The following is a 49,685-nucleotide window of genomic DNA, read 5'->3' on the forward strand; positions in this document are numbered from 1 at the left end:
TGTACAAAAATCACCTTTTTATATCGGTGAGTTTCTTCAAAACCTCAGCATTTTCACCAGGCAGAGAAGATACTTTCCCCATACACAGACTGGCTGACCCGTCCGCGGCCTGGTACAATTGGAAAGAATCACATTCAGAGCAGTTCCTGTTAATTCAGAACTGCTCTTTTTATCTGCTCTGAATCTGATACTTCCCTTATGAATTATACATTTGAAGTTGTTCTTAAAAATGCAACGCCATTCTTCCCGCAGTTAGTTGCTAATGATGTTTATCTTCCGATTAAGCAAGAAGTAGTCGAAAAAGCAGGTGAAGGTTGGGAGAAAAAACCAGAAACTGCTGTAAGCAATGGACCTTTCTTCTTAGAAGAATATCAGGTTGGTTCACATATGTTATTTAAGAAAAATCCACATTACTATGCAGCAGATGAAGTAAAACTTCCAGGTATCAAAGCAGTTATTATTGCTGATGATAATACTGCATATCAGGCATATCAGGCGGGAGAAGTAGATGTTATGGATCATCTTCCGGCAGAACAGATTCCTCAGATTGTAGCAGAGGATCCATATGTAATCGTTGGTGCAGATACTGGTGCACAGTTCTTGAACTTTAATGTTGATAAAGCACCATTCGATAACCTTCATGTAAGAAAAGCAGTTGCAATGGCTATTGATAGAAAACAGATTACAGAACAGGTATTAAAAGACGGTTCTGTACCGGCAAGCGGATTTATTGCTCCAACTTGTCAGAAGACAGATGGTTCTTCTTTCCGTGTAATGGAAGAAGATGGTTATCCGGCAGAGGAATATGGTATTAATCCACGTCAGGCTAATGTGGAAGCAGCTCAGAAAGAACTTGCAGAAGCTGGTTATCCAAATGGAGAAGGCTTCCCGGAAGTAGAACTTGCATATTCTAACAGTGAAAAGAATAAGAGACTCTGTGAAGCGATTCAGCAGATGTTGGAAACAAATTTAAATATTAAAGTAAAACTTCGTGCAGAAGAGTCCAGTGTATTCCAATCTACAAAGAGCAAAGGTGATTACCAGATGGCTCCTGGTGGATGGACAAATAATCCGTATGATGCCAGTGGACTGATTAAACTGTTCCATTCTCAGAACGGAAATAATACATGCCAGTGGAGATGGAAAGAGTACAGAGGTGCTTCTCATGATACAACATTAAATCCAGGAAATAAAGCATTTGACGAAGCATTTGATAAAGCAACGGCATCATTGGGTGAGGAAAGAGATAATGCATGGGTGGAAGCAGAGAAAGCTCTTATGGAAGATGTACCTGTAACTGCGCTTTATTATCCATCTTTCGTAGCTCTTGTAAACGAAGATAACGTAGAAAATGTTGAACGTACATTAGGCAATTCATTTATGTTCAGCCACGCAGAAATCGTTGAGTAGTTTTTAATTTTTAGGAAGACCGGAAAGTGCTTTACTTTTCGGTCTCCCTATTATTAGAGGAGAAGTAATATGCTGAGATATGTGATAAAAAGAGTAATTTCTGCAATTATTACAATTTGGTTCATTATGACGCTGACATTTATTTTGATGAATGCGATTCCTGGTGATCCATTTGCCAGTGAGAAGATGAATGATCCGGTGATTATTGCAAATATGAAAGCAAAATACGGACTTGACAGACCACCAATTGAACAGTACGGAACATATTTATGGAATTATCTGCATGGTGATTTCGGTATTTCATTTATGAAAAAAGGACTTACAACGAATGATATTATTTCAGCAGGATTTCCGTATTCGTTAACAATAGGTATTTGGGCGTCTGGAGTCATTTTGATATTTGGAGTGTTTTTTGGAATTATTGCAGCTTTGCGACAAAATAAGTTTATAGACAGGATATTGATGATACTATCGACATTGGGAGCTACCATCCCGAGTTTTGTATTTGCGACAGGATTTCTGTTTTTATTCAGTAAAATATTAAATTTGGTGCCATCTTATGGAGTAAATAGCTGGAAAGGATATATTGGACCGGTTATAGTCAGCGCCCTTTTCTCGCTGGCCTATATTGTTCGTCTTACTAGAACATCAACACTAGATGTTCTGAATCAGGATTATATTCGAACAGCGAGAGCCAAAGGACTTCCAGAGTGGAAGGTGCTTGGAAAACATGCATTAAGAAATGCACTTCTTCCGGTGGTAACTTATATAGGACCGATGTTTGCAGCGTTGATTACAGGATCCTTTGTTGTTGAGAAAGTATTTGGTATTCCGGGAATCGGAAACTTATTTACTAATAGTATTCTTAACAGAGACTACACATTAATTATGGGAATTACAGTATTTTTCTCAATTATACTTGTAATATGTATTTTGGTAGTCGATATTCTGTATGTATTAATTGATCCACGTATTAAATATCAGTAAAATAGGTGATTAAAGTATGAGTGAAAAAAACAGCAATATTTCTCCGGAATTATGGGCTCCATTAGAACAGGATGAAAAAAATGCAGAAAAGATGGAGCGTCCAAGTCTTACATTTTTGCAAGATGGATGGAGAAGATTAAAATCTAACAAAATAGCGATTTTATCTTTAGTTGTAATTATAGTTCTTACAATTGGAGCTATTTTTATTCCAATGTTCTGGAAATATGATTATAAAACGCAGGACTTGGAATTAGCCAATATTCCGGTTGTGATGAAAGTATATCCTTTAGAAAATGGAAAAAATATATATGTAACACCGCAATATACGGTTATTGTAGTGGATGAAAAAGGAAATCTTGAGGGACTTGCAGAAACAAAGAATAAGGACATGACAGCAAAGAAAAACTATTTCGATGTTGAAGGAAGTGAAATTTGTGTCGATTACAGTACCTATTCAGAAGCAAGTAAAGAATTCAAAAAAATAGAAAAGAAAGCAGCAAAAAAAGGTTTAGATAAAATCGATATCAAAGGAATTACATATTTAGAAGAATATTTTGCAGGAACTGACACAACAGAAGTTACTGTAGAAGAAGCGAAAAATATTCTGGAAAATAAAATTCAGCGTACAGTAGTTTCCTGTGATGGAGAGGAACTTACAAACCAGGAGAAACTTAGAAATAAAACATATTTACTTGGAACAGATGGTCTTGGGCGTGATTTATTTATTCGTATCGTATATGGAGCACGTATTTCACTTCTTGTTGGATTCTTTGCAGCATTCATCAACTTTGTTGTAGGAGTTTTTTATGGTGCAATTGCCGGTTATTTTGGCGGAGCAGTTGATAATATTATGATGCGCGTGATCGACGTATTAGACTCTATTCCAATGACGCTTTATGTTATTTTAATTATGGTTGTAGTTGGTCCTGGTATTACATCTATTATCCTGGCATTAGGATTGACATTCTGGGTAAAAATGGCTCGTATTGTCAGAGGGCAGGTTTTAACTTTGAAACAACAGGAGTTTGTTAAAGCAGCCATTGTGACAGGAGCCGATACAAAACGAATTATTATTAAACATTTGATTCCAAATATGATGGGACCAATTATGGTAAATATCGCAATGCAGATTCCAAGTGCTATTTTTAATGAAGCATTCTTGAGTTTTGTAGGTTTGGGAATTTCAGCGCCAATGGCTTCCTGGGGAACACTTTGTAATGATGCGTTAGCCGGAATTTATGTTTATCCATATCAGATGGTATTCCCGGCGATTGCGATTTCAGTAACTATTTTGACATTTAACTTATTCAGTGATGGTCTGAGAGATGCATTTGATCCAAAACAGCGTAAGTAAGGAGGAAATCCAGATGAGTGAAAAATTATTAGATGTTAAAAATTTACATACCTCTTTCTTTACGCATTTGGGAGAGGTAAAGGCAATTCGCGATGTTAGTTTTGATTTGAATAAGGGTGAAATCATTGGTATTGTCGGTGAATCCGGAAGTGGAAAAAGTGTAACATCACTTTCTATCATGGGACTTTTAGCATATCCGGGCAAAGTTACCGGAGGTGAAATTCTTTTTAATGGAGAAGATCTTTTGAAAAAGAAAAAAAGTGAGATGCGTAAGATTCAGGGGGATCATATCGCAATGATCTTTCAAGATCCAATGACATCTTTAAATCCTTTATTTAAAATTGGTGATCAGATTACAGAAGCTATTTTAACACATCATAAAATCAGCAAAGAAGATGCCAAGAAGCGTGCTCTTGAAATGCTGCGTTTAGTTGGGATTCCTTCACCGGAAAAGAGATTTCATTCCTATCCGCATGAATTTTCAGGTGGTATGAGACAGAGAGCTATGATTGCTATGGCACTTTCGTGTGAGCCGGAATTATTGATTGCAGATGAACCGACAACGGCCTTAGATGTTACTATTCAGGCACAGGTGTTAGCTTTGATGAAGGAATTGAATGAAAGACTCGGCACAGCTACTATTTTAATTACACATAACTTGGGATGTGCTTCTAGTATTTGTGATAGAATCATTGTTATGTACGGTGGGAAAATCATGGAAGAAGGAACAACAGAAGAAATTTTTTACGAACCGCATCACCCATATACAATGGGGCTCTTGAACTCTGTTCCAAAGGTAACCGGTGAGGAATCTAAGCAAAGACTCGTTCCGATTCTTGGAACACCGCCGGATATGCTTCATCCGCCAACAGGATGTCCATTTTATCCTCGGTGCAAATATGCTATGAAAGTTTGTGCATCTATGCCGGTTCCAGAAGAATATATTAGCGATACACATCGTGTAAGCTGTTTCATGTGTCATCCGGATGCACCAAAGAATGAAGATTATGAAAGTCAGAAGGGAGGAATCCGTAATGGCAAATAATACGCTTCTGGAAGTAAAAGACCTAAAAATGTATTTTGAAAATAAAAAAGGGCTTTTAGGTAAGAAAGTAGAATATGTAAAAGCGGTAGACGGCGTTTCCTTCAAAGTACAAAAAGGGGAAACAATCGGACTTGTAGGGGAATCCGGATGTGGTAAATCAACCACAGGATATTCAATTATGCGTCTCTATAAGCCAACATCCGGACAAATTATATTTGACGGAAAGGATATTGCGCAATTGAGCGCCTCTGAGGTATGGCCGTATAGAAAAAGAATGCAGATGATTTTCCAAGATCCATATGCATCATTAAATCCTAGAATGACAGTATCTGATATTATTGGTGAACCACTGGACATTTATCATCTGTTTGAAGGAAAAGAAAGACAGGAGCGTATTTACGAACTGCTAAATACAGTCGGTCTTGGAAAAGATCATGCAAGTCGTTATCCACATGAGTTTTCAGGAGGGCAAAGACAGAGAGTCGGAATTGCAAGAGCATTGGCGGTAAATCCAGATTTTGTTGTTTGTGATGAACCTATTTCAGCGTTGGATGTTAGTATTCAGGCGCAAGTAGTAAATATGCTGGAAGATCTCCAAGAAAGTTTAGGACTTACATATTTATTTATTGCACATGACCTTTCTATGGTAAGACATATATCTAAGAAAGTAGGGGTTATGTACTTAGGATCTCTTGTGGAATTTGCAGAGACAGAAGAACTATATGAGCATACGCTTCATCCGTATACAAAAGCCCTTATGTCAGCAGTTCCTGAACTTGATCCGGCTATCAGTAAAAAGAAGAAACCAGAAATGCTTCAAGGAGATGTTCCAAGTCCGATAGATACGCCGATTGGCTGTAAATTTGCATCAAGATGCCCTTATGCTACACAGCGTTGTAAAGAAGAAAGACCAATATTTAAAAATGTAGGAAATGAACATTATGTAGCATGTCATTTAGTTGAATAATGAGTCATAGAGAAAGGGGAAAGCTATGAAATATAATTTTGATGAGCCTGTAGACAGAAGTAAAAACCGTTCTGCAAAGTATGACGAAAGAGTGAAAAATTTCGGAACAGATCAGGTAATTCCACTTTGGATTGCCGATATGGATTTCCAAACAGCACAGCCGATTATTGATGCCTGCAAAAAGAAAGCAGAAGAAGGTATATGGGGATATACATCTCGTCCAGACAGTTATTTTAAGGCTTATGCTGATTGGCAGAAGAGGCGAAATGGATGGACATTAGATACAGACTTATGCAGCTGGTGTTTGGGGGTAGTTCCAGCCCTTGCAGTTATTATTAAACTATTTACGGATAAGGAAGATAAAGTTTTGATTCAGCCACCTGTTTTTCCGGAATTTTTTGAAATTACAGAAAACACAGGAAGAACGCTCGTACAGAATAATTTCTTAGAGCATGATGGTGTATGGGAAGTGGATTTTGAAGAATTTGAAAGACTGGTAAAAGATCCTAAAGTGAAACTTTTTATCTTATGTAATCCGCATAATCCGTTGGGACGTGTTTGGACGCAGGAAGAACTGGCTAAAATGCTTAGACTCTGCTTTGAAAATGATGTATTGGTAGTTTCAGATGAAATTCATTCAGATATCATATTTCATGGGAAAAAGCACATACCGGCAGCTATTGCAGTACCGGAAGCTGATCAAAAAATCATCACATGTATTTCAGTAACAAAAACATTTAATCTTGCAGGGCTTCAGGCGTCTACGACAGTGTTCCCTAATATGGAGATGAAAAAAGCATTTGACGCTTACTGGAGTGGAATGGATGTACATAGAAATAATGCCTTTAGTTCAGTGGCAATGGAAACAGCGCTGAATGAGGGTGAAGAATGGCTGGAACAGCTTTTGGAATATATTTCTGGTAATCTGGACTTTATTCGTGACTATTTTGAGGAGCACATTCCGAGCATTAAGGCTAATATTCCAGATGCAACTTATCTTGTTTGGTTAGATTGCAGAGCATTAAATATGAGTAATGCAGAATTGAAAAAGTTTATGGTTGAAAAAGCAGGCTTAGGTTTAAGCCCTGGCTCAGACTTTACAAGAGAATTAAGTGGATTTATGAGATTAAATGCAGCATGTCCACGAGTTGTATTACAAAAAGCACTAAAACAATTAGAGGAAGCGGTAAACAATTTATCTTGCTAAACGGAGGTAAAGAAAATGCATGAACTGACACAATTAATTAAGGAAGATATGCGTCCGGCACTTGGTGTGACAGAGCCGGGAGCAATAGCATATGCAGTTTCAAAAGCAAAGTCATTTGTTCCGGGGGCGATTGAAAATGTAACGCTTCTATTAAATAGTGGTATGTATAAAAATGCCTATACTTGTGGAATCCCAAATAGTCATTTTTACGGAAATGAATATGCGGCAGCTTTGGGTGCAATTGCAGGAAACCCTGAAAAAGAACTGGAGAGTCTTGCAGATGTGACAAAAGAAGATAATGATGCCGCTGGGCAACTTGTAGCAGAAGGCAAAATTACAGTAAAAATGAGTGAGATCACAAGCCGCATTTTTATTGAGGCACAGGTAAAAACAACGGGCGGAGAAGCGATGGTAAGAATTCGTGACGCACATACCAATATTGTTCGGATTGAAGTAAATGGTCAGGTTGTTCTGGAAAAGGAGGAAATCACTGAATCCAATACGCAGGAAGAACCGCCTCTGATCCACAACTATACGTTGAGTCAGATTGTTGCATATGTGAAAACAGTTCCGGCAGAGGAGATTGAATTTATCAAAGCAGCGTATGAGATGAATTACGCACTGTTCGAAGAAGGAATCCGAAATCCAAGAACAACATATGCACGTTATCTGCTTGAGAAAAACGATGGGAAGATCATCTCACAGAACGAATTGAATACAGCTTCACTGCTCTGCAATGCGGCAATTGAAGCGCGTGTTATTGGTCTGGATAAGCCGGCTATGAGTATTACGGGTTCGGGAGCTCATGGAATCATTGCGACAATGCCGTTATATGGTGTATGTAAGATACGAGGACTGAGTGATGAGATGTTATATCGTGCGACAGCTTTGAGTTATCTTGTTTGTATGTATATTAAAGAATACTCCGGCAAACTTTCTGCATTTTGTGGCTGCGGTATTGCGGCAGGAACCGGAATGGCATGTGCATTAGTGTATTTGAATGGCGGAGATGAACATGCGATGGCAAGAACAATTAATAATATGTCCAGCAGCATTACCGGTATGATCTGCCATGGTGGAAATAAAGGATGCACCATGAAAGGAATTGTAGCTGTGAATGCAGCATTTCAGTCAGCGGATTTTGCAATGCATGAGATTTATATTGATGAAATTCATGGAATTAATGGAGCTTCACCGGAAGAGACGATGCGGTATATGGGTGAAATTGCATCTCCGGGAATGATTGGAACGGAAAAAACGATAGTAGATATTTTACAGGAAAAAAGTCAATAAGAGAAAACAGATTATTTCTGCTGGCAGACGATGAGCTGCCGGCAGTTTTTTTATTTGTAGTGTTTCTACTTTTTTACACAGATTTAACAGAAAAAGGTATTTGGATTTAACAATGGGACATTATAGTAATAGATGTCAACAGAAATGAATTAAAAGAGGAGATCATATATTATGAAAAAGTTAACAGTATTACTATTAGCAGGAGTTTTAGCAGGAAGTGTACTTACAGGATGTGGAAGTAAAGACAGCGATGCAGCTGATGGGGGAAACAAGGAAGGAGCTTCCGGATGGGATGAAGCAGGAAAAATTTCCGTTGTATCAAGAGAAGATGGTTCCGGAACAAGAGGAGCATTCGTAGAACTTTTCGGAGTTGAAGAAGAAAAAGACGGCGAGAAAGTGGATATGACAACAGCAGATGCCAATATTACAAACAGCACATCAGTTATGATGACACAGGTTGCCGGAAATGAATACGCGATTGGATATACATCTCTTGGTGCATTAAATGATACGGTCAAAGCAGTAAAAATTGGCGGTGTAGATGCATCGGCAGAGAACGTAAAGAATGGCAGTTATGAAATTTCAAGACCATTTAATATTGCGGTAAAAGAAGGCGTAAGTGATGCAGCCAAAGACTTCATGGGATTTATTATGAGTGAAGAAGGACAGGCAATCATTGAAGAAGAAGGTTATATTCCGGTAGAAGTAGAAGGAGCTTATGCATCTACAGGAGCATCAGGAAAAGTAACAGTAGGCGGTTCTTCTTCCGTAGCGCCGGTTATGGAAAAACTTGCAGAAGCATATAAAAAAGTGAATACAAATGTAAATGTGGAAGTGCAGCAGAGCGACTCTACAACAGGAATGACATCAGCAATGGACGGATCTTACGATATTGGAATGGCATCAAGAGAACTGAAAGATTCTGAATTAGAAGGCGGACTGACACCAACGGTCATTGCACTTGACGGAATCGCAGTCATTGTTAATAACGATAATGCAACAGAAGATTTAACAAAAGATCAGGTAAAAGCAATTTTTACAGGTGAAGTTTCTACATGGAAAGAAGCTCTTGAAAAATAATCGGGAGAGAGAATAAGAGGTATAGCAGATGAAACAGTGGAAAGAGCGGGCAATGCACATTGTATTTCTTGTAGCAGCGTGCATGTCGATTATGGCAGTCATTTTAATCTGTGTATTTCTCTTCGGAAATGGAATTCCAGCTATTCAGAAAATCGGGTGGCTGGAATTCCTTTTCGGGGAAATATGGCGGCCGTCCAACAATCTTTATGGAATTCTTCCGATGATTCTTGGAAGTATTTATGTAACGGCAGGAGCGATTGTGATCGGTGTTCCGATTGGAATTCTGACAGCAATTTTTATGGCGTTTTACTGTCCAAAGAAAATTTATCCAGGGTTAAAGGCAGCGACAGAACTGCTGGCCGGAATTCCATCAGTTGTGTATGGATTTTTCGGTCTTGTAGTATTGGTACCGGTTATTCGTGAATTCCTTCCGCCGGGATATGACGGAAATTCAATGCTGACAGCTTCTATTTTGCTTGGTATCATGATTCTTCCGACGATTATCGGTGTGACAGAATCTGCGCTTAGAGCAGTGCCGATATTTTACTATGAAGGAACATTGGCGCTCGGAGCTACTCATGAGAGAAGTATTTTTAAAGTTGTGCTTCCGGCAGCAAAATCCGGTGTGACAGCAGGTGTTATTCTTGGAATCGGAAGAGCTATTGGGGAAACAATGGCGGTAATTCTTGTCGCAGGTAACCAGCCGCGTATGCCAAAAGGGCTGATTGAAGGTGTCCGCACGTTAACATCTAATATTGTAATTGAAATGGGATATGCGACAGATCTTCACCGTGAAGCTTTGATTGCGACGGCGGTTGTACTGTTTGTTTTTATCTTATTGATCAATTTATGTGCGTCTGCCTTACAGCAGAAGAAATCTTAGAAACGGAGGAAAGAAATGATGACAACACAGCATGAAAGTTTAAAAAAGAAAACTCATCTTCCGTCTTTGATTATGAAGATATTTGTGTATTTATCTGCGGCAATTACATTTACGGTACTCATTCTTTTAATCGCATATATTATGATCAAAGGAATTCCGCATCTGAAACCGGAATTTTTCTCGCTGCACTATACATCGGATAATGTCTCCTTTGTTCCGGCGCTGATTACAACAGTGATTATGACGGCGTTGGCATTGATTGTGGCAGTTCCTCTCGGATTATTTGCGGCAATCTATCTTGTAGAATATACGGGAAAACGAAAAAAGTTAGTAGGGATGATTCGTCTGACAACAGAAACATTGTCAGGAATTCCATCAATTGTATATGGTTTGTTTGGTATGCTGTTTTTTGTAAATACACTGGAAATAGGATTCTCGATCCTTGCAGGTGCGGCAACGCTTTCTATTATGATTCTGCCGCTGATTATGCGTACTGCAGAGGAAGCGTTGAAATCAGTTCCGGATTCTTTTCGAGAAGGCAGTTTCGGACTTGGTGCAGGAAAACTTCGTACGATTTTTCATGTAGTTCTTCCGGCAGCAGTGCCTGGAATTATGGCAGGTATCATTCTTGCTATCGGACGTATTGTTGGAGAGACGGCGGCGCTAATGTACACGGCAGGAACGGTTGCGAAGATTCCGAAATCACTTTTTGATTCCGCCAGAACACTTTCTGTTCATATGTACAGCCTGTCAAATGAAGGGCTATACATGAATCAGGCCTATGCGACAGCGGTTATTCTACTTGTATTAGTAATTGTGATGAACGCGGCATCAGGAGCATTTGCAAAGAAATTTATGAAAGGTAGAGACAATGGATAAAATTACAATTAAAAATGTGGATCTGTTTTATCAGGATTTTCAGGCATTGAAAAATATTAATCTGTCAATTGAAGAAAAGAAAATTACAGCGTTTATTGGGCCGAGCGGTTGTGGAAAATCAACTTTGCTGAAGTCGCTAAACCGTATGAATGACTTAGTTGACGGTTGTAAAGTGACCGGAGAAATCTGCTTGGACGGAGAAGATATTTACAAGAATATTGATGTGAACTTATTAAGAAAGCGTGTTGGAATGGTATTCCAGAAACCAAATCCATTTCCGATGAGTATCTATGATAATATTGCATATGGACCTCGCACACATGGTATCCGCTCGAAACAAAAATTAGATGATATTGTGGAAAAATCACTGCGTGGTGCAGCAATTTGGGAAGAAACAAAGGATTGTCTGAAGAAAAGCGCGCTGCAGATGTCAGGAGGACAGCAGCAGAGGTTATGCATTGCAAGAGCCCTTGCGGTACAACCGGAAGTACTTTTGATGGACGAACCGACATCGGCGCTTGATCCGGTATCTACCTCTAAGATCGAAGACCTTGCAATGGAGTTGAAAAAAGATTATACTATCGTTATCGTAACACATAATATGCAGCAGGCAGTCAGAATTTCTGATAATACAGCATTTTTCCTGCTTGGAGAGATGGTAGAATATAATGAAACAGAGAAATTATTTTCCATTCCGTCAGACAAACGAACGGAAGATTATATTACAGGGAGGTTTGGCTAGGCTATGCGGAGCAGATTTGATAAAGAACTGGACACTCTTAATTTACGTCTGATTCAGATGGGAAAGAGCTGTGAAGAAGCGATTGAGAAAGTAACACAGGCGCTGCACAAGCGTTCAGAAGAGATGGCGCGGGAGATTATCCGGGAAGATGAGAGTATTGACCGGATGGAGAAAGAGATAGAGCAGATGTGTCTTCGGCTTCTTCTAATGCAGCAGCCTGTAGCAAAGGATTTGCGGCAGATCTCTGCAGCGTTGAAAATGATTACGGATATGGAGCGCATTGGCGATCAGACGGCAGATATTGCAGATATTATTCTTCACAATGACTTTAAAGGCGAGTATCACCTTTCGCAAGTGGATAAGATGTCAGAGGCAGTCGCGAAAATGGTACAGGAGAGCATCCGGGCATACGTTAATCGGGATCTCGCCCTTGCAAGACAGGTAATGGAGGAAGACGATAAAGTAGATGAGCTTTTCCTGCAGGCCAAAAATTCCCTTGTGAAAGTGATCAGAGAAGAGCAGGGCAGTCATGGAGATGAGATTGTGAATCTTGTTATGGTAATGAAATATCTGGAACGTATTGGCGATCACGCGACAAATATAGCGGAGTGGGTGGAATTTTCTATTACGGGCGTACACAAGGATGGCAACCACGCCGAATATGAAGTGTAGAAGGAGAAGAACATGATCTATTGTGTTGAGGATGATAAAAATATCAGAGATCTGGTAATCTATACGCTGGAATCCACAGGAATGAAAGCGGAAGGCTTTGGAGACGGAAAAGCGTTTAAAGAAGCGCTGAAGGAAAAAAAGCCAACGCTGATTTTGATGGATATTATGCTTCCGGGAGAGGATGGGCTTTCTCTCCTGAAAGAATTAAAGACATCAGCAGCAACGAAAGAAATCCCGGTAATTATGGTAACGGCGAAAGGTTCTGAATATGACAAAGTTGTAGGGCTTGATGGCGGGGCAGATGATTATATTACAAAGCCTTTCGGGATGATGGAGCTTGTTTCAAGAATTAAGGCAGTCTTGCGCAGAACGATGCCGGAAGAAAAAGAAATTCTCCAGTCGGGGATCTTAAGGCTGAATGTGAAGAAGCATGAAGTGACGGTAGAGAATAAAGAAGTTATCCTAACACTGAAAGAGTTTGAACTTCTGGAGAAACTCCTCAAGAACAGCGGTATCGTGCTGAGAAGAGATCGCCTTCTTGAAGAAATCTGGGGGTATGATTATGCGGGAGAAACCCGTACGGTGGATGTGCATATTCGTACCCTGCGTCAGAAACTGGGAAAAGCCGGTGACCTGATCGAGACAGTAAGAGGTGTCGGATATCGGATAGGAGCAGAGAATGAGCAGTAAAATACAAAGAAGCATGGTGCTTGTGCTTAGCATAACCCTGCTTCTTTCTTTCGCGTTTACAACGCTGGTATTGTATCAGCAGACGTTGGAAGATATGAAGCGGGAAGTGCGGCAGGAAGTGAAATATATTGAGAAGGCGTTGGAGATTTCAGAGAAGGATTACCTTTCTGATTTAGACGAATTTATTGGTGGAAATCGTCTGATGCTGATAGAGAAAAACGGAACGGTAGTTTATGATTCCAGCACAGAAAAAGTAGAAAACGTGCCAAACCACGGAAGCCGCGAGGAAGTTCTGGAAGCATTGGAACACGGTGAAGGCGAGGCGCTTAGAAGGTCAGACACATTTAAAAAACAAACATATTATTATGCCAAATACCTCAGCAACGGAAAAGTTCTGAGAATTTCTAAAACGACAGATACTGTATTTAGTACGATGGCAGATCTGCTTCCGAGTCTCGGGATTATGGCTGTTGTCATGATCACGATAGCATTGATTATGGCAAAATGGCAGACAAATCGTCTGATTAAGCCGATTAATGAGATTGATCTGGAACATCCGACAAGTCATATTGCTTATGAGGAGTTACTGCCGCTTCTTCAAAGTATTGAAAACCAAAATCAGGAAAAAGCGAAAGTAGAGCAGATGAGGAAAGAGTTCTCGGCAAATGTATCTCATGAGCTAAAGACACCGCTTACATCGATTTCCGGCTATGCGGAATTGATGATGAATGGTCTTGTGCGTCCGGAAGATATACAGACGTTTGCGGGAATTATTTACAACGAAGGCAATCGGATGCTGACGCTTGTGGATGATATTATCCGTCTTTCGCGTCTGGATGAAGAGAGTATTGAACTGGAAAAAGAAAAAGTGGATTTCTTTGATATGGCAATGCAGATCTGTCAGAGGTTATCGCTGAAAGCTAAGAAACAGGATGTACATATGGAAGTGACAGGAGAACATGTAACGTATGTGGGAATCCGTCAGATTCTTGAAGAGATGATCTATAATATAGCGGATAATGCTATTAAATACAATCAGCCGGGAGGATATGTGAAAATCTGGACCGGAGCAGTTATGGGAGTGCCGAAAGTGATTATTGAAGACAATGGAATTGGAATTCCGGAAGAATCACTGGAGCGTATTTTTGAGCGGTTTTACCGGGTAGATAAAAGCCATTCAAAAGAGACCGGGGGTACCGGACTCGGACTTTCCATTGTGAAGCATGGAGCAATTCTCCATAATGCAAGAGTGAATGTAGAAAGTACGCTCGGAAAAGGAACGAAGATGGAATTGATTTTTGAACCAAAACGGAGACAGAAGGAGAGCCGGGAATAAATTCCCGGCTCATTTCATGTTCTAATGTATAAGATTATTTGTTTACTTTTGCTTTATGATTTTTGAAAACCATAGCGCCAACTAAACCGGCAATAGATCCGCCGATTGCACCTAAAACAAGTGCGGCAACAACCTTCAGCGGTGGGTTGAATGCGAATGGAGCAAGCAGTCCAGGAATTGGAGATGCTGTTCCAGGCGCGTTGTTGATAATTCCAAGTGCGGCAGCGGCGATACCGGCAAGACCTCCTCCGAAGAAGTTAGAACCATAAATCGGGATCGGATTGGCAGTGATGATAGGTGCCTGTGTCAGAGGTTCTAACATAACAGCCATAACGTTGCTCTTGTCACCAAGTTTTAATTTGTGGAAAATAAGTCCATTTGTAAAGGAACCACCGAAGCAAGCGATTGCTGCGATACCCATTGCAAGACCTTTCAGTCCGAGCATAGCAGTCAATGCCATAGAGCTAAGCGGAGATGTACAGATCATCTTCATAATTCCACCGAGTAAGAATCCCATTACAAGAGGAGACTGTTCAGCTGCAGCAGTAATTGTTCCACCGATTTTAACAAGTGTAGCGTTAACAACCGGGTTAACAGCGAATGCTACGAAATGTGCAAGTGGTGCTACAACAAGTGCCCCTACGATTACGTTCAGACCTTCCGGCAGTTTCTTCTCAAGAAGCGGAGAAATAAGTCCTACTACATATCCGGCAACGAAGCCTGGAAGAATGCCGTATGATCCGATTGCAACACCGGCAGAAATCGCAAGAACCGGATTAGCGCCCATACTGAGCGGTACAGCGATTGCTGCAGCAACGCCGCCAAGACTTCCGGAAGTTGTACCAACTGTCTTAAAGAATTCCAGATTCAAAAGATCGCCCGTAATATAGCTGTGAATCGCTTCTACGAGGAATGTTGCGATAGCGGCGTTAGCCATACCGCTCATAGCCTGTGAGCCTTTTGGTGCTTTCATACTGAATAAGGAGAAAGCAGCCAGAGTTAACAGGAGTAAACCTACTCCACTAAGAATAGTCATCATAATTTGTTACCCTTCCCTTCAAATTCTATTTCCAAATCTCTTTGATGACGTTACTATAATAATCAGGTTTCAAAAAACTACAAATGGTGTCAAAGAAAATTGAAAAAAGTGAAGAAAATGGACAAGTTTGTGCAAAATGCACAAAAATTAGTTCTGGCTATACAGCATTAATGCATTTAAAAAGTTCTTGATTTTTACGTTCCCATGCTTGTCGGATTTGCCGCGTATAAAATCCATTTCTTTTCGAACCTGTTCAAAGTTATAAAGCGTTGTGGAATACTCCATAAAAATATCATTAGAATAGTCTTCCAGCCCAAGATGAGCAAGGTTGACCATGCCGGCATTTGCAGCACGCCGGATACGCTGCTCTACGGATTTTGGATTGTCGCTGAACTGACCGCAAAGTTCATTTAAAGTAGAGTCATCTACTGTTTGTCCGTGTTCTACAAGAAAGTCTATAAGAGCGATAATATCTTTGCTTCCGATCTCTCCTATGATGCCAAGTTTTTGAAGAACATTTTTTAACTTCGTGATATATTTCTTTTCTGTTTGTTTTACAGTGGCGGCAGTATGATTGGAGAGTTGTTTCAGGTCGTGGCTGAGAAGAGACTGCATCTTTTCCAATGTCTGGCGCATTGTAACAGTCTGGCAGACTGTTCGGATGACGCTTTCCACTTCGACACTGTTGATTGGTTTATGGATATAAAATTCAATGCCGCTTTCATAAGCATCAGAAATCATATCTTTGGAAGAAACCTGGGAGAGCATGATAAAAGCAATATCGGGATTTGTCTGCTTTAGCTTGCTCACAAAGCTGATTCCGTCCATTTCCGGCATTAAGAGATCGACAATTACAATATCCGGATGGGCAAATGAAATATCTTCAAGAGCCTCGACGGGATCTCCGCAGGAACCGCAGACATTTCCGAGTTTTCGATCTCGGATGATTAATTTTAAAATATTTCTAATATTGGAATCATCATCTACTAAATAAAAATTCATGAATTAGCCTCCAGTTCATTCTTTGGAATTTGAATTGTGAAAGTGGTATTACCGGGGCTGGATGCAACACAGATGGATCCGTGAAGCTGACTTGTAATCAGATCTTGCACCAGATTCAGTCCGAGTCCGCGGCTGATCTCGCCGGTGGAATAGTTGATCTTTGTAGAAAATCCCGGATGGAAGATTTCCGGAAGATCTTCTTTGGCAATACCTGGCCCGTTGTCACATATTTCTATCAAATAATTGCCGTCCTGTTCGTGAATCTTTAGCTGGATTACTACGTTAGAATCTTCTTCTGCAGCTTCGAGTGCATTTGTAAAAAGATTACGAAAAATGGACATAAAGAAATAGTGCTTGTCTGTATAGAGTTTTGGCGGGAAGTCGGTTAAAAGCTCAAAGCTGCGGTGCTCAAGGAGCGGACTTCCGTGAAAAGAAGATTCTACAATATGAAGAATCTCTCGCATATACATACCTTCATCCTGCACATTCATATCCAGGGCATCGGAAATGCCCCGCAGGATTAAGTTGTATTCTTTTTTTATTTCATGTATGTCTTTTGCAACGCTAAGCGCAGTCTTCGTTAGTTCTTCATCTGCTTCCACCCGTTTCAGTTCGTGAAAAAGCCGGTAAGATGTATTCATTGTATTTTCGATGAGTTCCGTGTTCTTTTTCATCCAGATGACTTCTCCATTCAGTTTGGAAATGAGGAGCATAAGCTTCTGATAACGCTCGGCATGTTCCTGCTTTAAGAGAACAAGATGATATCTCTGCAGCAGTGAGAGGAAAAGCCAGATGATGCAGGAGCGGATCACGGCGATTAGAAGAATACTTGCCTGGGTAGAAATGTGGAATGCGGAAACATTAGAACGCAAAAGCAATTCTACAAAGTTAGCGGCGTAATCCATCAATATAAAATAGAAAAAATCGGAAAACCGTTTGAAAAAGGTACGTCTGCGCCGGGCAAACAATGTAAGAAGCAGACCGTATGTGATGTAGAAAAACATTTCCGGAAAGCAACTGACCAATGCGCCGTCAAAGGTGTTCTGTTCTATTAGATATTGAAGAACTCTTGATAAAAATACAGCTCCGCCGGAGAAAAAGGTAATTGCCGGAAGAGAAATATCATCGAAGAGAAATAAAAACACAGGAATACATATAATTCCAACGGAAATACGAAAACTGGCATCAAACAGACTAATCTGAAACTGAGCTGCGATGGCAATGAGAAGACTGAGCAAAAAAGATGTTTTCCATGTTGCGTTTGAAAAGGAATGATGCTGTATCATAAAATCCCCCTGTATGCTATAATATCTTTATTTCTTTATTCTAACACAGGGGAAAGATCTTTGAAAGAAAAGAATCGGAAAAACCTAATGTATTGTCGAGAAGGACAAAAAAATTGTGTTAAAATAAGAATAGAATGCAGTTAAGAGAGAACAAGTCAGGAGGAAACAGCAGATGAAGATTATTTTTATTAGACATGGTGAGCCGGACTATTCGATTGATTCACTGACGGAAAAAGGCTGGCGTGAGGCATATGCATTGGCAGAGCGGATTCAGAAGTGGAAAGTGAAGGAGTTTTATGTTTCACCGCTTGGCAGAGCCAGGATACGGCAAAGGCAGGAATGAGTAAGCTAGACCGGCAGGCAGTAACGCTGGACTGGCTTGAAGAATTTCGTGCCAGAGTAGATGAGCCTATCAGCGGCAGAAGAAAAGTACCATGGGATTTCTTCCCGGAACATTGGACAAAAGACGACCGTTATTATGAGAGGGATCATTGGACAGAAGGAGATATTATGACGGCGGAGGTAAAGGATGTATATGAAGAAACATGTCAGGGGCTGGATGCACTCTTGGAGTCTTATGGATATGTAAGAGAGGGAAGATATTATCGGGCAGAAAGACATAATGACGATACGATTGTACTCTTCTGTCATATGGGAATTATCGCGGCTATGATGTGCCATCTGACGGGAATCCCAATGCCGCTTCTGATGCATGGATTTTTCCTGGCGCCGACGTCTGTCAGTATTGTTCAGACAGAGGAGAGAAAAGATGATGTTGCATATTTTCGCTGTCAGGTGTTTGGAGATACTCAGCATCTTCATGATGCGAACGAACCGATTTCGTCCTCAGGATATTATGCAGAAGCATTTCAGGGGTAAGAGATGGCGGAAGTAAGTTGTTTGTGATACAATAGCTGCAGAATAAATTTGCAGATATGGAATGGTCTATAAACTAGGAGGTATTCGTATGACGATATTAACGACAATAAAAGAAACGGTAAACACACTCTTCAAGAGAGAATGGACAGTAACAGAAAAAGTACTTGTGGCAGCCAATTGTCTGCTGCTTGGTACGATGATCGGAATGCTGTTAGCGCCGCGAAAAGGCAATTTTGCGCTTGGTTCCTATAACAAAAATTATTCTTGTCCGGATATTGACGAAGAAGGCTGGATTGATGAGGAAGACTAAAAAAGTTTTAAAAGAAGCGCAGAAGGAGGAAAGAAAGATGACATATATCGCAGATGAGAAGCGTTATGAGAAAATGCAGTATCGCCACAGTGGAAAAAGTGGGTTAAAACTTCCGGAAGTATCCCTTGGGTTATGGCATAACTTCGGAACGAATGATGATTTTGAAAATATGACAGAAATGTGCAAGGCAGCATTTGATGCAGGAATTACACATTTTGATCTGGCAAATAATTACGGACCGGTTCCGGGAAGTGCGGAAGAAAATTTTGGACGGATAATTAATGGAGATTTGAAACCATATCGGGATGAACTTATTATCAGTACGAAAGCAGGATATGAAATGTGGCCGGGACCATACGGAGACGGCGGCAGCCGGAAATATCTGCTGTCAAGTCTGGATCAGAGTCTGAAGCGGATGAAGCTTGAGTATGTGGATATTTTTTATCATCACCGGATGGATAAAGAAACACCTCTTGAGGAAAGCATGGAAGCTCTCGATACTGCTGTGAAGAGCGGAAAAGCGCTTTATGCGGGAATTTCCAACTATGATGCAAAAACAACAAAAAAAGCAATGAAGATATTGAAGAAGCTGAACTGTCCATTTGTGATCAATCAGGTAAGATATTCTATATTTGATCGTTGGATTGAGGAGGATGGTCTGAAAACATTTGCAGAAGAGAATGGATGCGGTCTGATCGCATTTAGTCCGTTGGCACAGGGGCTTCTGACGGACAAATATCTGCACGGAATCCCGGAGGACAGCAGAATACGCCGCGATGGAAGGTTTTTGAAAGAAAGTGCGCTTACAGAAGAACGGCTGGAAATGATTCGGGAACTGAATGAGCTGGCGGAAAATCGAGAACAGACGCTGGCGCAGATGTCGTTGTCATGGATTCTAAAAGACCGGGCGTTGACAAGTGTTTTGATTGGCGCATCAAAGCCGGAGCAGATTCTGGAGAATGTAAAAATTGTTGGAAAAACAGACTTTACTCAGGAAGAGTTAAAGAGAATTGACTTAATCTGTAAAGGAAAGAAACTGCACAACAGAAAAGAGAAAGAATAATGGACTAGAAGAAAGGGAGAGCAGGAAAATGAAATTTACAAAGATGCAAGGACTGGGAAATGATTATGTCTATGTGAATTGTTTCAAAGAAACGGTTCCGAATCCACCGGAGATAGCCCGTTTTGTCAGCGACCGTCATTTTGGAATTGGATCAGATGGGTTAATTATGATTAATCCGTCTGAGAAGGCTGATTTTGAAATGGAAATGTATAATGCAGATGGAAGCCGGGGAGAGATGTGCGGTAATGGAATCCGCTGCGTTGGGAAATTTGTCTATGATTATGGCCTGACAGATCAGACCGAAATTGCTGTTGAGACACTGGCAGGAATCAAATATTTGCATCTGACTGTGGAAGATGGAAAAGCAGTTGAGATTCGGGTAGATATGGGGAGTCCGGTGCTGGATGCAGATGAGGTCCCGGTTGTATCCAGGAATGAACAGGTGGTGGATGAGCCAATTGTTGTAGATGGAAGAGAATACCGAATGACAGCAGTTTCCATGGGAAATCCGCACACTGTCGTATTTGTAGAAGATGTGAAAGGCTTGAATCTTGAAAAGATCGGACCGAAATTTGAACAGCATGAGCGTTTCCCGCAGCGTGTAAATACAGAATTTGCGCGGGTGCTGGATCGCAGAACAGTAGAAATGCGCGTTTGGGAAAGAGGATCCGGCGAGACGCTGGCTTGTGGAACAGGAGCCTGTGCAGTTGCCGTAGCGTGTATTTTGAATGAATTGACAGAGGATGAGGTAACTGTGAAACTTCTTGGAGGCGATCTTAAAATCCAGTGGGATCGAGAAAAAAATAAGGTATATATGACCGGTCCGGCAGAGATTGTATTTGAGGGAGAAATCTCTATTTAATTAAAGGGTTGTGCAGGCGGAGAAGTCTGTAGTATATCCGATACGAAAAGCCGCTCTTGCAGATGATATATGTCTCTAAAGCAGAGAAGGAATATCATGAACTGCAGGAGCGGTTTTTTGTACATAGGATTTTGAAGGAATTTCTTATATAACAAAAAAACGCCCAAAGGACGTTTTTAGAAGCTACGGATAGAGGACTCGAACCTCTACTAACAGAGTCAGAGTCTGCTGTGCTGCCATTACACCAATCCGCATTAGTAGATAATTAATGATAAGTTTTCAAGAAAAAAGGACGTATAACGTCCCGCCCCTGCCAAGGAGTCGAAGTGACAGGATTTGAACCTGCGACCTCTGCGTCCCGAACGCAGCGCTCTACCAAACTGAGCCACACTTCGAAAAAACTACGGATAGAGGACTCGAACCTCTACTAACAGAGTCAGAGTCTGCTGTGCTGCCATTACACCAATCCGCATTAGTAGTTGTTTCGCTTGTCTTTCGCAACGAACAAATTTATTATATCAAACTTTCGTGAAAAATCAATCTTTTTTTTTGAAAAAATGATGAATTGTGAAAAGTGCATAATATATATGAGAAGAAATGAAGATATAAAGGCAATAGATACAAAAAAACAGCTGCCTTTTCTTGAAATCAAAAAGAAGCAGCTGCAGTGGATAATAGAACATTAGTCAGTAAGAGCATATTCCAGAATGTAATCATCAGTAGAAAAACCGCCTCCAATGTCGGTCAGTTGTTCCTTGACAACAGTAAATCCAAGATGTTTGAAGACTTCAAGCGCTTTGCTATTCTTCTTACTGCATGTAAGCCGGATACAGTTCAGACTGCGTTTACGGCAGATACCGAGCAGGAACTGAAAAACATTTGTGGCAATATGATTGCCCTGACATTCTTCATGGATGTAAAGTCCGCTTAGGAAGAGGGTACGGTCTTCTTCTTTTATGCCAACATATCCTGCCATTAAGTATTCGTAGATTAAGACAAAATATTCATAGCCTTTCATGATCTGACTGTTGATCGCATCGACAGACTGAAATTTCTCAAGCATGTAATCTACTTGTGGCTGACCGAGGACCGGAGTGAGGTATTCGTGCCAGATATCATCTGCTAATGCTTCAATATTGTAGAGAAGTTCTGCTGTGTCAGCAGGAACAATGCGTAAATCTTCCATAAATTAAGTCTCCTTTGAAAATATGTTTATAAAAATATAACTTTTTAATCAGTCACATTAATGCTATTATTATAGTAGAAAACACTGCAGGAAACAATAGACTTGCAGGATATCTTTAAAGAAAGATCAGGGATAATTATGAAAGAATATGTAAAACTGACGGATGTCAGGAAAGTATATCGTATGGGAGAAGTTGAGATTGCAGCGGCAGACGGAATTGATTTCACGATTGAAAAAGGAGAATTTGCTGTTGTGGTAGGACCAAGCGGTGCGGGAAAGACGACAGTGCTGAATATTCTTGGAGGAATGGATACAGCTACAAGTGGTGAAGTGCTTGTGGATGGTGTTGATATCGCAAAATTTAATCACAGACAATTAACTGCCTACCGGAGAGATGATATTGGTTTTGTATTCCAGTTTTACAATCTGATACCGAACTTGACAGCGCTGGAAAATGTGGAGCTGGCGCTTCAAATCTGTAAAGATCCTCTGGATGCATCAGAGGTATTGACGGAAGTCGGACTTGGAGAACGACTGAAGAACTTTCCGGCACAGCTGTCGGGAGGAGAACAGCAGAGAGTTTCCATTGCCAGAGCTTTGGCGAAGAATCCGAAGCTTCTTCTTTGCGATGAGCCGACAGGAGCGCTTGATTACAACACAGGAAAAGCTATTTTGAAACTTTTGCAGGATACATGCAGGAAAAAGGGAATGACAGTTATCCTGATTACACATAATCTTGCCATTGCACCGATGGCAGACCGGGTAATTAAAATCAAGAATGGTAAGGTATCAGAGATGAATGTGAATCCGAATCCGGTTCCGGTGGAAACAATCGAGTGGTAAATATACGATAAGCGAATAAGAGATAGAATGGCGGGAGATACCAATGAAGAAAAGAGCAATGAAAAAAGATTTCTGGATGGAAATTAAAAAAAGCCGGGGACGTTTTTTATCTATCTTTCTGATTGTGGCTCTGGGTGTATCATTTTTTTCTGGAATCCGTGCGGCAGAGCCGGATATGCGGCTGTCCGGGGATGCGTATTTTGACGAACAGAACTTGATGGATTTGAAAGTGCTTGGCACACTTGGCATTACAGAAGAGGACTTAGAAGAAATAGAAGCGCTTTCCACTGTGGAAAGGTAGAAGGCGGTTACAGCATCGACGTACTCTGCAATGTGGGAGAGCGGCAGAAAGTACTCCATGTGATGTCAATGCTTCCGACAATGAACAGCATTGTTGTGGAAGAAGGACGTCTGCCAAAGACGAAAGAAGAATGTCTGGTAGATGTGGATTTTCTTACTGCAAATGGATACAAAATCGGAGATCAAATCCATTTAGAGTCCGGGCGTGTGGAAGAAGATCTGTCAGAATCTTTGAAGGCAGATACATATACGATTGTCGGTTCCGGAAGCAGTCCATGTTATATTTCCTTTGGAAGGGGAAGCACACAGATCGGCACCGGAGAGATCAGCGGCTTTCTTGCAGTGATGCCGGAGGCCTTTGCTATGGATGTTTATACAGAGGCATATGCAGCTGTAAAAGGGGCGGAAGAAGAAACTGCATTTACAGATGGCTATGAAAAGAAGGTAGACTGTGCAGAGAAAGACATTGAGAAGATTCAGGAGCTGCGATGTGAAGCGCGGTATGAGGAAGTGACCGGCGAGGCAAAGGAGAAGCTGGCAGAGGCGAAAGAAGAGCTGGCAGACGGAAAGGCTGAGACGGCAGGAGAGCGTTGCGAAAGCGGCGCAGAAGATTGCGGACGGAGAGAAAGAGCTTCAGGATGGAAGCCGGCAGTTGGCAGATGGACAGAAGGCTTTAAAGGCGGCAAGAGAACTTCTGATTACGAAGCAGAAAGAACTGGATAAAGGGCGGGAAACCTATGAGACCGGACTGGCGCAGTATGAGGCCGGACGCAGGGAATATGAGGCGAAGAAAGCTGAATTTTATGAACAACTGCCGGGACTTGAGCAGGAGATTGCAGCAGGGGAGGCAGAACTTGAGGCGAAACTTGCCGAAGCAAGAGCGCAGCTGGATGAACAGTGGGCAAACTATGAGAAGCTTGATAACGTGATCAAAGATACGAAAGCAGCGCTTGAGGAACTTCAGAAAAAGTTGGAGGAGGCAAAGGAAGAAGAGGCGGCAGCATGGCTTCTGGAACAGATGAAGAAACTGCTTCCGCAGATGAAAGAAAGCCTTGCAAAACTGCAGGAACAGATTGTTATAAAACAACAGGAACTTCAGCAGATAGAAAGAGAGTTGGAAGACATTTCCCAGGCAAAGAGCAGCATTTCCGATGAAATAGCCGGATTGGAGAAGAAACTTGCAGCGCTGCATGAGGAACGAAATGCGCTAGAGCAGGCGGGAGAAATGATTCCGGAAGAATTGCTTTCAGAAATTGCTTCACAGGAGACAGCACTGGCTCAGAAGCAGTCAGAACTTCAAATGTGGGAAGCAAAATTTGTCGAAGCGAAAGCAAGAGAAGAAGCAGCCCGGAAAGAGCTGGACAGCCTGGAAACGTCTGCTGCATTTCTAAAAGAACAAATAGACCTTGTGACGAATGCAAAGCCGGAAGATCTTGAAGAAATTGGTAAGGTAATTGCCGGACTTCAGGAAGAAATCAAAAAACTGCAGGAACTTCTGGAAGAAAAGGGAGATCTAAGTGCATTTCGGGAACAGTTAGAAGCAGGAGAGGCAGAACTTGCTGCCCAGGCAGAAGCCGGGAGAGCACAGCTGGCCAGTGCAAGACAGCAGCTGGAAGAGGGGAAAGCCGCTATTATTGCAGCGGGAAATAAACTGGATACTTCTAAGAAAGAGCTAGATACAGCTTACCGGACGATTGTAAGCGGTCAACGGCAGATCAATGCCGGCTGGAAAGCGCTTCGGGAGAACGAACAGACATTAAAAGATGCGAAGGCAAGTCTGACGGCGGGAGAAGAAGAGCTGGCGATTGGTAAGAGTGAGTATGAAGACGGAAAGCAAAAGGCCGAAGAAAAGTTCCGGGAAGCTGAAGAGGAGATTGCGAAGGCTGAGAATGAGATTGAAGAAATCGCTGAACCGGAATGGTATCTTATGACAAGAGACTCTTTGACGGAGTACGGCGGTTATGGAGATAATGCGGAACGTATGAGAGCGATCGGAAAGGTATTCCCGGTGTTGTTCTTCCTTGTGGCGGCGCTGATCAGTCTGACGACAATGACAAGAATGGTAGAAGAGCAGAGAACACAGATCGGTACATTAAAAGCGCTCGGCTACAGCAAGTTGGAGATTGCAGGTAAATACTTGAATTATGCGCTTCTGGCATCGGTTGGAGGTAGCATTGTGGGAGTGCTCTTTGGTGAGAAAGTCTTTCCATTTATCATTGTATATGCATATAAGATTATGTATAAACACATTCCGCATATCGTAATTCCGTATCATCTTTCTTACGGGGTTATGGCAACACTGGCAGCAGTGGCATGTACATTTTTAGCAACATTGATTTCCTGTTATCGGGAACTGGCATCAACGCCGGCTGTACTGATGCGTCCGCCGGCACCGAAAGAGGGAAAACGTATTCTCTTAGAGCGGATTACATTTTTATGGAAGCATTTCAGCTTTATCTGGAAATCAACTTTCCGAAATCTCATCCGCTATAAGAAACGGTTTTTTATGACGATTTTTGGAATCGGGGGCTGTATGGCGCTGATGCTTGTGGGATTTGGACTGAAAGATTCTATTTATTGTATACTGGATCTGCAATATCAGGAAGTGCAGGAATATGACGGAGCAGTATATTTGAAGGAGAATGCTTCTCCAAGCGGGAAAGAGGCGCTTGTGGATTATCTGGATCATAATGACGAGATCGGACAGACAGCAGAGCTTTATATGAAAATGATTACCGTAGAACATGGGAAGGAAACACAGGAACCATATCTTACTGTTGTAAAGAATAAAGAAGAGTTTGAAAAACTGGTGCATTTCCGGGATCGACTGACAGGGGAAACTTATGAGATTCAGGATGATGGTGTGATGCTAAGTGAGAAACTGGCATCGATGCTGGAAGTAAAGCGCGGTGATACCATTACGATTGTAAATGAAGAGCGTGGAAACCGGGAAGTTAAAGTCACAGATATTTGTGAAAACTATCTGGGACATTACATTTACATGAGCGGTGCGTACTACAAGGAGCTGTACGGAGAAGAGGCAGTGTACAATTGTTTCTATTTTGACCAGAAAGAATATAACGAGGTGGAGCTTCAGAAGATTGGAGAAGATGTACTTGCTTATCCGGATGTGCTGAATATCAGCTATGCAGATACAATGCGTGCACAGATGGACGATATGCTTCGGAGTCTGAATCTTGTTATTGTAGTATTGATCATTTCCGCAGGTGCGCTGGCATTTATCGTGCTGTACAATCTGAATAATATCAACATTACTGAACGGCAAAGAGAACTGGCTACCTTGAAGGTACTTGGATTTTATGACAAAGAAGTAGGCGCCTATGTCTACAGAGAAAATATACTTTTAACAATCATCGGAGCTTTTGTTGGATGTGGACTTGGATGGCTTCTTCACAGATATGTGATTGTCACTGTGGAAGTAGAAGAAGTAATGTTTGGCCGTCAGATTGATTTTTCGAGTTTTGTGTATAGCTTTTTGTTTACTGTGGGATTTTCGCTTATTGTCAATTTTGTGATGTATTTTAAACTAAAGAAGATTGACATGGTAGAATCTTTAAAGAGCGTGGAATAAAGTTTATAGAATTTTTATAAAGTTTAAAATATTATTAGCACTCTTTTGAAAAGAGTGCTAATTTTCTGTTGACATTTAATTTTGAACGTATTAGACTAGGATTTAGGCAAAAAGATGCCTTGAATTTGTAAAAATATAGTTTGATATAAAGAAAAGGAGTGTTAACATGGCAGCAAAGCATGGTAATCTTTCAATTCACAGCGAAAATATTTTCCCAATCATTAAGAAATGGATGTATTCCGATCACGACATTTTCATCCGTGAACTTGTTTCAAATGGATGCGATGCCATTACAAAGTTAAAGAAGCTTGAGATTATGGGAGAATACAGTTTCCCGGAAGATTATAAAGCAAATATTCAGGTAATTGTAAATCCGGAAGAAAAGACATTAAAATTTATTGATAACGGTATCGGTATGACTGCAGATGAGGTGGAGGAATATATTACTCAGATCGCTTTCTCCGGCGCAACACAGTTCCTTGAAAAATACAAGGATAAGACAAATGAAGATCAGATTATTGGTCACTTTGGACTTGGATTCTATTCTGCATTTATGGTTGCAGATGAAGTGCATATTGATACATTGTCTTATAAAGAAGGCGCTGCACCGGTTCACTGGACATGTGATGGCGGAACCGAATATGATATGACAGATGGGGATAAGACAACTGTCGGAACAGAGATTACACTGTATCTGAATGAGAGCAGCGTAGAGTTTTCCAATGAATACCGCGTGCGGGAAGTTCTTGAGAAATACTGTTCTTTCATGCCGACAGAGATTTTCTTATCCAATGCAAATGCAGAACAGGAATATGAGACAATTCCGGAAGAAGAGTTAAAAGATGATGACGTTGTTGTAGAACATATCCATGAAGATGCTAAGATGGAAGAGCAGGAAAATGAGAATGGCGAGAAGGAAATGGTGGAAGTTTCCCCGGCTTGTGAAAAAGTAAAAATCAACAAGCGTCCGGTACCGCTCAACGATACAACACCGCTCTGGGCAAAACATCCGAATGAATGTACAAAAGAAGATTATATTGCATTTTACAGAAAAGTATTTCTGGACTATAAAGAGCCGCTGTTCTGGATTCACTTAAATATGGATTATCCGTTCAATCTGAAAGGAATTTTATATTTCCCGAAGATCAATATGGAGTATGAATCTATTGAAGGTACGATTAAACTGTATAACAACCAGGTATTTATTGCAGACAACATTAAAGAAGTGATTCCGGAGTTCTTAATGCTCTTAAAAGGTGTAATCGACTGCCCGGATCTGCCATTGAACGTATCAAGAAGTGCGCTTCAGAATGATGGATTTGTCAATAAGATTTCCGAATACATTTCCAAGAAAGTAGCAGACAAGCTTGTGGGAATGTGCAAGACAGATAAAGAGAATTATGAGAAATACTGGGATGATATCAGTCCATTTATTAAATTCGGTTGCTTAAAGGACGAAAAATTCTGTGATAAGATGAGCGATTACATTTTATTTAAGAATATCGATCACAAATATCTTACATTAAAAGAATGTGTAGAAGAAAATGGCGGCTCTCTTGAAGCAGCAAAGGATGCAAAAGAGGAAGTGAAGGAAGAGGATAAGACAATTATCTACTATGTGACAGATGAACAGCAGCAGAGTCAGTACATCAATATGTTCCGGGAAGAGAAACTGGATGCAGTACTTCTGACACATAATATTGATTCCGCATTCATTTCTCAGTTAGAGCAGAGAAATCAGACAATTAAATTCCAGAGAATTGATGCGGATCTGACGAATACATTTAAAGAAGAAATTGCAAAAGAAGATGAGGAAGCAATCCAGAAACAGGCTGAGGAGATCAAGTCTGTATTCCAGAAAGCATTAAATAATGATAAATTAAATGTGAAACTTGAAAAGTTGAAAAATGATGCAGTTGCTTCTATGGTTACAGTATCTGAAGAATCACGCCGTATGCAGGAAATGATGAAAATGTATAATATGTATGGTATGGATGCAAATATGTTTGCGCCGGAATTAACATTGACATTAAATGCGAACCATCCACTTGTAAAATATGTTCTGGAACATCAAGATGGAGAACACACAAATCTTTTCTGTGAGCAGCTCTACGATCTGGCGGTATTAAGTAATCAGCCGCTGTCACCGGAAGCAATGACAAAATTTGTTGCAAGAAGCAATGAGATTATGATGCTTCTCGCAAAATAATATAAAAAAATCATCCTCCGGGGAGTTCCTGTTATCAGGAAACCCGGGGGATGTTTTTGGTTAAAAAGAAAGTGCTTAGTTTGAATCGGAATGCTGTTTTTTCTGAAGCATTACAATCCCTATGGCAATCAGTACGCCGCCTGTTACAAATGCAGACAGAAGACCGGTTGTATGGTAAACGGTATCATACAGGAAGTCCGGGATGATATACCAGAATAAATCTATCAGTTCCTGTGCAAGAACACAGATTCCGGCAACGATTAAAGCGCCTGCAATCCACATACGGTATTTCTGAAACAGTTCTTTGTGGTTGTCGATCAGATAATCGAAGCGGAACAGCCATCTGTCTTCTTCCTGGGCAAATTGTTCTTCAGACATATTTTTCAGATTATGTGTGTGGAAGAAGCTGTAACACCAGATAACAGGAAGTGCAAGGATCATCCATTCCATGTGAAGAAGCACTCCAATGGCAATCACACCCCAAAATAAAGTCATAATACTAAGTCCCTGCTTCTCAAGTCCCATATTCATTGGTCCGGCTCCCGGGATAAGGGAGCAAATAAAATTAATAAATCCGTTTTTTTTGTTTTTTCATCTCTATATTCCTCCAGTTCTTTTCGTTTCTGAGATTAGTATAGCAGTGAAAGATTAGGAATTTCTGGTGTAATTTTAAAGAATTTCTTAATGTTTTTTTAGACGAGAGAAATCGCATTTAGAAAGAATTCTCAAAAACTTATAAAAACACAGTATAATATCCCAAACCCTTTAAATATACTTGCTAACATGGACGCAAAATGCTATAATCGTGATGTATTTTAGGCATCCCTCTCTTGACAAGTGCATATGACACTGTGCCTTTGTCAAGAGAGTGGAAGTAAAGGAAAAGAAGGAAGTGATTTTTGTGGTTCAGTCAAGAACACATACATGTAATGAATTAAGAAGTTCTGATATCGGGAAGAAAGTTGTTCTCGCAGGATGGTTTGAAAATATTCGTAAAGTCAGCAAAAATCTGGGATTTTTAGTGCTGAGAGATTTTTATGGAACAACACAGATTGTTGTTGAGACAGAAGAAATGATGCAGATTATTGACAGTGTCAATAAGGAAACAACATTGTCTGTGGAAGGTGTGGTAAGAGAGCGTTCCAGTAAGAATGCAAACCTTCCGACAGGAGATATTGAAGTTGTTCCGGAGAAGATCAGTATTCTTGGCAGATGTTCTTATAACGCACTGCCGTTTGAAATCAACCAGTCAAGAGAAGCTGATGAAAATGCAAGATTAAAATATCGTTATCTGGACTTGAGAAATCCATCTGTAAAAGAAAAAATTGTGATGAGAAGTAAGATTGTGGCAGAACTTCGTCAGAGAATGAGCGAGCTGGACTTCCTTGAGATTACAACTCCGATTCTGACATGTTCTTCTCCGGAGGGAGCACGCGATTACCTTGTTCCGGCAAGAAACCATCCGGGCAAATTCTACGCGCTTCCGCAGGCGCCGCAGCAGTTCAAACAGATTTTGATGGCGTCCGGATTTGACAGATATTTCCAGATTGCGCCTTGCTTCCGTGATGAAGATGCAAGAGCGGACCGTTCACCGGGAGAGTTCTACCAGTTGGATATGGAAATGGCATTTGCTTCTCAGGAAGATGTGTTCCAGGTAATCGAACAGGTGCTTCCGCCTGTATTTGAAAAATACGGTGTATATAAGAGTGCGTCTACACTGCCATTTACAAGAATTCCGTATCTGGAAGCAATGGATAAATATGGAACAGATAAACCGGATTTGAGAATTGATCTTGTTCTTCAGGATGCAACAGAGATAATGGCAGACTGTGGATTTGGACCATTTGAAAACCAGGTTGTGAAGGCAATTGTTGTAGACGGTTTCAGTGCATCAAGAAAAGTAATCGATAAGATCTGCGCAGAAGTGGAAGTACAGACAGCGAATAAAGCGTTCTGGTTTAAAGTAGATGAGAATGGAAATCTTGTTGGCGGCATTTCTAAATTCTTAGAGCCGAGAAAAGAAGAAGTGATTCAGACACTTGGATTAAAAGCAGGTGATTTTGTCGGACTGACAGCAGGAAAGAAACTGACAGCGCAGAAGACAGCAGGTGTTCTTCGTAAATTGCTTGGTGCAGCCAGTGAGAAACATATGAAGCAGGACTGCTATGAATTCTGTTGGATCGTTGATTTCCCGATGTATGAGATTGGTGAAGAATCCGGAGAGCTGGAATTCTGCCACAATCCATTCTCTATGCCGCAGGGCGGAATGGAAGCATTAAAGACACAGGAACCATTAGAGATTCTTGCATATCAGTATGACCTTGTATGTAACGGCGTAGAACTTTCTTCAGGAGCTGTCCGTAACCATGATCCTGAGATTATGATTAAGGCATTTGAACTTGTCGGACTTGGAGAAGATGATGTGAAAGCAAAGTTCCCGGCGATGTACAATGCATTCTGTTATGGAGCGCCGCCGCATGCAGGAATTGCACCTGGAGTTGACCGTATGATTATGCTGATCTGCGGCGAAGAGAGCATTCGAGAAGTTATTCCGTTCCCGATGAACAAAAATGCAATGGACATTATGATGGGTGCGCCGGCAGAGGTAGAGCAGAAGCAGCTTGATGATGTACATATCATGATTCATCTGCCACAGGAAGAAGAGCAATAGGTAAGGGTAAGGAAGATATCAGGGAGTGCACCGGTATCTTCCTTTTATTATAAAGGATGGAATATATGGGCAGGAAAAAAGACTGGAAAAAACGAAGAAAACGGATTCTGAGAAGAAAGCTTTTGCGTGCGGCAGTATTACTTGTCATGCTTTTCATGGTCATCGGTATGGTCGCGCTTGCCGTAGTCGGTGTGAAGAAGCTTGCGGGCCTGTTTGAAAAAGAAAAACCGGCTGCTTCTGATAAGGTTGAGCAGGTTGAAAAAGGGGATAAAACAAAAGAACCAGAGAAAAAAGAGCCTGAAGAGCAGGAAGACGAGACAACACCGCAGTTGGTAAGCAATACACCACAGAATCTGACAAGAGAGCAGAGTATTGCACAGATTACGAAGATGTCAGAAACATATTCGGATATGAAGGAAATATTGGAGCGTCAGGAAGAATATCCGGATGAATTGCTGTTGATGCTGGCAAATAACCCGGAGACACTGGAGTTTGTGAAAAACTATCCGGCGTTACAAGGAACTGTAAATAACGCAGATCAGCTGAAGAAAATCCGTGAAGGAAGTATTCCGCTTCTGATCCAGTGGGATGAGAGATGGGGATATGGTGCGTACGGTGACAGCAATATTGCAATCAGCGGCTGTGGACCTACCTGCTTGCCATGGTAGCGGCAGGACTTAGACAGGACACTTCTGTTACACCACTTGCAGTTGCTAACTATGCACAGGAGCAGGGATATTACAGTGAGGCCGGAACAAGCTGGGATTTGATGACAACGGGATGTGAGCAGTTTGGGATTCAGGGCGAGGAGCTGGCCCTTGGAGAGAGTTCTGTGAAAGAACAGTTAGAGAGCGGTCATCCGATTATCTGCAGCATGGGCCCGGGGACATTTACAATAGAGGGGCATTATATCGTTCTGAGTGGATGGAAAAATGGAATGATAGAGATCCATGATCCGAACAGTGTTTCCAGAAGTAAAAAGTTGTGGGCTTACGGAGAACTGGAACCTCAGATTAAAAATATGTGGGTATATTCAGTAAAATAAGTCGCGGCAGACTTTCGAAAATGCATTTGCCGGAAGAAATATGATTTTGCGGGGCGAATGTTCAGGAAGCCAAGCGCGTTTAAAAGGAGGAAAAATGATGAGTGAAGAAAAGCAGGCTACAGTAGAGAACGAAAGAAGAGAATTGCAGGAAAAATTATGCTGTGGACAGCTTACTAAAGTTACAAAAATAATGGCTGGAACCGCTTCCAATATTGTGGAACTGGTGTTTGGGAATCAGGTAAGAGGAAAGATTACATTTCTGGAAGAAACGATTTTTCGCTATGACGTAGATCCGACAGGAATATTTGCAAGTTATGCGGTACCGAGAGAAGAGGCGCATACAGCGAAGATCCAGCAGTGTCCGGATGAGTCTGAATGGTATACAAAACCGGAAGCGGTTATCGTGGAAGGAGCTCAGGAAGCGGTAATTCAGTGTGGCGCAACAGAAGTTGTATTTGAGAAAGCCACAGCCAAAATGAGTATTCGAAGAAATGGCACTGTTGTCATGGAAGAAGCAGAAGCGCTGACGCTAACTGACGTTGAGGCAGTTCAGAAGCTGGTAAAACATGAAAAAGAGCAATTCTATGGCGGCGGTACACAGAATGGCCGTTTTGTACATACAGGAAAGACAATCCAGATTGTCAATGAGAGTGCGTGGATGGACGGAGGTGTTGCATCTCCGAATCCGTTTTATTTTACAACTGCGGGTTACGGCGTTTTAAGAAATACATTTTCAGATGGATGTTATGACTTTGGAGAAACGAAAGAAGATATCGTAAGTACAGTTCATAAAGAAGCCAAACTGAGTGCATATTATTTTATTACGGATGCTGAGAATGAACGCCGCAAAGTACAGGATTTATTGCGTGGATATTATCGCGTTACAGGAAATCCGCTGCTGCTTCCGGAATATGGATTTTATGAAGGGCATTTGAACTGTTATAACCGTGACGGCTGGTCTGAGGAAGCCGGAGATAAGGCTTGGAATGTTAAGGGAATACAGCCTTTCGACAGTGAGGGGATCACAAAATATGAAAGCGGTATGGCAACCGGATATCGTTTATCAAAAGGGCAGCACTCGGAATCATTGAATGGGGAGCGTCCGACTGTTGCAACAGAGAATTATCCGGCAGATGTGGATGCGCCGTATGAGTATTCTGCGCGGGCTGTGCTGGATGATTATATAAAATATGACATGCCGCTGGGATATTTTCTGCCGAATGACGGATACGGCGGAGGATATGGACAAAATGGTTATTACGTTCAAGGCGGTGTCAACGAAGACGGTTCCAGTTCTGAAGAACGTATCGCAGCAGTCGATGCAAACGTAGCGAACCTTGCAAGATTTACAGAGTATGCCAACAGCAAAGGTGTGGCAGCAGGACTCTGGACCGAGAGCAATCTGGCGCCGGATTCCGATAGTCAGACATACTGGCATTTGCTTAGAGACTTTAAGAAAGAGGTTTCAATCGGAGGTGCCACAACATTAAAGACAGATGTTGCATGGGTAGGACCGGGATACTCTTTCCAGCTTAATGGTGTAAAAACAGCCTATGATATCATTACAACAAGAGAGCAGTTCCGACCAAACATCATCTCCCTCGATGGCTGGGCAGGTTCACAGCGGTTCAACAGTGTGTGGAGTGGAGATCAGACCGGAGGAAACTGGGAATATATCCGATTCCATATTCCGACTTATATTGGAAGTTCTCTAAGCGGCAATCCAAATATCGGAAGTGATATGGATGGTATTTTCGGTGGAAAAGCGCTGATCGCAGCCAGGGATTTCCAGTGGAAATCTTTCACACCGCAGATGCTTAATATGGATGGCTGGGGAAGTTATATGAAAGCGCCGTTTACTTTCGGAGATCCATATACAGGAATCAACCGGATGTATATGAAAATGAAAGCAGAGCTTATGCCATATATTTACACAAGTGCGGTATCCGCTTCTAATATTGAAACAGGAAATGACGATACAGGACTTCCAATGATCCGCGCGATGTTCTTAGAATATCCGAATGATGAATATGCGTACAGCAGAACGATGCAGTATCAGTTTATGTTTGGTTCTGACATTCTTGTTGCGCCGGTTTACAAAAATACGATGGCAGATGAGATGGGAAATGATGTGCGAAACCACATTTATCTGCCGGATAAAGAAGAGATCTGGATTGATTATCTCACCGGAGAAAAATATGCAGGCGGTCAGGTACTCAATAATTTTGATGCTCCCCTTTGGAAGCTTCCGGTATTTGTGAAAAACGGGGCAATTCTTCCGAAATATGAAGAAAATAATACACCGGACGAGATTGATAAGTCAAATCGGATTGTAGAGTTCTGGCCGGCAGGGGAAAGAAGCTATACTGTGTATGAGGATAACGGAACCTATATTCAGAATGATACGACAGAAGAGGAAACATACGGAACGATCGATCACATTTCTTATGGAGATCATGTTTCCACAACATATACTTCCAAAGTGGAAGGAACAACAGCGATTCTGACAGCGGAGACTTCCAGCGGAAATTATGAAGGATATGAGAAACTTCGCAGCACTACCTTTGTAGTACATTTAACCGAAAAGCCGGAGAGCATTACGGCAGTCAACGGAACTTGCGAACTGAAAATGAAAGAAATGAAGTGTCTGGCAGAGTTTGAAGCGTGTGAAGCAAAGGCTGGAGAAGCTGTATGGTTCTACGAAGCAGAGCCTGTGCTCCGTACATATGCGTCAGAAGAAGAAAAAATATTGAAAGGTCTTGTGGCAAAGGTAAAATGCGCTCCGAAACTGCATGTAAAACTGGCAAAGGCAGATACTCAGACAGAGGTGCAGACGGTAGAAATCAAAGGATTTGTCAGTGAATTTAACCGTATGGCAGAAAAAGAACATGATGGACTGCAGGCGCCGATACTAAGTGCACCGGAGGAAATGAAAACATCCGTATCCATTGGACTTACATGGACTGAAATTCCGGGAGCAGCTGCATATGAGATGCTTGTAGACGGACGTTTGTATACAATGGGGAATGCGCTGTCTTATGTGCATGATGATTTGGAATACCATTCCGAACATACATATCAGATACGCTCAAGAAATGCAGAAGGTTACTCTGCATGGAGTGAAGTGTTTGTGACAAGTTCACTGTCAGATCCGTGGAGAAATGAAATCGGTGCGCTTGGAACAGTGACATGGACTGGCGGAGATGAAGCAGGTGCACTGAAATATGCTACAGACCATAGTTTCCGTGGATTATTCTTCGCAGTAGGCGATGTCGCCGGGGACCGCACTCCATTTATCTATGATTTCGGAGCGGCATATGAGCTTGACCGTTTCGAATACTATCCGCGCGATAACTATGGAAGCGGCTGTGTGCAGAAAATGAATGTATATTCCAGTCTCGACGGAAAACACTGGAAACTTGAGTGGGACGGCGCTTCTCAGGATGACTGGACATATAATGCCGATCTGGAAGTAGAAGAAAATGCGAAAGTCGTTCCTCTTAGCGGCGTCAGTGCACGTTATCTGAAGCTTGAAGTTGTGAAATCGATCCGTAACTACTTCGCATCCCATGAACTTCCGGTATTTAAGAAAGACGGAAGCAAACCGTTTGCCGTTGGAAGTACCAATAAGAATGAAATCGTTTCCGAAGGCGATTATACAAATATGAAGAATTATCTGGGAACTTGTGTGAAAGATGGTTCCAATTTTGTTGATCAGATCCAGAAACGAAGCGGAGATGTGAACATGAACGGCATCTATGATGTATATGACTATGCATTTACGATGTTTAAACTGGACGGTGGTACGAAACAGACCGGAAAGGCTTCCGGAGAGGCGCATCTTGCAGCGGATCGGGAGGAAGTGAAAGCAGGAGAAACATTTAATATGATAGTTTCTGCTGAATGTGCTGAAAATATTAATGCCTTCGGTCAGGTAATCAATTACAATCCGTCCCATATGGAGTTTGTTTCTGCAGCAGGAAATGACAGCGTAGCAGAGATGGAGAATCTAACGATAGCCAAGACGTACAGTGACGGTACCGCTTATGTGAATCTGGCATTTGCGAACAGGGGCGATAAGCCGCTTTACAGTGGAAGCGGTGAGCTTGCGGTGATTACGATGAAAGCCCTTGCAGATATCCGTCCGGCAGAAGAACTTGTATGTGACAGTGTACAGCTGATCGGACCGGAATATGATATCGTCGGAGAAAATGAAGCGGCTGAGGAAACGAAAGAAGCAGAAGAAAAAAAGATTGACAAATAAAAAATGTCATGCTATATTTAAAGAGGGTTAGAAATGACTAACTTTTAAAAAGCAGCGGTGCGGCTGCTTTTTAAAACCCTATCAGTTAGCAAAGACTAACATTGTGATTCATTTTCTTTGAAAGGAGTTTTGGGAATGTTTGAAAAATATCTTATTACCTATTGTTCTCCGACACTTGCCTCGCTGAAAAGTGCAAATCTGTTTACTGTGAAGTATGTAAGTGAGTCCGAGCTCTGCCTGCAGTTAGATGTATGGAACGCCCATTTCAGAAGCAAAGGATTATGTTTGATGGTGCTTCGCAGACAGGAGCATACAGCGTTGATCTATATCTATCGACATTCCCTCCTTTCAAAAGAACTGAAAAAACCGGGAGTCGCTGCTTTTCTGGCCGGATATGGTTATGAAAGTACAGAATTTCCTTATGTACTTGAGCATTTGAAAGCACGTATTGAACAAAGTGGTTCTTTTCCGCATGAAATCGGAGTTTTTCTAGGCTATCCCCTTGCAGATGTGATTGGATTTATTGAAAATGCAGGGCAGAACAGTAAATGTAGCGGATGCTGGAAAGTATACTGCAATGAGTGCGAGGCGATTCGGACATTTGCCCGGTTTAAAAAGTGCAAAGAAGTTTATGAACGGCTGTGGCGGCAGGGGAGAAGCGTCATGAAACTGACGGTGGCAGCGTAAAAAAGATAAATGCATATGTATTTCGTTAATTTTCACATATTGTTAACAAATTAACTATTGCGTTAAAAAATTAACAGTGCTATAATAGCACTTGGAAATAAGAAAAGCGATCCGGAAGTGCCAATGACGGAGCGCGCGGATGTGTAATAAGGAGGAATACATATCATGATGAGATTTACATTACCAAGAGACTTATACTATGGAAAAGGAGCACTGGAGCAGTTAAAGAATTTGGATGGAAAAAAAGCAATGCTTGTTCTTGGCGGCGGTTCCATGAAGAAATTTGGTTTTGTTGATAAAGTTGTTGCATATTTAAAAGAAGCAGGAATTGAAACACAGTTATTTGAAAATGTAGAGCCGGATCCGTCTGTAGAGACAGTTATGAAAGGTGCGGCTGCCATGAGAGAATTCGAACCGGACTGGATCATTTCTATGGGAGGCGGTTCTCCGATTGATGCGGCAAAGGCAATGTGGGTATTCTATGAGTATCCGGAGACAACCTTTGAAGAAATCATTCAGCCATTTTCTTTCCCGACATTAAGAAAGAAAGCCAAATTCCTTGCAATTCCTTCTACATCAGGAACAGCAACAGAAGTAACAGCATTTTCTGTTATTACTGACTATGAAAAAGGAATTAAATATCCTCTGGCAGATTTTAATATCACACCGGATGTTGCAATTGTTGATCCGGAGCTTGCAGAAACAATGCCTCAGAAGCTGACAGCACATACAGGTATGGATGCGCTGACACATGCAATTGAAGCTTATGTATCTACACTGAATTCACCATTTACAGATCCGCTTGCATTAAAAGCAATTCATATGGTATTTGATTATCTTCCGGCATCTTACAATAAAGATATGGAAGCAAGAGAACAGATGCATTATGCACAGTGTCTTGCAGGAATGGCATTTTCTAATGCATTGCTCGGTATCGTTCATTCTATGGCTCATAAGACAGGAGCAGCATTCTCAACAGGACATATTCCGCATGGATGTGCGAATGCGATTTATCTGCCATATGTAATCAAATATAATGCAAAAGATGAGACAGCATTAAAACGCTATGCAGAGATTGCCCGCTCAGTAGGTTTGGAAGGAAATAGCGATGAAGAACTGATGCAGGCGCTCTGTGCAAAGATTGATGCATATAATGTGGAATTAAATATTCCTAAGACACTAAAAGAATTTGATATCAAGGAAGAAGAATTTAAAGAAAAAGTTGCAGAAATTGCAAAGAATGCAGTAGGTGATGCATGTACAGGATCTAATCCGAGAAGTATTACACCGGAACAGATGGAGAAGCTTCTTACATGCACATATTATGGAACAGAAGTAGATTTCTAAGATAACCTTATAGTTCATTTCATTCAATAAAGAAACGGCACGGAGGGAGTTAACCTTTCGTGCCGTTTCGATTTTTCTTAAAAAGGCTGTCCGGAATCTTTGGAAGCAGCAATCATCTTCAGAAAATCCGGAAGAATTTTATCACTGTAAGCCATAATAGAATAGCTGCCCTTATTTAGACACCAGTCATAGATGAGGGCGCGTTCATACATGACATAGAGTTTTTCCAGTTCTTCAAGAGAGCGGTCGCTCCTCAGTTCTCCTTTCTCCATTCCCTCAGAAATAATCTGAATGATGAGCTGGAAATAAAACCGGTCTTCATCGAGAAGATGCTGAGAAGCTTTCGTAATAAGCTGAGAGGAATAAAGACGGGCGAGAAGATCTACGTTGATGCTCTCGTCGATCATCTTAAACAGTTCGTGATTTAGATAGGAAAGTTTCTCGCAGCATGTCATATCCGGCAGCAGTTTTGCAGAGAGTTCTTCATATTTCTCGTCAAATAAATCTGAAAGGGAGCTAAGAAGTGCATCTTTACTTTCAAAATAATGATAGAAAGAACCTTTGGAGGTATCCGAAGCGGTAATAATCTCATCCACAGTTGTATCATCATAACCGTATTTATAGAACAGATTCCAGGCTGCCCGGATGATTTTCATTTTTGTTTTTTGTTTGCGTTTTTTTGGCATGTGGTACCTCCTTGTGAAAATAAAGTATATAGTACAAAATAAAAAATACACCAGCCAGAGGAATGCTCTGGCTGGAAAAAGGCATTTATACGCCGGCAATAAAGCCGTATTTTAATGGATCAGTCGGATCGATCACATAGGTTGCCTCGCCTGTGATATAAGCGCTTCCTGTAATCTGCGGGATTACGGCAACATGTCCGTCTACTTCTGTTACATCTTTGATAACACCTCTGAAACGCGATCCAATGAAACTTTCATAAACGAAAGGTTCTCCGACACCAATCTTACCATGACTGTACAGTGCGGCAAGTTTTGCGCTTGTACCGGTTCCGCATGGAGAACGATCTGCCTGGGCATCTCCAAAGATAACAACATTTCTCATAGAGCATCCAATTGTTGGAGTCGGTCCATAAAATTCTACCAGATCTACTGTTGTAATGTCAAGATAAGGATGCTTTACTGTAACAGTAGCATTGATTTCTTCCAGAAGCTTCATACCCAGTTTTGTCAGGAACGGTACATTGTGAGCTTCAATCTCTTCCTGAATCGAGGCTGTGTCACATCTACAAGAGCGAAGAAACTTCCGCCAAAAGAAATATCATAAGCAATCTTGCGGCCTTCAACAGTTGCGACAAGATTCTCTTTATATAAGAAAGCAGGTACATTGGTCAGTGTAACTTCTGTTGCGCGTCCATTCTCTACCTTGACTTTTGTCCGGATGATTCCGGCAGGCGCTTCCAGTACAACATTCGTGTAAGGCTCTGTAACAGGAACAAGACCTGTCTCTACAGCAACTGTTGCAGATCCGATTGTCCCATGACCGCACATATTCAGATATCCGCCAGTGTCCATAAAGATGACTCCAAGATCTGCTTCACGGTTTACCGGTTCTGTGAGAAGAGCTCCGAACATATCCCGGTGTCCTCGCGGTTCATTCATGAGCGCTTTGCGGTATTGATCATATTTTTTTTCAAGAATGTGTTTTTTCTCCATAATGCTGTCCGCCTTGATATCCGGGAAACCGGATGTTACGACACGGGTAAATTCACCGACAGTATGTGTGTCAATGGCATGAAAGGCAGCTTCAAAAGAGTCTAAATTTAATTTTGGATTTAGTCCCATAATGTACCTCCGATAAAATGTTTGACATAGTATTGACAAATGATTTATAATAGACTATAGTCTAAACTGTACTTCAGTTTATTCTTATTATGATAGATTATGATTGAAAAGTCAATGAATATTTATTAAAATATAAATTAGGGCTTGAAGCTTTTCCAAAAATGTGGTAAAGTAAACTACGCATGAAAAATAAGGGTGTAGATAGGTAACTGGTGTGCCTCCTGGTCTTCAAAACCAGTGTAGGGCGTTAGTAGCGTCCTGGGTGGGTTCGATTCCCACATATACCCGCCAGAAAGAATCGTATATTTTGTACGTAGTAATAGAATGGAAGGTAAAGCAAAAGTCAGTTTGCTTTGCCTTTTTTGTTTTTTAGGCAGTTCCAAATGTTCCGGACATCAGTAATGGAGTCTGGGAAGGAAAGATAAAAGCAGGAAAACATAAAAAAGGAGAAGAAGGAAATGGGCAATTTGCAGATGCTTCTCAGACAGCACATCGGCGCACCGTGTAAACCGGTTGTTGCAGTCGGAGATAAGGTGGCAAAAGGAACGCTGATCGCAGAACCTGCCGGACTGGGAGCAAATATTTTCGCCAGTGTGTATGGTACGGTTACAGAGATTACAGAGGAAGCGATCATCATTGAACCGGATGCAGAACAGAAGGAAGAATTTGTAAAGATTCCGGAAGGCAGTAAGCTTGATATGGTAAAGGCTGCCGGAATCGTCGGTATGGGCGGCGCAGGCTTCCCAACAGGAGTAAAACTCGGAACAGATCTGAATGGCGGATATATTCTGATCAATGCGGCAGAGTGTGAGCCGGGATTGAAACATAATATTGCACAGATTGAAGCTGAGACAGAGAAAGTACTTCGCGGTGTGAAATACTGTATGGAAATTTCCAATGCAGCGAAGGCAATTTTTGCGATTAAGAAGAAAAATGAAAAAGCAGTTGAGCTGCTCCGTGAGGCAGTAAAGAATGAAGAGCATATTTCAATTCATTTGCTTCCGGATATTTATCCGATGGGAGAAGAGCGCGCTGTTGTAAGAGAATGTCTTGGTATCGAACTTGCACCGGATCAGCTTCCGTCAGCTGCACAGTCAGTTGTTATTAATGTTGAGACAGTTGCAAGAGTAGCGGAGGCAATTGATGAGCGCAAACCTTGCTTTGAGAAAAACCTGACAGTAGTCGGAAAGCTGAATGGAGGCGCAGAACCGCATGTATTCATGAATGTTCCGGTAGGAACAAGCGTGGGAGAACTGATCGAGCGCGCAGGAGGCATTGACGGACTCTATGGTGAGATCATTATGGGCGGACCGTTTACGGGAAAAGCGACAAGCGAAGAAGCTCCGATCACAAAGACGACAGGCGGAATCATTGTAACAATTGATTTCCCAAATCTTCACGGTGCAAAAGTAGGTTTACTTGTATGTGCATGCGGCGGAGATGAAGCGCGTATGCGTGACATTTGCCAGAAGATGAATGGCGTTGTGGCATCTGTTGCAAGATGTAAACAAGCAGCAGAGATGAAAAACGGCGCATTAAAATGTGAACGTCCGGGAAATTGTCCGGGACAGGCTAAGAACAATATCCAGTTCAAGAAAGACGGATGTGAATATATTATTATCGGAAACTGCTCAGACTGCTCCAATACAGTCATGGGTTCCGCGCCAAAGATGGGATTAAAGGTATTTCATCAGACGGACCATGTGATGAGAACAATCGGACATCCGCTGTATCGTTATCTGAGAGTTTCAAAACAGGTAGAACAGTTACCAGAATATAAATAAGAATACTACCGTCAGATGACGGAAAGTAGATAGAAGTGAAGTGGAAAAGGATAAGGAGGAAATTAGTATGTCAATTACAGCAGAAACAGCGAAAGCGCATGCAAATGATCCTGCGGTATTATGCTGCAGAGCAGAAGCTGGGATTACAATTGAGGCAGCTAATCTTGAAGATCCGGCAATTTTTGATGATTTAGTAGATTCAGGTTTATTAAACCTGGACGGGGTACTGACAATCGGACAGATTCTTGGATCAAAATTAACAAAAACATGTGATTCTCTTACACCAATCACAGCAGACGTAGTTGATGGCTACAAAGAAGCTGCTGCAGAGGAAGCAAAGGAAGAATCTGTAGAAGAAGCAGAGGAAGTATCAGAAGTACCTGCAGTACCGGCAGCAGCACCTATGGCACCTGTGCAAATGCAGGAGGCGTTCTGAAAATTCATATCGATGAAGGAAAAGGCATTGATATTGAACTTCCAATGATGGCAGGAGCAGCAGTAGGAACAGCAGCGCCTGTAGCTCCGGCAGCAGTACCGGTTGCAGCACCTGCAGAAGTAAAAGAGCAGGAACCAAAGTTAATCAGAAGTTTAACAAGAAAGCATTACAATATTACAGAAGTAAAAAGAGGACCGGAGACGAAAATTGAAGGAACAGTTCTTTACATTCGTGAAGGAATCGAAGAAGAAGCAGCAGCTTCACAGGAGCTTGTACATAGCTTAAAAATCGATATCATTACTCCGGACAAATACAATGAATACTCTGAGACAATCATGGATGTTCAGCCGATTGCTACAAAAGAAGGCGAAGATGAGATCGGAAGCGGTACAACAAGAGTACTGGATGGCGTGATCATGATGGTAACAGGTACAGATGCAAACGGCGTACAGATTGGGGAGTTCGGTTCTTCAGAAGGTATTCTGGAAGAAAACATTATGTGGAACCGTCCGGGTGCTCCTGACAAGGGAGAAATCTTCATTAAGACAGAAGTCGTAATTGCAGCAGGAACAAATATGGAACGTCCGGGACCGCTTGCAGCACATACTGCAACAGATGTCATTACACAGGAAATCCGTGAGGCTTTAAAAGCTGTAGAAGATGAAGCGCTTGTTGTAAATGAAGAAACATTCAACCAGTACAGAAGACCTGGCAAGAAAAAAGTTGTTATCGTAAAAGAAATCATGGGACAGGGCGCTATGCATGATAACCTGATCCTTCCGGTTGAGCCTGTTGGTGTACTTGGTGCAAAACCAAATGTTGATCTTGGCAATGTTCCGGTTATGGTTTCTCCGCTGGAAGTTCTTGATGGATGTATTCATGCATTAACATGTATCGGACCTGCATCTAAAGAAATGTCCAGACATTACTGGAGAGAACCGCTCGTATTGGAAACATTGATGGACGAAGAAGTTGACCTTTGCGGAATCATTTTCGTAGGAAGTCCACAGATCAATGCTGAGAAATTCTATGTTTCCAAACGTGTTGGTATGATGGTAGAAGCGCTTGATGTTGATGGTGCATTTATTACAACAGAAGGTTTCGGAAACAATCATATTGACTTCGCAAGTCACCACGAGCAGATTGGTATGAGAGGCGTTCCGGTTGTTGGACTTTCTTTCTGTGCTGTTCAGGGAGCTCTTGTTGTTGGAAATAAATACATGACTCATATGGTTGACAACAATAAATCAGAAGCAGGTATTGAAAATGAAGTACTTGCATGCAATACACTTTGCCACGAAGATGCGATCCGTGCATTAAATATGCTCAAAGCAGCTATGGCAGGGGAAGAAGTGAAAGCGCCTGAGAAAAAATGGAATCCGAACGTAAAAGCAAACAACATGGAACTGATTTCTAATGTAACAGGAAAACCAATCGAATTAGTGAAAAATGAGCAGTCACTTCCGATGAGCCAGAAGAGAAGAGAAAAATACAGCTAGGCTGTAGGAGCGATAGTGCTATGAAGTATGGCGATAAAATGATATATATGGAAGGGGTTATTGTAGAAATCCATGACGGATGTGTCGGAGTTGATCTGAAAGGCCGGCTTGGTTTTCTCAAAATCCCGATGCGGATGCTGATCACTGACTACGAGATTAAGATCGGTCAGGAAGTTGGATGGAATATGAGTTTTATTGAACAGCTTGGACCGGAAGTCAATGAGAAATATATCAGCAATCTGGAAACATATCAGAAGCGGCAGCAGGCAATGCGCGCCGCACAGGAAGAAAAGAAGGAGGAATCATAATGAGTTTAACAGCTGTGAAAGGATTACAGTCTGAAATTTTCGTTCCGATCACACCTCCGCCAGTATGGGCACCGGTGACAAAGGAATTAAAAGATATGACAATCGCACTTGCTACAGCAGCAGGTGTACACCATAAAGAAGACAAGAGATTTAATCTTGCCGGAGACTGGACATGGAGAAAGATCACAGATCAGATGAAATCAGAAGATCTGATGGTTTCTCACGGTGGATATGACAACAGTGATGTAAATAAAGACATCAACTGTATGTTCCCGATCGACCGCATCCATGAGTTAGCGAAAGAAGGAGTTATCAAAGCATGTGCTCCTGTTCATGCAGGCTTCATGGGCGGCGGCGGAGACCAGGAGAAATTCAAAAATCAGACCGGTCCGGAAATCGCTCAGATGTTCAAAGAAGAAGGCGTAGACGCAGTAATCTTAACTGCCGGCTGAGGTACTTGCCACCGCTCTGCAGTACTGGTGCAGAGAGCAATTGAAGCTGCAGGTATCCCTACGATCATCATCGCAGCATTACCGCCTGTTGTAAAACAGACAGGAACACCTCGTGGCGTGGCGCCGCTTGTACCGATGGGTGCAAACGCAGGTGAACCAAATAACCCGACGATGCAGAAAGAGATTGTAAAAGCAACTCTTGAGCAGTTAGTCAAACTCGAAAGTCCGGGCAAAGTTGTTCCGTTGCCATTTGAGTATATTGCAAAAGTATAAGATAGGATGCCGGAGAAATCATAGGTTTCTCCGGTTTTCTTTTTCAAGAAAATATTGCAGTAGATGACAAAAATGGTGTCAATTCTTGCAGAAAACGAAGTTTTAATTGCTTTTTTATAAAGATATGCTATAATTTGAATCGTATCAGGCAATACTATTTTTCAGAGAATAAAAGATCCTGAAAAAGGATTCGGATAATAGGTCAGAGGAGTTAGCTTCTGCCTTTCTTTTTAATAGTTATAAATTAACTATAGAATATTTAAATAATTTTTTCGGATGAAATCGTCGCTTTGTTCGCGTTTCATCTGAAAAAAGAAAATAAGAAGAGCAGATTCACATACGCAGGGAAAACGGATGTGAAATGGCGAAGCCTGCTCTTTTTTAGATAAAGAGGTGATTTGGATGTGGTATGTAGTTCAAGTAAGAACAGGCATGGAAGAAGAAATCAAAACCCAGTGTGACAGAGTAATCGATGGGCAGATTTTACAGAGATGTTTCATACCTTATTACAAATCGTTGAAGAAATATGAAGGAGAATGGCATATAGAGCAGAAAATACTATTTCCGGGATATCTTTTTGTGATTACAGAAAATGTAGAAGGTCTGTATATGGAATTAAAAAAAGTATTAGGCTTAACAAAACTAATAGGAATGGGCAAAGACATTCTTCCACTCTCTGAAAATGAAATAACATTCTTGAAATTATGTGGAAAATCAGAAATGATTGTGGATATTTCTGTTGGTGTAATTGAACATGGTGCATTACATATTTTAAAAGGACCATTGAAGGGATTAGAGCGCTGTGTTAAGAAAATTGACCGGCATAAACGCAAGGCTTATATTGAAGTAGAGATTGCAGGAGAAATCAAGAAGACGCAGGTAGGGCTTGAAGTAATAGAAAAAGAATAGAAAAACAAAATGTTTGATACAAAAAACAGGGCGATTCCTTTGGGAGTTGTCCTTATTTTTATGAAAGAAACCATGTTTCTTATGAAATTTGGTTGAATATAGATTAATTATAGAAAGGAAAGAGAAGAAAAATGAAAATATCATTTTCACCGCCTGATATTTCTGAGATGGAGATTGAGGAGGTAGCAAAGACATTACAAAGTGGTTGGATAACAACAGGTCCAAGAACAAAAGAATTCGAACAACAAATTGCAAAATATGTGAATTCCGAAAAAGCGGTCTGCTTAAACTCGGCAACTGCCTGCTTAGAGTCAATTTTACGTCTATTGGAAATCGGACCGGGGGATGAAGTTATCGTTCCTGCATACACATATACGGCAACAGCAAGCCCAGTTGTCCATGTAGGAGCAAAACTTGTAATGATTGATTGTGCAGAAGAAAGTTTTGAGATGGATTATGAGAAAATGGAAGCGGCGATTAATGAACATACAAAAGCAGTTATTCCTGTAGATTTGGGTGGTGTGGTATGTGATTATGAAAAGATATTTGCAGCAGTGAATCGAAAGAAAATGTTGTTTCATCCATCAAATGAAATTCAGAAATCCATCGGAAGAGTTTGTGTTGTGGCAGATGCAGCTCATGCATTTGGAGCAAAAAAGAAGGTTGATGGAATTTGGAAAATGTGTGGAGAAATTGCAGACTTTACAAGCTTTTCATTTCATGCAGTAAAGAATTTTACGACTGCAGAAGGAGGGGCACTTACATGGCGAACCACTAAAAATATTGATAATGAGTGGATTTATCATCAGTTTATGCTGTTATCGTTACATGGTCAGTCAAAAGATGCACTTGCTAAGACACAACTTGGAGCATGGGAATATGATATTGTATCGCCGGCGTATAAGTGTAATATGACAGATATTATGTCTGCGATTGGACTTATGCAGATGAAACGATATCCGGAAATGTTAAAACGCAGAGAAGAAATTATTGGAAAATATGATGCAGCACTTAAACCTTTAGGGATAAAAGTATTAGATCATTATTGCGAAAAAAATCATTCCAGCGGACATTTGTATTTGATGAGAATTCCAGGAATTACGGTGGAACAGAGAAACGAGGTTATTATAAAGATGGCAGAACAGGGAGTAGCTACAAATGTACATTATAAACCTTTGCCAATGATGACAGCTTATAAAAAACTTGAATTTGATATTAAAGATTATCCAAATGCATTTAAACAATATGAAAATGAAGTGACATTACCATTACATACTTGTTTGACAGATGAAGAAGTGGAGTATGTGATAGAGAAGATTGTGGAGATTGTAAAAGTATGAAGAAAATAATGATTTTAGGTGCAAGTATTCTTCAATTACCAGCTATTAAAAAAGCGAAAGAAATGGGCTTACAAGTAATTGTAGCGGATATGAATCCAGAAGCAGTAGGATTTAAAGAACAAGGGATTATTCGCGAAATAATAAGTACTATCGACTCAGAAAAAATTTTGCAAGCTGCAAAAAAATATCAAATTGATGGAATCATGACACTTGCTAGTGATATGCCAATGCGTTCGGTCGCAAGAGTATCAAAAGAGTTGGGAATAATAGGGATTACAGAAGAAACCGCGTTGCGAGCGACAGATAAAACGGTTATGCGTCAGTGCTTGAAAAATAATAATATTCCTATTCCAGAATTTTATAAAATAGCTAATGAGGCAGAGTATATTAATGCCATTAATATTTTTAAAAGTAAGTATATGAAATGTATATTAAAACCTGCAGATAATTCAGGAAGCCGTGGGGTTACATTGTTAAAGGACTTATCTGATGAGCATGCAATTAAGGCAGCATATGAATATACAAAACAATATGCTAGGAGTGGGCTTTTAATTATTGAAGAATTTATGGATGGAGTTGAAGTTAGTGTAGAGTCATTGAGTAGCAATGGGAAGTGTTATGTGATTTCGATTACAGATAAATTAACAACGGGTGAACCGTATTTTGTTGAAATGGGGCATAATGAACCATCTTTACTTCCAATAGATATTCAGAAGAAAATTATTGATATAACACAAAATGCAGTGAGGGCGATTGGAATTGAAAATGGACCTTCTCATACGGAGATAAAGATTACAAAAGAAGGTCCTAAGATTGTCGAAATTGGGGCACGACTTGGTGGAGATAATATTACATCTCATCTTGTTCCCCTTTCAACAGGTATAGATTTAGTAAAAGCATGTATTCAAGTAGCTTTGGGAGAAGAAGTAAGCTTAAAACCTGAATTTAATAAAGGAGCTGCTATCAGATATTTTCAGACAAGAGAAGGAATAATAAAAGCTATTTCAGGTATAGAAAAAGCTCAAAAATCACAAGGAATAAAACAAGTTGCTATTGTACATGGAATTGAAGAAAAGGTAGATGAGATACGAAATAGTGTTGATCGAGTGGGATTTGTAATTGCTCAAGATGAGACTGTGGAAAAAGCTATTCAAGATTGCGAAATAGCGATGGAAAAAATTGTTATTGAAATAATTTAACAGGGGGATGTTATGTATAAAAAATATTTTAAAAGAATATTTGATATTTTAATTTCTCTTATAGCTATGCCGTTTATTGGTATTATATCAGTTTTGGTAGCAATAGCTATTTTTATAGAAGATAGAGGAAGCCTTTTTTATATGGCGAAGCGTAGAGGAATTAATGGAACGATTTTTGCAATGTATAAATTTCGTTCTATGAAAATGAATGCACCTGATATTAGAAATGCAGATAATTCTACATATAATGCACCTGATGATCCTCGTATTACAAAAGTAGGAAAATTTTTGCGTAAAACATCAATTGACGAATTACCACAATTAATCAATGTATTAAAAGGTGACATGAGTTTAATTGGTCCGAGACCAATTACTATAAACCGTCCATTAGATGAATATGACGAAAAACGTAAAATTCGTTTAACTGTAAAACCTGGAATTACAGGATATTCTCAAGCATATTTTAGAAATAATATTTCTCAAGAAGAAAAACTTCAAAAAGATGCGGATTATGCTTGCAATGTAACATTTATAGGGGACTTAAAAA

Annotated in this window: 43 protein-coding genes, 4 tRNA genes and 2 pseudogenes; 39 read left to right on the top strand and 10 right to left on the bottom strand. The window is 41.0% G+C overall.

Translation table 11 applies throughout. The features are described 5' to 3' along the window. Positions 1-198: 198 nt before the first annotated feature. From DWX73_RS05970 to DWX73_RS06035, 14 genes are all read left to right on the top strand, one after another. On the top strand, positions 199-1,410 hold the full coding sequence (locus DWX73_RS05970) for a peptide ABC transporter substrate-binding protein (protein ID WP_242996652.1): 1,212 nt from the start codon (positions 199-201) through the stop codon (positions 1,408-1,410). Between the two features lie 69 nt (positions 1,411-1,479). Further along, on the top strand, positions 1,480-2,397 hold the full coding sequence (locus DWX73_RS05975; RefSeq protein WP_118347811.1) for an ABC transporter permease: 918 nt from the start codon (positions 1,480-1,482) through the stop codon (positions 2,395-2,397). Positions 2,398-2,413: 16 nt separating this feature from the next. After that, complete coding sequence (locus DWX73_RS05980) at positions 2,414-3,751, top strand: ABC transporter permease (RefSeq protein WP_118347813.1); 1,338 nt, start codon at positions 2,414-2,416, stop codon at positions 3,749-3,751. Between the two features lie 13 nt (positions 3,752-3,764). Then, positions 3,765-4,796, top strand: coding sequence for an ABC transporter ATP-binding protein (locus DWX73_RS05985; RefSeq protein WP_118347815.1), 1,032 nt, complete (start codon positions 3,765-3,767; stop codon positions 4,794-4,796). After that, positions 4,786-5,763, top strand: coding sequence for an ABC transporter ATP-binding protein (locus DWX73_RS05990; RefSeq protein ID WP_118347817.1), 978 nt, complete (start codon positions 4,786-4,788; stop codon positions 5,761-5,763). The genes DWX73_RS05985 and DWX73_RS05990 overlap by 11 nt, the downstream gene beginning before the upstream one ends. A gap of 25 nt (positions 5,764-5,788) precedes the next feature. Further along, positions 5,789-6,970: a MalY/PatB family protein gene (locus tag DWX73_RS05995; protein ID WP_118347819.1), complete on the top strand. Its 1,182-nt coding sequence runs from the start codon at positions 5,789-5,791 to the stop codon at positions 6,968-6,970. 15 nt (positions 6,971-6,985) lie between these two features. Further along, complete coding sequence (locus DWX73_RS06000) at positions 6,986-8,263, top strand: L-cysteine desulfidase family protein (protein ID WP_118347821.1); 1,278 nt, start codon at positions 6,986-6,988, stop codon at positions 8,261-8,263. A gap of 171 nt (positions 8,264-8,434) precedes the next feature. Further along, a complete protein-coding gene (locus DWX73_RS06005; RefSeq protein WP_118347823.1) occupies positions 8,435-9,343 on the top strand; it encodes a substrate-binding domain-containing protein in 909 nt (302 codons plus the stop codon). A gap of 28 nt (positions 9,344-9,371) precedes the next feature. Next, complete coding sequence (gene pstC / locus DWX73_RS06010) at positions 9,372-10,226, top strand: phosphate ABC transporter permease subunit PstC (RefSeq protein ID WP_118347825.1); 855 nt, start codon at positions 9,372-9,374, stop codon at positions 10,224-10,226. A gap of 72 nt (positions 10,227-10,298) precedes the next feature. Next, the gene (gene pstA, locus DWX73_RS06015; protein WP_442871983.1) at positions 10,299-11,105 is read left to right on the top strand and encodes a phosphate ABC transporter permease PstA; all 807 of its coding nucleotides are present in this window, start codon (positions 10,299-10,301) and stop codon (positions 11,103-11,105) included. Further along, positions 11,098-11,847 carry a phosphate ABC transporter ATP-binding protein PstB gene (pstB, locus tag DWX73_RS06020; protein WP_118347829.1) on the top strand — a complete coding sequence of 250 codons (750 nt, stop codon included), beginning with the start codon at positions 11,098-11,100 and terminating at the stop codon, positions 11,845-11,847. Before pstA ends, pstB begins: the two co-directional genes overlap by 8 nt. A gap of 3 nt (positions 11,848-11,850) precedes the next feature. Beyond that, positions 11,851-12,519, top strand: coding sequence for a phosphate signaling complex protein PhoU (gene phoU / locus DWX73_RS06025; RefSeq protein WP_118347831.1), 669 nt, complete (start codon positions 11,851-11,853; stop codon positions 12,517-12,519). A gap of 12 nt (positions 12,520-12,531) precedes the next feature. Then, positions 12,532-13,209, top strand: coding sequence for a winged helix-turn-helix domain-containing protein (locus DWX73_RS06030; protein WP_118347833.1), 678 nt, complete (start codon positions 12,532-12,534; stop codon positions 13,207-13,209). Continuing rightward, positions 13,199-14,545: a sensor histidine kinase gene (locus DWX73_RS06035; protein ID WP_118347835.1), complete on the top strand. Its 1,347-nt coding sequence runs from the start codon at positions 13,199-13,201 to the stop codon at positions 14,543-14,545. The genes DWX73_RS06030 and DWX73_RS06035 overlap by 11 nt, the downstream gene beginning before the upstream one ends. 34 nt (positions 14,546-14,579) lie before the next feature. On the opposite strand, the gene DWX73_RS06040 is transcribed toward DWX73_RS06035, so the two are convergent. The 3 genes from DWX73_RS06040 to DWX73_RS13920 all read right to left on the bottom strand — a co-directional run bounded on the left by DWX73_RS06040 (position 14,580) and on the right by DWX73_RS13920 (position 17,872). Continuing rightward, a complete protein-coding gene (locus tag DWX73_RS06040) occupies positions 14,580-15,581 on the bottom strand; it encodes a PTS sugar transporter subunit IIC (protein ID WP_118347877.1) in 1,002 nt (333 codons plus the stop codon). 150 nt (positions 15,582-15,731) lie between these two features. Next, positions 15,732-16,586 carry a response regulator gene (locus tag DWX73_RS06045; protein WP_118347837.1) on the bottom strand — a complete coding sequence of 285 codons (855 nt, stop codon included), beginning with the start codon at positions 16,584-16,586 and terminating at the stop codon, positions 15,732-15,734. Next, positions 16,583-17,872 (bottom strand): sensor histidine kinase, encoded by a 1,290-nt coding sequence (locus DWX73_RS13920; protein ID WP_118347839.1) that lies wholly within the window; start codon positions 17,870-17,872, stop codon positions 16,583-16,585. Before DWX73_RS13920 ends, DWX73_RS06045 begins: the two co-directional genes overlap by 4 nt. Before the next feature lie 172 nt (positions 17,873-18,044). Here DWX73_RS13920 and DWX73_RS13925 point away from each other — a divergent pair, with 172 nt between their 5' ends. The 5 genes from DWX73_RS13925 to dapF all read left to right on the top strand — a co-directional run bounded on the left by DWX73_RS13925 (position 18,045) and on the right by dapF (position 20,986). Next, positions 18,045-18,215, top strand: coding sequence for a histidine phosphatase family protein (locus DWX73_RS13925; RefSeq protein WP_242996654.1), 171 nt, complete (start codon positions 18,045-18,047; stop codon positions 18,213-18,215). After that, on the top strand, positions 18,212-18,751 hold the full coding sequence (locus DWX73_RS06055) for a histidine phosphatase family protein (protein WP_242996656.1): 540 nt from the start codon (positions 18,212-18,214) through the stop codon (positions 18,749-18,751). The genes DWX73_RS13925 and DWX73_RS06055 overlap by 4 nt, the downstream gene beginning before the upstream one ends. Positions 18,752-18,839: 88 nt before the next feature. After that, positions 18,840-19,061 (top strand): hypothetical protein, encoded by a 222-nt coding sequence (locus tag DWX73_RS06060; RefSeq protein ID WP_118347841.1) that lies wholly within the window; start codon positions 18,840-18,842, stop codon positions 19,059-19,061. Positions 19,062-19,098: 37 nt separating this feature from the next. Then, positions 19,099-20,124 carry an L-glyceraldehyde 3-phosphate reductase gene (gene mgrA / locus DWX73_RS06065; protein ID WP_118347879.1) on the top strand — a complete coding sequence of 342 codons (1,026 nt, stop codon included), beginning with the start codon at positions 19,099-19,101 and terminating at the stop codon, positions 20,122-20,124. Between the two features lie 28 nt (positions 20,125-20,152). Then, complete coding sequence (gene dapF / locus DWX73_RS06070) at positions 20,153-20,986, top strand: diaminopimelate epimerase (RefSeq protein WP_118347843.1); 834 nt, start codon at positions 20,153-20,155, stop codon at positions 20,984-20,986. A 183-nt stretch (positions 20,987-21,169) separates the two neighbouring features. On the opposite strand, the gene DWX73_RS06075 is transcribed toward dapF, so the two are convergent. The 4 genes from DWX73_RS06075 to DWX73_RS06090 all read right to left on the bottom strand — a co-directional run bounded on the left by DWX73_RS06075 (position 21,170) and on the right by DWX73_RS06090 (position 22,172). Next, a tRNA-Gln gene (locus DWX73_RS06075) sits at positions 21,170-21,240 on the bottom strand. A 67-nt stretch (positions 21,241-21,307) separates the two neighbouring features. Continuing rightward, positions 21,308-21,381, bottom strand: a tRNA-Pro gene (locus DWX73_RS06080). Positions 21,382-21,387: 6 nt separating this feature from the next. Further along, positions 21,388-21,458, bottom strand: a tRNA-Gln gene (locus DWX73_RS06085). 210 nt (positions 21,459-21,668) lie between these two features. Next, positions 21,669-22,172: a GNAT family N-acetyltransferase gene (locus tag DWX73_RS06090; protein WP_118347845.1), complete on the bottom strand. Its 504-nt coding sequence runs from the start codon at positions 22,170-22,172 to the stop codon at positions 21,669-21,671. Positions 22,173-22,310: 138 nt separating this feature from the next. Between DWX73_RS06090 and DWX73_RS06095 the strand changes: the two genes are divergently transcribed. The 5 genes from DWX73_RS06095 (at position 22,311) to htpG (ending at position 29,116) form a co-directional block, all read left to right on the top strand. Further along, positions 22,311-23,015: an ABC transporter ATP-binding protein gene (locus DWX73_RS06095; protein ID WP_118347881.1), complete on the top strand. Its 705-nt coding sequence runs from the start codon at positions 22,311-22,313 to the stop codon at positions 23,013-23,015. Between the two features lie 43 nt (positions 23,016-23,058). Beyond that, entirely contained in the window at positions 23,059-23,316 is a 258-nt protein-coding gene (locus DWX73_RS06100; RefSeq protein WP_118347847.1) for a hypothetical protein, read from the top strand. Between the two features lie 59 nt (positions 23,317-23,375). Then, entirely contained in the window at positions 23,376-24,038 is a 663-nt protein-coding gene (locus DWX73_RS06105; RefSeq protein WP_147334776.1) for a hypothetical protein, read from the top strand. Next, positions 23,968-26,907, top strand: coding sequence for an FtsX-like permease family protein (locus DWX73_RS06110; protein ID WP_242996658.1), 2,940 nt, complete (start codon positions 23,968-23,970; stop codon positions 26,905-26,907). The genes DWX73_RS06105 and DWX73_RS06110 overlap by 71 nt, the downstream gene beginning before the upstream one ends. A 166-nt stretch (positions 26,908-27,073) precedes the next feature. Beyond that, entirely contained in the window at positions 27,074-29,116 is a 2,043-nt protein-coding gene (gene htpG, locus DWX73_RS06115; RefSeq protein ID WP_118347851.1) for a molecular chaperone HtpG, read from the top strand. Between the two features lie 75 nt (positions 29,117-29,191). Here htpG and DWX73_RS06120 read toward each other — a convergent pair whose 3' ends face one another. Next, the gene (locus DWX73_RS06120) at positions 29,192-29,647 is read right to left on the bottom strand and encodes a hypothetical protein (protein WP_118347853.1); all 456 of its coding nucleotides are present in this window, start codon (positions 29,645-29,647) and stop codon (positions 29,192-29,194) included. A gap of 370 nt (positions 29,648-30,017) precedes the next feature. Here DWX73_RS06120 and aspS point away from each other — a divergent pair, with 370 nt between their 5' ends. The 6 genes from aspS to DWX73_RS06150 all read left to right on the top strand — a co-directional run bounded on the left by aspS (position 30,018) and on the right by DWX73_RS06150 (position 39,130). After that, positions 30,018-31,787, top strand: coding sequence for an aspartate--tRNA ligase (gene aspS, locus DWX73_RS06125; RefSeq protein ID WP_118347885.1), 1,770 nt, complete (start codon positions 30,018-30,020; stop codon positions 31,785-31,787). 65 nt (positions 31,788-31,852) lie between these two features. Then, positions 31,853-32,455: a hypothetical protein gene (locus tag DWX73_RS06130; RefSeq protein WP_118347855.1), complete on the top strand. Its 603-nt coding sequence runs from the start codon at positions 31,853-31,855 to the stop codon at positions 32,453-32,455. Beyond that, on the top strand, positions 32,449-32,832 hold the full coding sequence (locus DWX73_RS06135; protein ID WP_118347857.1) for a C39 family peptidase: 384 nt from the start codon (positions 32,449-32,451) through the stop codon (positions 32,830-32,832). Before DWX73_RS06130 ends, DWX73_RS06135 begins: the two co-directional genes overlap by 7 nt. A 94-nt stretch (positions 32,833-32,926) precedes the next feature. After that, positions 32,927-37,096, top strand: coding sequence for a TIM-barrel domain-containing protein (locus tag DWX73_RS06140; RefSeq protein WP_242996659.1), 4,170 nt, complete (start codon positions 32,927-32,929; stop codon positions 37,094-37,096). A gap of 135 nt (positions 37,097-37,231) precedes the next feature. After that, a complete protein-coding gene (locus DWX73_RS06145) occupies positions 37,232-37,783 on the top strand; it encodes a DUF3793 family protein (RefSeq protein ID WP_118347861.1) in 552 nt (183 codons plus the stop codon). Positions 37,784-37,948: 165 nt separating this feature from the next. Next, the gene (locus tag DWX73_RS06150) at positions 37,949-39,130 is read left to right on the top strand and encodes an iron-containing alcohol dehydrogenase (RefSeq protein WP_118347863.1); all 1,182 of its coding nucleotides are present in this window, start codon (positions 37,949-37,951) and stop codon (positions 39,128-39,130) included. 77 nt (positions 39,131-39,207) lie between these two features. Here the strand turns inward: DWX73_RS06150 and DWX73_RS06155 are convergent, their stop codons facing one another. Then, entirely contained in the window at positions 39,208-39,816 is a 609-nt protein-coding gene (locus tag DWX73_RS06155; protein ID WP_118347865.1) for a TetR/AcrR family transcriptional regulator, read from the bottom strand. Positions 39,817-39,901: 85 nt separating this feature from the next. Beyond that, positions 39,902-40,938 (bottom strand): annotated as a pseudogene (locus tag DWX73_RS15495) (proline racemase family protein). Between the two features lie 193 nt (positions 40,939-41,131). Here DWX73_RS15495 and DWX73_RS06165 point away from each other — a divergent pair. The 9 genes and pseudogenes from DWX73_RS06165 to DWX73_RS06205 form a co-directional block, all read left to right on the top strand. Then, positions 41,132-41,229 (top strand) — tRNA-Sec (locus tag DWX73_RS06165). Positions 41,230-41,396: 167 nt separating this feature from the next. Next, positions 41,397-42,722, top strand: a complete 1,326-nt coding sequence (gene prdC / locus DWX73_RS06170) for a proline reductase-associated electron transfer protein PrdC (protein ID WP_118347867.1) — start codon at positions 41,397-41,399, stop codon at positions 42,720-42,722. Between the two features lie 67 nt (positions 42,723-42,789). Then, positions 42,790-44,657: pseudogene (prdA, locus tag DWX73_RS06175) on the top strand (D-proline reductase (dithiol) proprotein PrdA). Positions 44,658-44,677: 20 nt separating this feature from the next. After that, on the top strand, positions 44,678-44,965 hold the full coding sequence (locus DWX73_RS06180; RefSeq protein WP_118347869.1) for a CBO2463/CBO2479 domain-containing protein: 288 nt from the start codon (positions 44,678-44,680) through the stop codon (positions 44,963-44,965). Beyond that, entirely contained in the window at positions 44,965-45,690 is a 726-nt protein-coding gene (gene prdB / locus DWX73_RS06185; protein ID WP_118347871.1) for a D-proline reductase (dithiol) protein PrdB, read from the top strand. Before DWX73_RS06180 ends, prdB begins: the two co-directional genes overlap by 1 nt. 402 nt (positions 45,691-46,092) lie before the next feature. Continuing rightward, positions 46,093-46,599, top strand: coding sequence for an antiterminator LoaP (gene loaP, locus DWX73_RS06190; RefSeq protein WP_118347873.1), 507 nt, complete (start codon positions 46,093-46,095; stop codon positions 46,597-46,599). 131 nt (positions 46,600-46,730) lie between these two features. Continuing rightward, positions 46,731-47,939, top strand: coding sequence for a DegT/DnrJ/EryC1/StrS family aminotransferase (locus tag DWX73_RS06195; protein WP_118347875.1), 1,209 nt, complete (start codon positions 46,731-46,733; stop codon positions 47,937-47,939). After that, a complete protein-coding gene (locus DWX73_RS06200; protein ID WP_199413539.1) occupies positions 47,936-49,138 on the top strand; it encodes an ATP-grasp domain-containing protein in 1,203 nt (400 codons plus the stop codon). Before DWX73_RS06195 ends, DWX73_RS06200 begins: the two co-directional genes overlap by 4 nt. 12 nt (positions 49,139-49,150) lie before the next feature. After that, on the top strand, positions 49,151-49,685 hold a 535-nt coding region (locus DWX73_RS06205; RefSeq protein WP_147334777.1), incomplete at its 3' end, for a sugar transferase.

Origin of the sequence: Coprococcus sp. AF21-14LB (assembly GCF_003458885.1) — a bacterium.
Classification (GTDB): Bacteria; Bacillota; Clostridia; order Lachnospirales; family Lachnospiraceae; genus UBA9414.

Bases quoted from the DNA above. Each gene is read 5' to 3' on its own strand.
- DWX73_RS06180 (WP_118347869.1), top strand. From the start codon at position 44,678: ATGAAGTATGGCGATAAAATGATATATATGGAAGGGGTTATTGTAGAA.
- DWX73_RS06030 (WP_118347833.1), top strand. From the start codon at position 12,532: ATGATCTATTGTGTTGAGGATGATAAAAATATCAGAGATCTGGTAATC.
- DWX73_RS06130 (WP_118347855.1), top strand. From the start codon at position 31,853: ATGGGCAGGAAAAAAGACTGGAAAAAACGAAGAAAACGGATTCTGAGA.
- pstA (WP_442871983.1), top strand. From the start codon at position 10,299: ATGAAGATATTTGTGTATTTATCTGCGGCAATTACATTTACGGTACTC.
- DWX73_RS06000 (WP_118347821.1), top strand. From the start codon at position 6,986: ATGCATGAACTGACACAATTAATTAAGGAAGATATGCGTCCGGCACTT.
- DWX73_RS06140 (WP_242996659.1), top strand. From the start codon at position 32,927: ATGATGAGTGAAGAAAAGCAGGCTACAGTAGAGAACGAAAGAAGAGAA.
- DWX73_RS13920 (WP_118347839.1), bottom strand. From the start codon at position 17,872: ATGATACAGCATCATTCCTTTTCAAACGCAACATGGAAAACATCTTTT.
- DWX73_RS06055 (WP_242996656.1), top strand. From the start codon at position 18,212: ATGAGTAAGCTAGACCGGCAGGCAGTAACGCTGGACTGGCTTGAAGAA.
- DWX73_RS06145 (WP_118347861.1), top strand. From the start codon at position 37,232: ATGTTTGAAAAATATCTTATTACCTATTGTTCTCCGACACTTGCCTCG.
- DWX73_RS05985 (WP_118347815.1), top strand. From the start codon at position 3,765: ATGAGTGAAAAATTATTAGATGTTAAAAATTTACATACCTCTTTCTTT.
- DWX73_RS06040 (WP_118347877.1), bottom strand. From the start codon at position 15,581: ATGACTATTCTTAGTGGAGTAGGTTTACTCCTGTTAACTCTGGCTGCT.
- DWX73_RS05980 (WP_118347813.1), top strand. From the start codon at position 2,414: ATGAGTGAAAAAAACAGCAATATTTCTCCGGAATTATGGGCTCCATTA.
- DWX73_RS05990 (WP_118347817.1), top strand. From the start codon at position 4,786: ATGGCAAATAATACGCTTCTGGAAGTAAAAGACCTAAAAATGTATTTT.
- phoU (WP_118347831.1), top strand. From the start codon at position 11,851: ATGCGGAGCAGATTTGATAAAGAACTGGACACTCTTAATTTACGTCTG.
- DWX73_RS05970 (WP_242996652.1), top strand. From the start codon at position 199: ATGAATTATACATTTGAAGTTGTTCTTAAAAATGCAACGCCATTCTTC.
- DWX73_RS05975 (WP_118347811.1), top strand. From the start codon at position 1,480: ATGCTGAGATATGTGATAAAAAGAGTAATTTCTGCAATTATTACAATT.
- DWX73_RS06100 (WP_118347847.1), top strand. From the start codon at position 23,059: ATGAAGAAAAGAGCAATGAAAAAAGATTTCTGGATGGAAATTAAAAAA.
- prdC (WP_118347867.1), top strand. From the start codon at position 41,397: ATGGGCAATTTGCAGATGCTTCTCAGACAGCACATCGGCGCACCGTGT.
- pstB (WP_118347829.1), top strand. From the start codon at position 11,098: ATGGATAAAATTACAATTAAAAATGTGGATCTGTTTTATCAGGATTTT.
- DWX73_RS06200 (WP_199413539.1), top strand. From the start codon at position 47,936: ATGAAGAAAATAATGATTTTAGGTGCAAGTATTCTTCAATTACCAGCT.
- DWX73_RS06035 (WP_118347835.1), top strand. From the start codon at position 13,199: ATGAGCAGTAAAATACAAAGAAGCATGGTGCTTGTGCTTAGCATAACC.
- DWX73_RS06095 (WP_118347881.1), top strand. From the start codon at position 22,311: ATGAAAGAATATGTAAAACTGACGGATGTCAGGAAAGTATATCGTATG.
- DWX73_RS06060 (WP_118347841.1), top strand. From the start codon at position 18,840: ATGACGATATTAACGACAATAAAAGAAACGGTAAACACACTCTTCAAG.
- DWX73_RS13925 (WP_242996654.1), top strand. From the start codon at position 18,045: ATGAAGATTATTTTTATTAGACATGGTGAGCCGGACTATTCGATTGAT.
- DWX73_RS06005 (WP_118347823.1), top strand. From the start codon at position 8,435: ATGAAAAAGTTAACAGTATTACTATTAGCAGGAGTTTTAGCAGGAAGT.
- DWX73_RS05995 (WP_118347819.1), top strand. From the start codon at position 5,789: ATGAAATATAATTTTGATGAGCCTGTAGACAGAAGTAAAAACCGTTCT.
- mgrA (WP_118347879.1), top strand. From the start codon at position 19,099: ATGACATATATCGCAGATGAGAAGCGTTATGAGAAAATGCAGTATCGC.
- DWX73_RS06090 (WP_118347845.1), bottom strand. From the start codon at position 22,172: ATGGAAGATTTACGCATTGTTCCTGCTGACACAGCAGAACTTCTCTAC.
- DWX73_RS06150 (WP_118347863.1), top strand. From the start codon at position 37,949: ATGATGAGATTTACATTACCAAGAGACTTATACTATGGAAAAGGAGCA.
- dapF (WP_118347843.1), top strand. From the start codon at position 20,153: ATGAAATTTACAAAGATGCAAGGACTGGGAAATGATTATGTCTATGTG.
- pstC (WP_118347825.1), top strand. From the start codon at position 9,372: ATGAAACAGTGGAAAGAGCGGGCAATGCACATTGTATTTCTTGTAGCA.
- DWX73_RS06135 (WP_118347857.1), top strand. From the start codon at position 32,449: ATGGTAGCGGCAGGACTTAGACAGGACACTTCTGTTACACCACTTGCA.
- DWX73_RS06045 (WP_118347837.1), bottom strand. From the start codon at position 16,586: ATGAATTTTTATTTAGTAGATGATGATTCCAATATTAGAAATATTTTA.
- DWX73_RS06155 (WP_118347865.1), bottom strand. From the start codon at position 39,816: ATGCCAAAAAAACGCAAACAAAAAACAAAAATGAAAATCATCCGGGCA.
- DWX73_RS06195 (WP_118347875.1), top strand. From the start codon at position 46,731: ATGAAAATATCATTTTCACCGCCTGATATTTCTGAGATGGAGATTGAG.
- DWX73_RS06120 (WP_118347853.1), bottom strand. From the start codon at position 29,647: ATGAATATGGGACTTGAGAAGCAGGGACTTAGTATTATGACTTTATTT.
- htpG (WP_118347851.1), top strand. From the start codon at position 27,074: ATGGCAGCAAAGCATGGTAATCTTTCAATTCACAGCGAAAATATTTTC.
- loaP (WP_118347873.1), top strand. From the start codon at position 46,093: ATGTGGTATGTAGTTCAAGTAAGAACAGGCATGGAAGAAGAAATCAAA.